Below are 42,286 nucleotides of genomic sequence, written 5' to 3' on the forward strand. Positions count from 1 at the left end.
TATGATCTGGATTTTGTAAATTTGTTCTCCAAATTTGAATTCCGTTTTCGTTATCAAAACCTACGTAAAGATAGGATCCACTTGCTACTACCATCGTCATGCTGTGATTGGAAACATTTCCGAAATTTGTAAATCCAGTTCCATTGTCTCCAACCAAAGACCAGTCGTCTGCTTCACAACTTGTTTTGTCTCCTGTCAGAGTTGGATCACATTTCCAAAGTTGTGGTCTGCGATTGGTGTAATCTCCGTCTGTACAACCTGAGACCTTCTGTAAGTTTTTTCTAAGTCCAGAATGATCTTCTGGAGTTACACAAATTGTTCTTGTAACGTATAGTTTTCCGTTAAATTCAGAGAACTGAGAAAATGCTTTATCTGCCGGAATTAGATCGTGATCTTTTATGAGCTCTAAAGAATACCAGTTGTTAGTTGGTGAGTTATACCATTTTGGATTTGATCTAGGCGCTGAGTCTGCCCAGCTAGAACAACGATCGATTCCTTCACAAGGAGATGGATTGTCGTTTTTAGAATGTATTATACTTCCATTATGTAGAGAATTTGGAAAACCTCCGTTTGCTGCATAAAGTTTACCGTTAAACACAAACATAGAATCGATTCCCACAAAGTAGGCCCAATTGATTGAGGAATTACTTAGATTATTTAATTTTTTGTTTTTAACTTTTTTCTCGATAAAAGGTCTATTCCCAGGAGCTAAATCAAGACTTCCTAATCTGCGTAAAACCTTTTTAGTTCGTTCTACAGTGACTAAGTCTACGCTTCCACCTCCGAAATAAGGCATTCTATCGATTCTAAAACGACTTCCACTTTGTATTTTGTTTGTTTCGCAGTTACTTCCTATTTGACATCGGTTTGTATCAGAAGAATGAAACGTGATTTTATTAAAGTCGGGTGCGTTCGAATGATTGTTTCTTTTGGCAAAGCCGATATAAATTCTATCTGCAAATACATTCATAGCGCTAGTTCCAGCGGTGAGATTTCCAGTGACCGCTCCCATATCTATATATTTAAAATCAAGACCTGAGTCCGTATTGGAAGAATAGTAAAGGTAATCTAAATTTGGAACACCTCCTACTGAAGATTTGGATCCTGCCATGAACATATGTGAAATTCCGCCTAACGTTCCTGTTGCAAATACTCCTCTTCCGTCTTCATTATCAGGACCACATCCTGTGGTTATGTCAGCCGTGTTGAACGTACAACCTTTATGACCGATCGTAACATAATTAGGAACTGGGATTCCTCCGTCTCTCGACAAAGCGTTGTTACGCGATTTATCTCCCATTGTATCTTTGGTGAAAGAAAAGAAAACGGATTCCGGAGAAGTTCCGTCATAATTAAATCGGGTTGCTTGGTTTCCTTTTACATTTGGCCCTAGATAGATTTGATTGTTGTAATCTATAAGAGCTCCGAAATCGGAACCGTCTCCGAAGGGATTTGACACAACCGGACCGTCTACAAAATTTACGGGAGAATTTCCACAACCTATAAAGTTGCTTCTATCTTTCGGAGAAGATTGTAAGTTCTCCTGATCTAATGAATCGCGGATTGCTCCCCAAGGACTATCGTCAAAACCGTCGCCATTGGAATGGTTTGCAGCAATTACAGTGTATTGACCACCTGACTGAAGAAGCGTATGCGTTAGACACACTTTAGAAGAATCTGCAGGAGCTCCACCACATACGATTCCGTCCAAAATTTTTGCGTTCGTAATATTTCCTAAAGCAGAAACACCTGTAAATTTATATCTGGATTCACATTCTGACTGATTAGAACACTCCACGGACTTAATTGTTTCTTTTCCTGCATATAACGGTTTAGAAAAGGAAATGATTACGCGGTTTAAGGAATTACAAACTGCACTTGTAAGTTTAAGTTGTTCTTTTCCCATAAAATCGGCGTTATTCGGACAGCTTAACTGATTTGGAATTAAGGAAAGATCATGAATTCTTTGTTTATTTGCTACGAGTGTATAATTCTTATTTAAATTTTGTGAATGGGAAAGAGTGATCGTAAAAGTATTTTTACTTCCACTGATACTTTTTAGAGAAAAATCTGCGGTTTGAGAATTAGAATTGAAATCCGTGTTATCTAAACAATGCCCGATAAAATTAGAACTGTCAATTATTTTGTAATTAGATAAATTTAAAGCTTCTTGATTATTTACGGATTTTGAATATACTACTCGAATTGTGGTAGGTGATAAAGAAACTACGGATTGAATTTTTGGAGCTATCGTGTCTGTTTTATTTACTGAAAGAGTTGTGTGTCCTGATATTGAACCGTAGGTCGCGGTGATTATTGTATTTCCAGAAGCAATCCCTGTAACCAATCCTTTCGTTTCATATGCATTACTCACCTTTGCTTGAGATTGATTCGAACTAGACCATGTAACCGAAGAAGTTAAATCCGCTTTGGTCCTATCCGAATACGTTCCCACTGCAAAGAATTGTTTTGATACGGTCGCGTTTATATTTGTATAATTAGGAGATATTGAAATCGAAGAAAGGTTTGCTGCGCTGACGGTTAAATCGATGTTTTCCGAAATGGAATTGTAAGTCGCAGTGATTTTACTGTTTCCAATCTGTAAAGCGGTCGCTTTTCCCTTGGTTCCGGTTGAATTGGAGATGCTAATCGAAGAAGAATTGGAGCTAGACCATGTAACTGAAGCGCTGATGTCCTGAATGGTGGAGTCCGAATAAACACCAAGCGCAGTATATTGTTGGGTAAGTCCTTTTGCGATGTTATTATTGACTGGATTAATTTTAATAGATTCTAATGTGGCGGCATTTACATTAAAGTTTATCTTATTACTATTTATAGAATTGTAAATCGCGGAGATGTCGGAAGAACCTATTGAAAGTGCGGTTGCTAAACCTTTTTCATTGGCAGCGTTATTTATAGGAGTAATGTCGGATTTGGAAGAATGCCAGGTCACAAGATTCGTAATCTCTTGTTCAGAGCCGTCTATAAAAGTTCCTATCGCTTTAAATTGCTGGGTCAATCCTTTTGCTATTGAACTTGAAGAAGGGCTGATGGTTATACTTTTTAGTTCCAAGCCAGTGACTGTGATTGGAACTGGGGAGCTTTGGACGGATTTAAAGACAGCTGTAATATTTGAACTTCCTAATGTAGAAGCTGTTGCTATACCTTTTTTACTAGATATGTTTTCGATTTCAATTTTAGAGGGATCAGAAGAAATCCAAGTTACAAGTTGAGTCAAATTCTGAGTAGATTTGTCTGAAAATATACCAGTCGCTTTAAATTGTTTTGTAAGACCGTGAGGGATAGAGTTGATGTTCGGCGTTATCTCGATAGAAATAAGAAGCGCTGGATTGACATTCAAAACAAAAGAACCGGATGCGGTATCCGATAATGTTGCAGTGATATTTGTGCTTCCAGAATCGATTGTGCTAATCAAACCAGAGGATCCGAAAGTATTATCTGCCAATGCGATTTTTGAATTTGAAGAAGACCAGACTACCTGTTCAGTAACGTCTGTCTTTGAATGGTCTGTATAGATTCCAGTCGCTTTGAATTGATAACTATAACCTTTTGTAAAGGATGAATCATTCGAAGTCACTTCGATTGAAGTCAAAGTCGCCTTTGTAACTGTAAAATCGGTTACACCTTCAATTCCACCCATAGAAGCGATAACTTTAACAGTTCCTTGGTTTAAAGTGGAACCTAATCCGCGTTTGGCGTTTGTATTAGAAACGGTAAGAATGTCTGTATTAGAAGACTTCCATGTGACTTGATTTGTAATATCCCTTGTGGAGTTATCCGTAAAAATACCGGTCGCCTTAAATCTTTCCGTAAGTCCCTTTGCTTTTGAAGCAGCATTAGGAGTGATTTGGATTTCAACAAGTTTCTCAGCGGTAACGGATAATTTTGAAACCGGGCTTGTTACATTTCCCAATGTCGCTTTAATATCCGTTATTCCTCTGACCGCTCCGTAAGCGTTTCCTTGACTTTTTTGTGCGTTTGAAATCGCTGCGATTGAATTGTCAGATGAGAACCACGTAACGGAGGAAGTGATGTCTGCTTTAGAATTGTCAGAATAGATACCGGTAGCGGAAAATTTTTCCGTTAGACCTTTTGCAAGAGAAGGATTTACAGGACTGATTTGAATTGAAGTGAGAACAGCCGGAGTAACGGTAAGTTCGGTTTTGCTGGAAATTTTATCTAAGTTTGCCGTAATGGTAGACTTTCCAACTGCATGAGTTTGGCTTAAACCTTTGTTACCAGATACATTAGACACACTTGCAATTCCAGAAGAGGACTTCCAAGTGACTTGATCCGTAATATCCTTCTTAGAGTTATCCGTAAAAATACCGATAGCCGTAAACTTTTGAGTTAGTCCTTTTGCAATCGAAGGAAGAGTGGGAGATACTTCGATCGAAGTCAAAGCCGCCTGTGTAACTGTAAAATCGGTGACACCTTCGATTCCACCAACGGAAGCAGTAACTTGAACCGAACCTTGATTTAGGGTGGAGGCTACTCCGTGACTGGCACTTGCATTAGAAATGGAAAGAATGTCAACATTAGAAGATTTCCAAGTAACCTGGTCGGTAATATCTGAGTTTGAATCATCAGTAAAAATACCAGTGGCTTTAAAACTTTCCTTAAGTCCTTTTGCTACGGAAGCATTTACCGGAGAAACTGAGATAGAAACTAAAGCAGCTGGTGTAACGTTAATGTTTATTGAACCGGCTATATTACCGATAGAGGCAGAAACTGTAATAATACCAGTATCAAATGTTTCTAATATTCCATTGTCTTTAACCGAAGCGGTTGTGGAATCAGAAGAATTCCAGATAACGGAAGATGAAATGTCCCTGTTTGAATTATCCGAATATATACCTGTAGCTGTCAGTTGATCTTTTTTTCCTAAAGGAATATTTGGATTGTTTGAAGCTATTTGAATCTGAGATAGAACCGCGTCACCTACGGTGATCTCTTCTGATCCTTGTTTGGATTGAAAGGATGCACGAATATGAGCAGTACCTAAATTACTACCTGAAGCCAAACCTGAATTGTCTACTTGGATCAAAGCAGGATTGCTTGAAGACCAAACGGTTAATGGATCGTCAGAAATATCCTGATGCGAACCATCTGAAAAGATACCGACGGCCGCAAATTGACGATTAGTACCTTTTGGTAGAATACCTGAATCTAAACTTGTCACTTGGATTGAGTTTAAAGTAGCTGGTGTAACTGTGATTTTTTGTTCAGAATGTAGACCGTTGTATTCTGCTTTGAGTATGGAAGAACCCAAGGCAAGTCCTCTGACCTTGTTGCCTTGGACCGTTACAACGGAATCATGATCGTAAATGATAGATGTCGAATCCGTAATATCCTTGTTTGTTCCGTTATCAAAGATCGCAGTAACTTCAAGAGCCGTACTCGTACCTTTTGCAATTGAAGAATTTTGATAACTGAGTTCGATCTTTGTAATAACTGGATCAGAGTTACCTAATAGAAGGTGGAATAGGGATGAATCCCCGCCTTTTTTACCAACAGCTAAACCAGCGAGACTGGTTAGAAGTGGCCACGACATACAACTTTGAAAAAACATCGAAAGAAGAATTGAAATACAAAATATTTTCTTCATAAACACTCGCTCTAATTGTTTTTTTTGAAGTTTTCATTTGTGTATTTGCAGTGTTTATCTATTTATTTGAAGTTTCTATTTACGTATTTGTTATATTTCCTTATTTGAGGTTTTCATTTATGTATTTGCTGTATTTACCTCTACAAAATTTAAAAAGGACAATCGCCTAATCAGATTTTTTCGTAAAATCGTTGTTTTGCGACCATGGCAAAAATTAAAGATCAATTTTATAGAGGTTTTTATTTGGAATATCCTTGAGACTTATTAGAGATGAAAAGTTTGTAAAGAAAAATATTCTAAAATTTAGAAAAACAAACTATATAATAGAAAATGAATACTTAAGCGTCTAGTATTTGAATTTAGTAGTCTTAATTTTATGGTCTTAAGTATCAAATATTGAAGTTAAGGATTATTTAAGAAATGGTTTTAGATATAGCATAACGATGCTTGGAAATAGTTATAGAAGTTTTTATTTTTTAAAAGTATATAACTCAAGAAGTTATACGTGGTTTATCAAAAATTTTTTATTACCCAAACTCCAGTGAAAGCAAGTCCGATTCCACCAACCGTACTTAAACAGATATATCCTAAAAATAAAATGTAGTGGCCGGATTTTAGCATTTGGAGGGTTTCGTAGGAAAAGGTGGAAAATGTAGTAAATCCCCCACAAAAACCGGAGGCAAATAAAAACTTCCATTGAGGATCTAAAAGTAGAAACCGATCAAATAATGCGTAAACGATTCCGATTAAAAAAGAACCGAGTAAGTTTGCGGTTAAGGTTCCCCAAGGAAGAGATAAACCTAAAACAATTCCGAACCAATATTGTAACAAATAACGGAAAATGCTTCCAAGTGCGCCACCTAGGCCAATCCATAAAAGGGTTTTTGAAAAATTCATAATAAATTTTTAATATAATAAATTATAGTGTACGAATCTATATATTTAAAGTTTGTTTTACTGATTTTAATAAAACTGAGCATCTTAAATTTGTCTCACAAACTTCTTGTAGAGTAAAATACTGAGAGTTTTTATATAGTTATGAGATTTCCATAGAATCGGCCAAAAGATTCTCAGTGTTTTCAAAGGTTCAGAATCTTTAATTTCAAACCGATACCAACTAAAGATTAGAAAATAAAACAGATTAAAATTTCAAAAGTCCAATCTTTTATCGAATGTCTGTTGTAAAAATTGTATTTTAATTTTAGAAATAAAGTTACAGCTCCGACAGAAATTGAAAAAGTAATCAATCAAATTAATATTCCCCAGAGACAGCCATATTTGATTTACCGAAAAAAATAAATATTCTATTTTTATAATATTCATCTATTTAAATGACAGTTTCAAAAAACTTAAAGTAATTTGAATTAAAAAATTGTATAGTTTTGAAAGCACTGTAAATCCTTTTATGATTTAGAATCAAGTTTCAAGAAATTGTTGAACCCTTTACAAAATCGTCAAATAACAAAACAATCATTAGAGTTTTTGAAAAATTAATTCTCAATCCATTTCTGTTTCATGGAAACGGTCAATTGAAGCAGTTTATTCAATTGAACTATGGAATTTTTTAAAAACTCTATTGTACAAAATCTCGGATTAGTTTCCAGTGAGTTTCGGTTATAAATTCGAAAATAGAATGATTCGCATTAGAAAGAGTTATGAGTTTTGCATTGAAAAAACTTTTACTTAAAGTTTCTCCCATATAGTAAGGAACCGCTATGTCTTTTTTTCCATGAACGATCAATACTGGCAATGTAATATCTTTTGACTTTGATATTGAGTTAAATCGATCCCAAATCAAGATCTGAGGAAGTATGGGAACGTATCGATAAGAAGCCACATCTGGAATCGATGTATAAGGTGCGAAAAGTATCATTTTGGAAACTAAATTTTTCCGAGCCATTTCCACAGCAACTCCTGTACCAAGAGAGTATCCAACTGCAACTGTGTTTTGTTTCGAAAAAGAAAAATTCTTCTGCACAAAATTTATAGCAGCATCGGCGTCTGAATAAACGTTACTTTCGGAACTAAAGTAACGTTTTGCTTTTCCATATCCGGGATATTCAACCAATAGAACGGAAAATCCCATTTTTGAAAGTTTAGCTCCAAGATAAGATATACTCTGTAAAGTTCCATGTTGGCCGTGAAAAACAACGGCAAGTCTGGAGCCGTTTCGGGTAAAATAAGCATAGACGATTCTATCTTTGTTTTGAATTTGAAGTAGAGTACCAGAATAAAAAGGAAGAGTATCTTTTCCTTGAGCTAAGAAGATTAATTTTCGAGAAACAAAACAGCCAAAAACTTCTAATAGAAAAAAAAAGATACAAGAGTATTTAAGAAATTTATACATTAAAAAATTATTATTAACTAACTTGAGTTCGATATAAGAAAATCTGGGAGAATAAAAACTCAATACAACGACTTCCTAAACTCAGCGAGTGGTTGTAACTCAGGTAGTTGTCCAATTTTTTTACAAAGTTTTCAAATAGGCAAGAATGAACGGTTCTATGTCACCGTCCATCACGGCTGCAACGTTTCCGGTTTCTTGATCGGTTCTATGATCTTTTACAAGATTGTAGGGATGGAAGACGTAACTACGAATCTGAGAACCCCAGGAGATGTCTTTTTTTTCTCCGGATTTTTTTTCCAATTCTTCCTTTGCTTTTTCTTGTTCTAACTCGTAAAGTCTAGCTTTCAACATTTTGAATGCAGTATCTCTGTTCTTAATCTGAGACCTTTCGTTCTGACAAGCGACTACGATACCACTCGGCATGTGAGTGATTCGAACAGCCGAGTCGGTGGTGTTTACGTGCTGACCACCCGCACCTGAGGATCGATAGACGTCCACACGAATATCTTTCTCTTCGATTTTGATGTCTATATCGTCGTCTATTTCGGGGCTGACATGAACCGAAACAAAAGAAGTATGCCTTCTTTTATTTGCGTCGAACGGAGAAATCCGAACGAGTCTGTGAACTCCGTTTTCACCTTTGAGAAATCCGAATGCAAAATCGCCTATCACGTGTAAGGTGGCATTTTTAATGCCGGCGCCGTCTCCGGCTTGGATGTCTATTAGAGAATACTGATACCCTTTTTTTTCGAAATAACGGGTGTACATTCTAAGAAGCATTTCCGCCCAGTCTTGACTTTCGGTTCCACCGGCTCCAGGATGAATGTTTAAAAAGGCGGGTTTTAAATCTTCCGGATTTTTTAAAGCGCCTAAAAGTTCCAATTCTTCGAACTTTTCTTGGAGTCTGTTGTATTCGGAAGAAAGCTCTCCAACTCCGTTTTCGCCTTTTTCATCCAAGGTAAGATCTACTAAATCAGGAAAATCTAATATATCTTGTTGGATATTAAACCAAGGGATAAGTTTTTTTTCAAGTTCGTTCTTTTTTTGACTAACTAGTCTCGCCTCTTCTGGATTGTTCCAAAGATTTGGATCTTCTGCTTTTTCGGTAAGCGATTTGAGACGGTCCTTGTCTTGTTCCAGATTCAACAGTTTCCAACGATTTAAAAAATTCTCTTGTAATTCTTTAGAAATTCTTTTAAGTTCTTTTGCCGATTTAACTTCCATAATCATCTACGCTAAGTTTGATTAAAATTTGATAACGATTCCAATTGAGTTCGATTTAAATTCGATAATAACCTTTGTGGATGATTTCAATTCCACATTGGTTCGATCAAATTCCATAATAATTTTTTACCCATTTTCCCGAATAGAACATAATAAATAAAAGATTCAAATCGTTTGCGTTCGTGAATCTGTGGAAACGATTTCCGGGGCTAAAAAGATGTACTTCTTAACTTGGAAAATAACAAGGATTTATAGAATCCATTTGGGCGTTCCTGCACTGAATTGAATTGTAAATCAAAATAGAAAAGTAAAAAGTGCAGGCCGGGCTTGTTACGCGCTTCAGCTCACGCTTCCGGTCCTTTCTAACGAAAGGACTGCTACGCACGCTTCACATCCCTAACGCTACTTAACGTGAACAGGGCATAAGAAAATGAATTTTCTCAATGTGGTAGTTCCCACATTTAAAAAATCGATCTTTAAAGTTCAAAGCTCAACTTTTTTCAGAAAAATGAAATTTATTACGTCGAATTCACGTTACTTAATTTATTGTGGTTAATGTCTTTCTGCAATTTTTTACATAAAATGTAATAGTTCCCACACCAAATTTTTCAGTTGTATTATGGATTGAGAAAGGCACTGAAAATTTAAGATCACTTTTATAAAATTCAAAAAGAAAAATTAAATTTCTAACCAAATCGTTGTTTGATGGTCATCATAAAATTCATATTATAAAAATTTTCTTAGGATAAAACAAATCCAAAAGCATTATACCAATGAACTAAAAACGAACCGGCTTATTGAAAAAGAAAATCTTCTTTATTTTCTCTTTCTTGTTCCCAAGAAAAAACGGTGTCCCTAAGTTGAGGAGTGTTTCCTTCCACGGTAGCTACTAAAATGAATTCTTCTTTTTTTCTAAATTCTTCCGGATTCTTTTTTAAGATTAGTTTGCCTGAACGAATCAGATCCAAAACGTGAAGAAGAAAAGGATCTTTCTCCGTTCTGGAAAGTTCTTTCATTGCGGAATAAAACGGAGTAATTCCTTTATGAAACCAATCAACAATATCACTCTTCCCAAAAGGCCAAAGCTGACTTAGTTGGATCGATTCTTCTCTCAGTAAGGATTTACCTTGAAACGGTTTTTGAAGATGTCTACACTGAAAATAAAGTTCATGGTTAATTTCTCTGGGAAACGTTTTACCATAACCGGAACCGATCCATTCGATCCAGGCTTTTTTTTCTTTTACAGGTAAAGAAGGAATTAAAGCGAAAAGATAATTCTGATTTTTGAATATTCTAGAAGTGGAAAGGTGATCCAAAACTTCGTAAGGAATCATATATTGACCCTTTTGCCATTCTAGAACCAAAGGAATTTTTTCTACGTTCAGATATTCCGCAGGAGTTTCCGCGCGAACCACGTCTCCAAATTGGGTCAGAATGTAGATGAAAGATAAAAGTTCCTGACGATTCATCTTTCGGATCAACGCATCTGGATCTAAATTACGATGAAGGGCGTGTCTCAATAAATTGTATTGTTCTACCGGAAACTGAACCGGAGATAAAATGATCCCAAGAAATTTTTCCATTTTCTTGAGGCTATGTCTTTCTACGAGATCTAAGTTTCCCGAAATCAAAAATGGCATGTTAAAGGGCTCTATATCCGATGTCTTTTCTATAAAACGTTTTGGGAGCCTGGATTTTTTCCAGGAAGGAATAAGCTTGATTTACCGAACTCTTTAGATCGGCACCTTGAGCTACTATTCCGAGAATTCTTCCCCCGGATGAAAAAACTTTTCCATCTTTTTTTAAAGTTCCAGCATGAAAAAGATGAACGTTTTGACCGGAAGTTTCGGGAAGATTGAGAGGAATATTTTTTTCATAAGAATCAGGATATCCTTGCGCCGCCAGGACCACGACAACGGCAGCGCCTTTTTTAACGGTGGCTTGAACACCTTTTATTTTACCAGTGGAAGCTCTATAAAGAAGTTCTAATAGATCTCCGTCTAACATAGCAAGAACACACTGGGTTTCTGGATCTCCAAATCTACAATTGAACTCAACAACTTTGGGTTCTCCTTTCGGAGAAATCATTAAACCGGCGTAAAGAAGGCCGCGATACGGGTGACCTTTTTTACGGAATAGATCAAACATAGGATCAAAGATTTGTTCTTTCACTTTTTGTAATATACTTTCGGAGATTACCGGCGCAGGGCAATAAGCGCCCATACCTCCAGTATTAGGACCTTGATCGCCGTCAAAAGCTCTTTTGTGATCCTGAGCTGCAGGTAAAAGAAAATAAGAATCTCCGTCCGAAACCGCAAAGATGGACGCTTCTTGGCCCTCCATAAATTCTTCGATGACTACTTGATGGCCACTGGAACCAAATTTTTTATCTTGGAAAATTTCCTTAAGTGCTGTTTTTGCCATTTCTTTAGAAGTAGCAACAGTAACACCTTTGCCTGCAGCCAAACCGTCCGCCTTGATAACGATCGGAACGGATTGAGATTCTAAGTAATTTAAAGAACTTGAATATTCGGAGAATGTTTTGTATTCTGCGGTGGGGACCTTTGCTTCAACCATCAAAGATTTTGCAAAATCCTTGGAACCTTCTACTTGAGCACAAAAAGAATCGGGACCAAAAACTGGAATATTTAATTCTGCGGCCCAATCTGCAAAACCCGCCACCAATGGATCTTCTGGACCAATTACGATCAAATCGAAAGGATTTTGTTTTAAAAAAGACTGAACCGAATTCTTGTCCAAAACTTGAAACGAATCAGAGGGAAGGATCTCATGATCCGGAAAACCTCCGTTTCCAGGAAACACTTTTAATTCGTTTAACAAAGAAGACTTACGCAGATAAAAAGCAATTGCGCTTTCTCTACCACCAGAACCGATAAGAAGAACTTTCAACTTAACCTGCAAGATTTTGAATCCCCTTTTTTAGAACTTCCACTTTATCGACGAGTGTTTTCAGTTTATCTTTTTCTTTTTCCACAACTTCCGGAGCGGCCTTAAAAAGAAAACCGGGATTAGAAAGTTTAACTTCTAACTTTTCTTTTTCCAATTCGGATTTTTGAAGTTCTTTTTCTAAGCGAGCTTTTTCTTTAACGACATCTATAAGACCTTCTAAAGGAAGAACGATTTCTCCTTTGGTAAAATGAGAAACCGAATCTGTCTTTTGGATTTCGTATAACGCATCCGTACGAATGGATTCTAAACGAGCTAGTTGTAAAAGTGAAACTTCATTTTCTATAATCGCGGAACTGGAAAGATTATCGGAAGATTTAATGATCGCCTTACACTTCTTATCTGGAGTGACTCCGTTTTCGGACCGCATAACGCGTATCTTAGTAACTATTTCCTGTAGTAGATTGAGTTTTAAAACACCTAACGCATCGGATGCGATCGGATAACTTTCCGGAAAAGGAGAAGTAACAATATATTGATCCGAAAAAACCGAATGAACTTCTTCTGTAAGAAAAGGCATAAAAGGATGCAAAAGTCCTAATGCACGAATCAGTACGTCCGAAAGAACCTGTTTAGCAACTTCTGCGGAACGATGGGAAACTTTACCATATGCTCTAGGTTTAACGAGTTCGATATACCAGTCGCAGAAATCACCCCAAATGAATTCGTAGATCGCGGTGGCCATTTCATAAAAATGGAATTTAGAATGAGCCTTGTTGTATTCCTCCAGGCAACGATTGAATCTAGAAAGAATCCATTGATCCATAGGTTCAAGATCTTTTTCGATTTCCGGAGTAATTCCAGTAGGAACGAAAGATTCTTCTAAATTCATAAGAATAAAACGGGAAGAATTCCAGATTTTATTGCAGAACGAACGATAACCGTCTAACCGTGATTCATCGAAAAGAATGTCCTTGCCTTCGGGAAGAGTAGCAGCAAGAAAAAATCGGAAAGAATCCGTTCCATATTTATCCATCATCACGAGAGGATCGATAACGTTACCAACAGACTTGGAGAATTTTTTACCGTCCTTATCGCGTACTAAACCATGTATGAGTACTTTATGAAATGGTGGAGCTTTCATGAATTTCATACCCATCATGATCATTCTGGAAACCCAAAAGAAGATGATGTCAAAGCCAGTGACAAGAACCGACGTAGGATAATATTTTTTTAAGTCTTCCGTTTGATCTGGCCAGCCCAGAGTGGAAAAAGGCCAGAGCTGGGAAGAGAACCAAGTATCCAGAACGTCTGGATCGGGTTCAACTTCATTGGAGCCACAGGAAGTACAAACAGATACAACCGTTTCCGAAACTTCAAAGTGTTTACACTTTTTGCAATGATAAGCTGGAATTCTATGACCCCACCAGAGTTGTCTAGAAATACACCAATCTCGAATGTTATTCATCCATTCGAAAAAAGTTTTTTCCCACATTTTAGGAACAAATTCTACCTGGCCAGATTGAACCGCTTGGATTGCCAAGTCGGCGAGAGGTTTGATCTTAACGAACCACTGGGTAGAAAGATACGGTTCGATTACAGCGCCTCCTCTGGAATTGTGACCGACTGAGTGGACGTGGTCTTCAATTTTTTCGATCAGACCTTTTGCTTCAAGATCGGACAAAACTTTTTTACGAGCTTCAAAACGATCTAGACCTTGATAAATACCAGCGTTTTCATTCATGGTTCCGTCTGGATTCATTACGAGCAAAGGTTTAAGACCAAGTCTTTGCCCCGCGTCAAAGTCGTTGGAATCGTGAGCGGGGGTAATTTTAACAAGACCAGAGCCAAATTCCTTATCTACAAAAGAATCGAACAACAAAGGAATTTGTCTATTTGTAAGGGGTAGGTCCAAAACGACGTCTTTCAATGACGTATAACGTAAGTCATCCGGATTAGCGCAAACTGCTACGTCGCCTAACATCGTTTCTGGTCTTGTGGTAGCTACGACAACAAATAGATCTTTTTTACCGTGGATTGGATATTTGATATGATAGAGTTTACCTTTAGTTTCGCGAAACTCTACTTCTAGATCCGAGATTGCTGTTTGAGAAGCGGGGCACCAATTGATAATTCTTTCCCCGCGGTAGATCAAACCTTCATCGTAAAGAGATTTAAAAACTTTGAATACTGCTTTAGAAAGACCTTCGTCGAGGGTAAATCTTTCTCTGGACCAGTCAACGGATTCCCCTAAAAGTTTTTGTTGTTTGGTGATCATTCCTCCAGAATGAGCTTTCCATTCCCAAACTTTATGGATAAATTCCTCTCTTGAAAAATCGGTCCTTTTTTTACCTTCTTTTGCGAGTTCTCTTTCAACTACCATTTGGGTCGCGATACCTGCGTGATCCATACCGGGAAGCCAAAGAGCGGACTTGCCTTTTTTACGTTCGATTCGGATAAGAATGTCTTGGATTGTATGATTGAGAGCGTGTCCAATGTGTAAGGAACCGGTAACATTGGGAGGAGGAATAACAATGGAGAAAGATTCTTTCGAATTCGGATTTGGAATAAAAGACTTTTTCTCTTCCCAGAGAGAAATCCATTTGTTTTCTACATCTTTTGGTTCGTAGCGATCGCCTATTTGTTTTTTCATGGCCGTTAAAAACAAGTTTTATTGTTTTTTCCTAGGGTCAAGAGGATTCAAACGGGGAAAAGTGAACACAAGAAGAACGAGTTTTTTTGAGAATACTTTGATTCGTTTAGGCCATTAAAGGATGTGAGTAAATTGCACCTAAAGACAAGCAGAAAGAAAGGGAGTTGGGTTGAAAAATTCTGTTTATGAGACTTAAGATATTTATAATGGAACGATGGTGTTTTTGGAACTGAAATCGGAGAAGTAGTGGTTGAATTTAAACAGAAATGAAAACGGATTTAAAAAGAAGAGGAATGTTTCCGGGTGAGAAATTCACCCGGAAAAATGGAATTATGCTCCGTAGAAAAGGATGGACGCAATGATTGTCCAAATTCCTACCGCAATTCCAAAAATTCCCAACTTACCTTGGATGGGAGCCAGTTTTGCTAAGAGTTCTGCACCTTTTTTCTTTGCTTCTTCATTCTTAGAAAGAACATAAGTAGAGATTGTTCCAAAACCGAGGATGAACCCGAGAACAGCTTGAACGATGTTTCCGAGAAGAGCAGTTATCCAGTAAATTGGCCAATTAGGAAGCCATCCAAGACCAAGAAGTCCTTGGAATACGATTCCGTAAATTCCCCAAAAGCAGAAAACTAGACCGATCCAACCTTGATAAGGCGAAATCTTTGCAAGTAACTCTTTTGCGTCTGGTTTTTTTGCCAAAAGCAAGGAAGGCACAGCAAGAATGCTGAGCACGATGAGTGTAATTCCTGATACCATTTGTATCTCCTGTTGAAATTAAGTTGATCAACTATCCGATTAGTTTGTTTTTCTAAAAAGGATTGTATGTATCTACAGACCAGTTAACTCTTTGGAAAGTAATTTTTTGCTTATTTTTTACTTTTTAATTCTATTTTATAAAAAAAACATTCTCATAATTTTTTTCCTATATTTGGCTTTTTGAAAATTTTAAAAAGATTTCGTCGACGTCCCCAAAAAGCTCCCATCGTTTCTAAAAGAGTTTCATGGAAAGTAATTAGCAGAATTATAATAAAAACAAACATATATAATTTAAAATATTTATGGTAATCTCACGAGTTTACTTAAGCAAAACAGGTTTATTTGTGGTTTCAAAATTTTTAAAAAAAAATTAAAAGTCTGTCTGTCTTTTGTTTTTTGGTAAAAAGAATTCTATCAGTCGGATTTGCTATTTTTTATAAATCTAGGTTTTAGATATAAATATTCAATTATTATGAAATTCTCATTTTAAAATTATTTATAAAGAAAACCTCGTAAAATAGTTTTTTATTCTTTTGTTACTAATAGAGTTGTTGAAAAATTAATTCGTCATTAGTTTCTTTTATGGAAAAAGTCGATTGAAACGGCTTGTTAATCTGAATTATGGAATTTTTCAATAACTCTAATGATTACCAAGTTATTTCAAAAATATCTTATAATAATCAGAATCGACATTTTAAGCAAAGGTGAAGAGCTTGTCCCAAAAACTAAAACGCGATCCATAGAGAGCCATAACCTTACCCACAAGTATTTGGATCTCTATATTAAATCTGTGAGAATTACGACAAATTCTCTGTAAAACTGAGTTCCCACCCTTATTTTTGGGTGGGGGCGGAGGTGGAGAAGTTCGGAAGATTTTTCTCTATCAGAAAAACATACTTTTTGCAAGTAAAAAGACTCATTCTTGTCGGAACACTTTAAAAATGTGCGTTTTTTTGATCCTAAAATCCTCTTCAACTGTGGGTAAGGTTATGATGGGGCGAGGCACTGAGTTTTTCGAACGATGTGAGATTGAGTTCACAAAAATGTGGGAATTACTGCAAATTGGACTTATAGTTCATTCTAAAATGTGGGGACTACGATCACTTTTGATTTTTAGATACAAAAAAATTTAATATAAAATGCAAAAGTCACAAAACGACGATTTTATGCAAAAATTTGATTGGGCGGGATTTTTTTTTGGATTTATAGAGATTCCTAAAAAAATAAAACCGCAAAAAACAATTTTCTTTTCAGCGGTTTTATTTAAAGGAACAAAAAAATTCCAAGTATTTGATTCAGAACCCCAAAAGATAATTAGGGAAATGAACTAAAATATTAAAAGATCTAAAATTAAAATCTTTCGTTTTTTGGTTTTGCAACGTTTACTTTCAAATTGCGAGTAAGAACATTTTTTCCGTCTAGATCTTTGATCGCTTTGTCTGCTTCTTCTTTATTGGACATTTCAACAAAACCGAATCCTTTGGATTTTCCGGAATATTGATCCATGACGATTTTTACTGAGTTCACGGTTCCGTGAGCTCTAAAAAGATCGCCTAATGTTCCTTCATTCAAATCGTAAGAAAGATTTCCTACATAAATATTAACCGACATGTTTACCTCTATAATTATAAATAAAATCAAGTTATCTTGATTTTAAAACAGCGTTTCCCGGAGAAGGAAGTAGAAAAATTTTAGAGATGCAGAACTTGAAAAGAAGAGCAAACTTTAAGATAGGACTACGTTCGAAAGTTAGAAAATCGAGTGGATAACTATAATTCTTTATCCATAATATCGACAGAATTTTTCTTGGCAATATTAAATTTATTTTAACGACGTTTCTAAAAAAAGAATTTTAGAATTTGTTGAAAAGAAGGCTGGGAGACTCTATAAAGTTGAATAACTACATAAAATCTCCGTTTTGCGATTTTGACGGATAAAAAAATGGATTTGGAAACGGAAAGATTGATTTTAAGGGAATGGGAAAGTAAAGATTTGGAACCGTTTTATAGAATGAGTTCTAATCGAATGGAATGTTACCCAAATCCATTGACAAAAGTAGAATGTGAAAAATTTTTTACGAAAGTAAAAATCTATTTTAGAGAATTAGGGTAGGACCTTGAGTATTACTCATAACTATATAATAAAGTACCTAATATTTTGTATGGAATCAGTGTTTTGTGATAAATTAACGGTATTTAATTTTATAGAGATCAGTAGAAATCAAAAAAATGGATCAGCCAGACTGGTTTTTTGAAAGTCTCTTTTTCGGTTTTTTACTCCCGCAATTGAAATTGGATGGAGATTGAATTCTAATTTAGGGTATACAACCGAGGCAGCATCAGTTATGGATTCGATGAGTTTAAATATTCAAAGATTGTTTCTTTTACTTCGGTTTTAAATATTCGTTTCGAGTCCGTGATGAAAAAGATAGGACTTAAAAAAGGACCGTTTTATCATCCAAATCTTCCCGCCGAACATAGATTATCCGAAATGTTCTTTACCAAATTACCGATTCAGAATGGAACAAACTAAAACGTTTTTCGTACTGATATTTTTCGAAGTTGCGGAAATAATAGAATTACTACTTGATTTTGATTCAGAATCCATAGGTTTTTTTCTTAACTTGACAGAATGGATTAAGAACTTTTTTGAAAATAAACAGACTTAAAGACAATATTGAAATGGACCAGAACTGAGAGTCGGGTAATATTTACTTCTGAGATTGGACACTTACTCAAGTAGATCTCAAATTTTGTAATAGTTCCTACATTTTTAGAAAAGTATTTTTATTTGTCTTTTTATTCTTTTTCCTAAATTGATAAACGCGGGTGTGTAGAAATAAAAACTCCTTCCAAAGTTTTTCAGAATTGTCGAGTACCTAAAACGCGATCCATAGAGAGCGTTTTGCTGAGTTTCCACCGATCCATAGAGCACCAATAGAAGTGAAACGCTGAGTTTTTCGAACGATGTGAGATTGAGTTCACAAAAATGTGGGAACTCTTACAATTTTTAACTTCTTCCAAACTATAAAAATGAATCCTAAATGCAGCGCTTTCTGCGGGAACTCACGCTAAATTTTCAAGTTGTAACTGTCATTTTTCTTGCCAAGAATTTTGATTTTAATGAACATTGTTAATTATAGTAATGAACGATGTTCATTAAAGGAGAAAAACGAAAGTGAAAAATAAAACAAATCATTTACCAAAAGAAACTTTAGGTTCGGTTCGGGAAATTCTCTCTGACGAGACTTTTGCAAACCCAACTTATAAGGGGGTAGGCTATTTTTTAAGAGATCTGTTTTTTTTCGCCCTAGTGGTGGTTTTACTTTGGAATGTGAATGATTGGTATATTCTTCCATTTTTATGGTTTTTTGCAGGGATGACTATTTCGGCTTTATTTGTAGTGGGACACGATTGCGCTCACGAGGCGTTGTTCAAAAGTAAGTTCCTTCAATATTGGATCGGACAAATTGCAATGCTTCCTTCTTTGCACGCATATAATCAATGGGGTTATGGACACAATAGAATTCATCACGGCCATACGATTAAAAGACAAGCCGACTTCGTATGGCATCCAACTACGAAGGAAGAGTATTTTAAATTTGGAATATTCAAAAAACTGAAGCATCAATTTTTTTGGTCCACTTTAGGCGGCGGTTTTTACTATATGATAGAAGTTTGGCTGAAGGGAATGGTTTTGTTTACCGCTCCCTTGAAAGAGGCTAAAAGAGATAAATTGATTATGCTTTCTTTTGCGTTTATTTCATCAGGTTTGATTTTTTATTTTGGAGCTTCTTCTATTCCCGGAGTTTTTGATATGGGGGCCGGTTTATGGATGTTTACAAAGGTTTGTTTGGTACCGTTTATCGCCTGGAATTATTTTATGGGAATTACGGTTTATGTACATCATGTTCATTCGGAAATTCCTTGGAAAACGAAAGAAGAATGGACTCCGTTTTATGGACAAATGAAAGGAACCGTCAACTACCATATCAATCCGATTATGAATTTTTTCTTCCATAATATTTTCATTCACATGCCTCATCACGTTCATATGAAAATTCCATTTTACAATTTGAAGCGGGCTTTGAATGAGATTAAGGTTGTCTATGGAGATTATGTTTTGGAAAAGGATACGATTTTTGGAGATTATTTAAAATCAACTTCACTTTGTAAGGTGATCGATTCGGATACTGGTAAATGGATGACTTATAGAGAAGCCCAAGAGATATCTATAAAAGAGAAAAATTTAGAATCTGTCCCAGTTTGATATTTTTTTAATATTTAAAAATTCTGTCGTAAAAAGTTTTTGCTATCTAAGGTTTTGGGATTTGAATTTAAAACTTGTCCCAAAACTAGACGATAGCTTTTAGAAATTTCTAATAAATTGTCAGTAGGTTCCCGATAACTTACGTTATATCTGAACATTTGTAACTTTCAAATTATTCGTCATTAGAATTGTTGAAACTTCATGTGTAAATATTAGTAAAACAGTATTATCCATTTACTTTAATAGAGTTTTTGAAAAATTAACTTCCTCATTTTGTTTCTGTTATATTGAAATGGGCAATTGAAGCAGTTTTGTTAATCCTCGCCATGGAAAAACCTAATGAATAAGAAAATTAATTTTTCGAAAACTCTATTATTAAATTCTCATAACCTTTTATTTGAGGTTTTAGAGTAGACTCAAATTTTTTAAATCAAAGAGTTTATCGGAACACTACGTTCAAAAAGTATAGGGATTCTTACAATTTTCGATCTTGTCAAAAAATCTATAAATCATTCCAAGAAACACAATTTGTGGGAACTGCTGCAAATCACGATTTTACGAACTTATACTTTTAGAAATTCTTTCTCATTTACTTACTCCAAGTTCAATTTGACTTACAGTTTTTTAAAATTATTTTGTTAGATTATTATAATTTTTGCATAAGTCTCTGGGTTTTCTGGAAACTGAGTAAATCATTTCTGCTCTACCCAATTGTGATTTATAATAGAGTTATTGAAAAATTCTATAGCGAAGATTGACAAAATTGTTTTAATCTTCTGTTTTCATAAAGCAGAAACAGATGGAGATTGATTTAAAAAAATTCTATTATTTGAATATTATAAATTTAAAAACAAATTAGGTTCTTCGTTCTCAGAATTTGGATGAGAAAGGCTGATTCCAAGAAGTCGAATCGGTTTAATTGCTGATTTTTTTCCGTATTTGGATTCGAAAAACTCCTCAAAAAGATCCGCTGCGATTGAATAAAGTTCATCCGCTCCAAAAATAGGTTCCGATAGAGTTTTAGATCTCGTTTTTAAACTAAAATCGTAAAATTTAATTTTAAGAGTGAGGGTTTTTCCGGCGAAGTCTTTTTTTTCCAATCTTCTTTCTACTTCAATGGCGACATCTTTCAGTTGTTTGAGCAAATCATCATAATCTAATTTATCTTGATCAAAAGTGTTTTCTGCTCCAAGAGATTTTCTTTCCCGAGAGGATTCGACCATTCGCTCATCCTCACCTCTGGAAATTTTATAATAGTAAATTCCCATTTTGCCAAAATGTTGAATCAGTTCTTCTATATTTTTTGTTCTTAGATCTTTTCCAGTATAAATTCCTAATTCTTTCATTTTCCGCGTTGTGACTTTTCCAACACCGTGAAAACTGCTTACTGGTAACGGATCGATAAAAGAAATTACGTCGTTCGGAAGAACGACTGTGAGCCCATTTGGTTTATTTTTTTCAGATGCGAGTTTAGAAATAAACTTAGAATTACCTACACCTGCGGAAGCGGTAAGTCCAGTGCGTTTAAAAATTTCCGCACGAATTTCTTTTGCAATAGTTACTGCAAATGGAATATTCTTTTTATTGAATGTAACGTCCAAATAACCTTCGTCTAAGGAAAGCATTTCGACAAGATCCGTATATTCCAAAAAAATCTTTCGAATCTGTCTGGAGACTTCCTTATATACTTCAAATCGGGGAAGAACAAAAATTGCCTGAGGGGCAAGTTGTGCCGCTTTCGAACAAGGCATTGCGGAATGCACTCCGAATTTACGAGCTTCGTACGAAGCAGCCGAAACCACCGATCTACTGTTAGGAGGACCACCCACAATCAAAGGTTTGCCTTTATATTCTGGAAAATCTCTTTGTTCTACAGAGGCATAAAATGCATCCATATCCACATGAATGATTTTGCGCGTTTCCATAAGCGATTTCAGTCAGGTTATAAATAGCTAAACATTTGTAATGTCTTTTTCAATTTCTATTCCTTCTGTTCGGATCAAGGTTAAAATTCGAACTGAATCAGCTCCGTTTTGGATTAGAATTCTCGCTAACTCGTTTGCAGAAGCACCTGTCGTAAACACATCGTCGATCAAAAGATAATTTCCTCTTAACTTTCCTTTATATTCTTTTTTGATTTTAAAAGCAAGTCTTGCGTGTATAAAACGATCCGCTAAACTTTTGCCTGCTTGTTTTTGGTCGCTTGTTTTTTCGATCGGGTTTATCAAAGGAAACGGAAGAATATTCCGTAGTTTTTTTAAAGCGAAATCGCAGGACTCGAAAGGCCTTTGTTGATTTTTAGAATACCATTTTGTTTTTGTGGAAGGCATAAGTAGAATTCCTGAAAAATTCAGATGTTTCCAGGACTTTAACTCTTTTTTAAGACCTAAACTAAGATAAATGGAAAGAGAATAGACAGATCTTAATTTGATACAATTGATTACCTTGGCTAAAAAAGGGGTTCTATTCCGTAAGAATTTTAGTTCTTCAAAAAATACGTTTCTAGAATTGCAATAGAAACATTCTTTTGAAGTTTGCACTTCTTTACAAATTTTGCATAAAGTCTGTAAAGAATTCGAAACGTTGGAATGTTTTCTGTGACAGAGTTTACAAACACCGATTTTAGAAGAAAAGTAATCGAATTTTCCGCAAAATTCGCAGTTAACTGGTAAAAAAAAATCTAAAAGTTTATAGAGTTCCATATAAATTACGGTTCTCTAAAATTCTTAAAAGGAATAAAAAAACCCGGAATTTTTCCGGGTTTTTAAATAGTTTAGATTTTTTTAAACTCTTATTTTTTTGTAGGTTGAGTAGGTTTGGTTGCGGGTGCCGCTGCTGGAGCGGGAGCAGGTTTCGATTCAGACGTAGATTGACTTCCGTTATTTGCCCCCATTTCCACTTTACGAATTTGTGTTGTAGGTGGATTTACATCCACTGAGAAACTTACCTTTTTGGTTTCGCTTTCGTTTCCTACATTATCAATCGCTTTGGCTTCGATTGTATGTTCACCTTGAGCGTCGATTGTGATCGGTTCTGCATAAGGAACGAAATCTGAATTTTTATCCATTTTAATTAGAATTCTTTTAATTCCAGATTGCCCGTCTACCGCTTTGATCGCAAAAGAATTTCCTTTTCTGGAATATGTTTTTCCATCAATGATTACCAGAGGTGTGTTTCCTTGGATCTCAACTTCTGGTTTTATGTCATCCAAGGTTACTACAAGAATTGCCTCGGAAGAAGAGTTTCCGGAATTGTCCATAGCGGAATATTTAATCAAATTCACTCCAGCCTTTTCTAATTTAATAGGCTGGTTATCATAAGTTCTCATATCTCCGCCGTTGATGGAATATTTAATTTCTTTTACTCCAGAAAGGGCGTCGGTTGCGGAGATTGTATAAGTTACATTTTTGGAACCGAAGTTATATCCGTCCAAATTGTAAAGAATTTCGCTCGGAACGATTTTTACAGTCGGGGCGGTGTTGTCCACAACGACAACGAGCGCTTTAGCTGGTTCTTTGTTTCCTGCTTTATCCACGGCTCTATAAGTAAGTCGGTTAACACCTTCTTTTAAAATCGTAATTGGAGAAGTATATTTTGCGTAATCCATTTCGCCGATTTTATATTCGATATAATCAACTGTGCTGGAGTCGTCTTGGGCGGAAATTTCAAAAGAACTTTTTGAGTTCACATAAAGATCCGCTTTTTTAACTTCTTCTCCCTGAGTCGTCCCAGAATTTTGAGAAGTTTTTGCAGGAGTGGAACTCCCGGATTGTCCTTGAGTATTTGCCTGAGGAGTAGAGCCTTCGTCCAGATCTTCCTGGGCAAAAAGCGCTACGTTAACAAACATGAATAAAGCGATCGCGAGTCTTACGAGAGTAGAACCCTTCATTTTACACTCCTGTGAATTAGGTAATTAGTTTTTTGACGATATTCGGATATTGGAAACCTTTGGAAGAAGCTGTCAACTGATTCTATGAAAAAAAAAGACTTCTCAAAGATTTCATTTACCGAAAGGAAAAATCACCTTTTCCTTGTAATACTATTTTTCATTTTAATTTTCTTTCCTTTGAGATCGCAAGACAGATCTTCGGCGGAAATTTGGAAACAGATCGTCGTAGAAGATTTTGAAACGAAAGAATGGAATTCTAAAAATCTCAAAACAAGATTGTCGAAAGAATATGAGCCCGAAATCAGAACTTCTACATTGATGCTCAGTCCGGAAAGAAATTCGACTAAAAGTTTACTTTTGGAAGTTCCAGCGGAAAAAAATCAATCTTTTGAAATATTATGGGAGCAAACTTGGAAAACAAAAGGGTTTGTACAAGAATTTCAATTTCATATCTATTCTTCGGGATCGGGAGCGTCACTTTACATTTTGCTCAGAGATTCCACATTAGAAGTTAAGAAAATACTAATTACTCATCTCAATTATGAAGGATGGAAAAAGATCAGACTCAACGTAATTCGAAAAATCAGACAGGACGAAATACTATTTTCTAAACAGATACCGATCGAATTTTTAGGATTATTGTATGAAGCGCCTTTTACTATGAAACGTGGAACAAGAGATTTATTTGCAATTGATGATATTCTTGCGATTGTCAGAGATAAAAATCGAATGTTTGTAGATGAGAATCGATTGATACGATAGATAAAAAACTTCAATTACTCTGATCTATCTTACTGAAGTTGAAAACAAATTGGTTGTATCAAACGCCTCTTTATGAATAGAGTTGTAGTTCAGATCAACAAAATTGTTTTAATCGACTGTTTCTAGAAAACGGAAAACTGATGGAAAATTGAAAATTAATTTTGAGTCTGTCTCAAAACCTCTATAAAATCCTAAAAGAACCAAAATTTTAAAAAAAGGGCCTAAGTTTTGGGAAGGTTTTAATGTGTTTCTTACTTGAGAGTTATCTATAATGTTTAAAAATTTATAATGTGACTTAATCTGTGGGAACTACCGCAAATCGCGATTTTACGAACCAATTTTGAAATTGTAGGAACTCATATTCAAATTAGTCGCATTTGGGAATTTGCGAACTTTCGAACGGTTCTAATGTCGTTCAATTTTCGTAATAGTTCCTACATTGGGCGGTTTTGGACAAAGTTCTTAATTAAAAAATGAATGTTTAAAAATCTATACATTGTCGCAATAGACGGTTTTTGTGGGAACTACCACGCTTTGTGTTTATGCCGTAAAATAATTGATTCAAAAATTTAAGATGAATCTTTAAAAAATTTATTCAACAACTTGTCCTAAAACTTGCAGAACGACCATAGACGTTTTAGTTTCACAAAAATGTGGGAATTATTACGGCGGAAACTATCATAACCAAAGATTATAAGCCATCTTAAAAATACTTATCTGTAAAAGGCCGAATTCTAAGATATTTTTGAAATGTCTTGTACTTAGAGCTATATAATAGAATGCCAATGTTTTGTTTTGGAATTGTTTCTTTTTTGATAAAACGTCAAGCCCCAATTTTATAGGGATCAGTAAAAAAGCTGTAAATCATACTATATAACGGTTTTTGTGGGAACTCCAGCATCTAATTAGAAATTTCTAAAAGATGATTGTTTATGTTTTAAGGGCAAGTCCTAAATCATATTGTAAAATGCTAATCATTTAGATTTGTTGAGTTTCATTTTATAAAACTTTAAATTAAAAAAATCTCTATAAGATGAAATTTTAATTTGAATGGTCGTAAAATGAAGAAAACATATAGAAATTTGATAATCAAATTGAAAAGAAAAACCAAGTTTGTAAAGATGATCATAGATCAGTAGAATATCCCGTTTTGGTATATTCTATTTCAGGATTTAAAATGAATGCGTTTTGTTTAAATCCTTACATTCACGGGAAGCCAAGATTTTTTGTAAAAATTTAATTGCGGCCAGAAAAAACTCTAATCTTACTCAGCTTGAAGTTGCAAAACGTTTGGGCGAACCTCAGTCTTATATTTCCAAAATCGAATCCGGGGAACGAAGATTGGATGTGATCGAGTTCTGGAGAATTTTTAAAATCTTAGGTAAATCAATCGAGTTTTATTTTCAGTTTGACGAAAAACAGGACGGTTCTGAGAAAAAATCAAAAACTTTAAAAGTGGCTAGTCATAAACGCAAAAGAAAATGACGTTTTGTGAATTCGCCTATCGTAAATTTAAGAATTTTGTTTTTAAAATTTCAGAGGAAATTAGCCTTAAAATTGTGGGAACTCCCAGGTTTTTTAATAATGTGAGTTCGATTATGAATAGGGTTGTTGAAAAAATTCCATAGTGGCGATGAACAAACCCGCCCTAGTCGACCGTTTCCGTAAAAAAGAAACAAATGGAGAATTAATTTTTCAACAACTCTATTTAGGATTTGTTTGTAAAATCGTAATCTGAGGTAGTTCCCACATTTTTGGAATCGATGTGTAAAGTTCAGATTCCAATTTTTTTCAGAATCCTAGATTTCTCTACGAACTTACGTTAAAATATAAATTTGTGAGAGTTCCCACAGATTAAGTCTCATTACAGATTTTTAAATATTCGTAATTCAATAGGTTGTAATTTTCGCATTTTAAGAATTTGTTCGTAAAACTCGGATATGTGGTAGTTCCCACATTTCATTTTTTACAGAAAAATTAGGTTTTATAAAACGAATCTCTTACGCGGAACTCAGAGATTTTTGATTTAAGATCGTTTTTTGATCTATCTATTTAACGTAAGTTCGATATAACAAATGCGAAAGGGATCGATGAATGAACTAAAGCACAACGCTTTCCTAAACTCAGCGTCTCACTCCCCGAACTCAGCAAAACGCTTTTTACGAAAGCGTTTTAGGTCGTTCGACAGGTCGCTTGGAAACTCAGTTTTACAGAGGATTTGTAGGAATTCCCACAGATTTATATTGAGATCTAAATATTTGTGGGGTTGCTATGAATTTGTAGGAGCTACACATTTTATTTAAGGCAAATTAACGCGAAAGGGATCGATGCGAGGTAAATAAATTGAAACTAAGATGATATTTCGTATAACGTTTTCTGCATGCAATTTATTGACCAAAGCTGAGAGCCCGGTCCGGCTGCCTGTGGCAAGCCGGATTCGCCCCAATTTTTTAGACCGAACTCACGTTTTTTAAGTAAGAAATTCTCTTTTTAGATTATTTACGTCAAACTCACGTTAAGTTAACAAACAGTGTCCGTTTTAAAAAGATAAAAAGTTTCAGATTATAAAACATTTTTGTAATCTTTTGAAACAAATTTAATTCTTTTATAATTCGAATTCTTTTTGTTCCAAATAAAGAAAATCAAAAAAACGAGTTGAATTCCTTTTTTATATGATAAGAATTTGATCCGATGAAAGCCAAAAAATTAGCGGAAATATTGGGTGTAGAACTTAAGGGTGATGGGGAAATAGAAGTCAACGGAATTGGGGATATTGAAAATCATTCCGATATTTTATCCGATCGAATTTATTTTATCGAAGCGAAAAAACATCTAATTGGTAATCCGAAAGTAAAACAAGTTCAGTTAGCGCTTACGATTCCTTCTTTGGCCGGTGAGTTTCCTTCAGCCTTGGTGGTTGTGGAACAACAGGCAAGACTTAAATTTATAGAGTTGCTTTCTCTTTTTGAAAAGAAGCCGAAACTTCCCCCTCCATTTATTTCCGATAAGGCGAGTATTCATAAAAATGTCCGTTTGGGTAAGAACGTTACGATTATGGATTTCGCTGTGATTCATGAAAATACAGAAATCGGAGATAATTGTTTTATTTATCCAAATGTTGTCATTGAAAACGGCGCGAAGATTGGTGAAGGTACTGTTTTAAAATCTGGGGTTGTTGTGGGTTATGGTTGTATTCTTGGAAAGTGCAATCTTATTCACGCCAATACGGTGATCGGTGCAGATGGATTCGGTTTTTATGATAAGGAAGGGATACGTTATAAAATTCCTCAGATAGGAAATGTAGTCATTGGAGATTATGTTGAAATGGGAGCGTGTTGTACTGTAGATCGGGCAACGATTGAAACTACAACTGTCGGAAATCATACTAAATTTGATGATCATGTTCACATTGCTCACAATTGTAAAGTAGGGAATTACGTATTTATTGCCGGTGGAACTGTTCTCGCCGGTTCTGTTACTTTGGAAGATGGAGTTATCATGGGTGGTCAAGCTGCGGTTTTACAAGGAATCACTATGAAAAAAGGTTCTATTCTTATGGGTATGTCTGCTCTCGGCGAAGACAGCGTTGAGAAAGTTGCTTATTTTGGAATTCCCGCAAAACCTGCAATCGAAATGCATAGGATTCATTCTTCGATGTCTAAACTTCCGGAACTCGTAAGAGAACATAGAAATCGTTCTAAAAATTCGATTTAAATTTAGAGATTTTGTTTTCTTTTAGGATGTGGGAACTCTCGCAAATTTGGATTTTACAGTGAAATTTTAAAAATGTGGGAACTCCTTCGAAATTGAATCACGAAAAAATTGTTTTAAGAACCAGCAAATTGTCGTAAGGCGACGAAATTTGTGGGAGCTATTACATTCGGGTTTTATAGTTTAATTCTAAGAATTGTATATGGAGTTCCGACGATCTAAATTTTCAGTTTATTTGTAAATTACTACTTTTAGAAAAAATCTTTCAAAGCTCTTATATCAAACTCAGATCAAGTAAGGATTGAATCTAATTTTCCATTTTCAAGATTGGTAAAACGGTTCATCATCATGTCTTCTAACAATGCTAGTACAAAATTTTATTTTTTTCTTGTGATCGCAATGATCTCGTGGGGATTTGCCTGGCCTTCCGCTAAACTCATCGTAGGGGACCAACATCCAAATGTGATCATCTTCTGGAGATTTTTGGCGACTGCTGTTTCACTTCTTCCAATCGTACTCTATAGAAAGGAATCCTTTAGGTTACCGAGTCTCAAAGTATGGTTTCAAGTTATCATCGGTGGAGTTCTTTATACAGTCTACAATCAGTTTTTTCTTTTGGGTTTAAAGAATGGGCTTGCCGGAGCGGGAGGTGTTCTTGTGACCACGATGAATCCAATTTTTACTTACGTGTTTGTTCATACTTTACAGAAGAAATTACCTTCCATTCGGGAAGGGATTGGGCTTTTGTTTGGTGTGGTAGGTGGTTGTATTCTTCTTAAAATTTGGGAACTAAATTTAAATTCTCTATTCAATTCTGGTAATATCTTCTTTATTCTTTGTGCATTTAGCTGGGCTTTTTTAAGTATGAACAGTCATAGTGCGGGCCAAAACGTTTCTCCACTTTTATATAGTTTTTATGTTTTTGCGATTGGAACCTTATTGGACTTCTTTATTGCACTTCCGTACGGATTAGAAAAAGTATTGGATGCCGGAATTAATTTTTGGTTTCATATCCTTTATCTTTCAGTGGTTTCTACAACTTTCGGAACTACGGTTTATTTTTTTGCTTCTTCTAAGTTGGGTTCTAGAGCTGCAAGTTCGTTTATCTTTTTAGTTCCCGCAACGGCTCTTTTGGGGAGTTGGATTTTTCTGAATGAATATCCAAGTTTTACTACTACTGTAGGTGGAACTTTTGCCATTCTTGCTGTGTTTCTGTTAAACCGAAATCAGAATAGCAAAAATAGAAAGATATAAACGATGATCTTTTAGAAATTTCTAAAAGCCATCTCAAAAATACTTTATCTTTGTTTAAAATACCGAATTCTGAGATATTCTTGAGAATAGCTTCTGATCAAATACTGGAGTTTCCACAGAAATCGGGTTACATCTATATATTTGCGAACTTTTCAAGTAATTTTAAGTTTTGGGACAGGTTGTATAGAAATTGTAATTCAAAATTAGACCTAGTCAGAAATATATAAAAGAGTACTAATATTCTACTTTGAAATAGTGTTACGATAAAAATTTAAAGTATTCAATTTTATAGAGATCAGTAAAGGAGATTTTTTTGTTATGAATTCTAAGTCGGAAGAACGACCAAAGATAGCTGTGATTGGAGGAGGAGCAGCAGGTTTTTTTGGCGCCATTCAAATCGCTTCCGAAGGAATTTGCGAAGTTACCCTTTTAGAAAAAGGAAAACAATTTCTTTCTAAAGTAAAAATATCGGGCGGAGGAAGATGTAACGTTACGCATCATTGCCTTGATCCCGAAGCTCTGAGTAAAAATTATCCAAGAGGAGAAAGAGAGCTTCGTTGGGCTTTTGAAACTTTCGGACCTAAAGATACGATTCGATGGTATGAGGAACGTGAGGTATTTTTGAAAACCGAAGCGGATGGAAGAATGTTTCCAATTACTGATTCCTCTGAAACAATTCTCCAAACTTTGTTTCAAGAGGCAAAAAAAAACGGAGTAAAATTGAAGACAGACATGGAAATTCATTCGGTGACTTTCGAATCGAATTCCAATTTTCGAATCAAACTTAAAACGGGAGAAATATTAGAATTTAATAAAATACTATTTGCCACCGGTTCCGGTAGAAAGGCTTGGAATTGGCTCAATGCGCTTGGGCATACAATAGTAGAGCCCGTACCTTCTTTGTTTACTTTTAAAATTTCAGATGCTCGTCTGGAAAATTTGTTTGGACTTGCCTTTGAGAATGTGGAATGTTCTTTGATTGAATTTGGTTATTCACAACTGGGACCTCTGTTGATCACACACTGGGGTCTAAGCGGACCTTCAGTCTTAAAACTTTCTGCAAAAGGTGCGAGAGAACTTTTTGAGAAAAAATACGATACAACTTTAAAAATTAATTTTGTTCCTGGAATGAAAAAGGATGAGGTTCGAAAAAAGATCGAAAAAGAAAAAAATCTTCATCCGTCCAAATTTGTTTCTAAAACTCCAGTCTTCGGTATTTCCAGGAGATATTGGGAAAGAATATTAGAAATTCATTCTATAGATTTTTCTAAAAAGTGGTCTGGGTTGTCGTCTAGGGACCTGCACGTAATTACCGAAGAACTAACCGATGCAAGATTTAGAATTTTGGGAAAGGGGGAGTTTAAAGATGAGTTCGTTACTTGTGGTGGAGTAAGTCGTAAAGAAGTGAACTTTAAAACTATGGAAAGTAAAATTGTTCCAGGGATTTTTTTTGCAGGTGAGGTTTTAGACGTGGACGGAGTTACTGGAGGTTTTAATTTTCAGAATGCTTGGACCACTTCTTATATTGCGGCACGTGGTATTTTGAATTCGATTTAGAATTTTGTCTTCGTCTCAAAATCTTAAATAGTTCCCACCGATTTAAGTCGCATTGTGAATTTTTAAATATTCATTTTTCGTAATTGGAATTTGTGTTAGTTCCCACATTTTATTTTTTACTCAAAAATCAGGTTTTATAAAGTGGATCTATTGTTTTGAGTTTTCTTCTGGTTTTATTTTCACTGGATTTTTTATGGCTTTTGGATGCTTTTCGGAGATTTTGTTTTTTTACATTTCAATTCTGGATAGTATTTTATTTGTGTTATTCGCCATTTTGGTCCTTTTTCAGAGGCGACCAAATAACGTGAGTTCGACGTAAGAAAATCTGGGCGAATAAAAAACTCAATGCAACCTTCTTAGAGGCGTCGTTGCAGCTCGCATATTTCAAAGCTAAAATGACTTGCGATCTAAAACGCGATCCGTAGAGAGAGTTTTGCTGAGTTTCAAACGCGACCTTCGGAATTTCCAAACTCAATGCGGATCGCAACATAATAATCGCTTTCGCATTAGTTATACCGAACCCAAGTTAATTAAAAAAAATGAATATTTAAAAGATGACGGTTTCTGTGGAGCTACAGCAAATTCAGGTTTCACGAATAAATTTTAAAACTACAATTTTTATTAACAAAATAGTATCAAAAAACATAATTATCCCGAATAAGACGGTTTTTGTGAGAACTCACACAAATTCCAGTTTTGCAGTGAAATCCTGAAAAAAGTAGGAATTATCGTAAAAACAAAATCAAAAAGGCCAGGGATTAGGATAAGAGGAATAACCCAAAAGATTTCCGTCCGGATCCTTAAAGTATTTTGTATATTCGGTTTCTTGAATCCAATTGGGAAGGTTTTTAAAATCTTTGGATTTTAAATTGGATATTGAAAAGATCAAAGCTTTTGGACCTTTGGGAATATGATCAAATTCTAACATTAAAATTGTATTACCTGCTGCAAACCAAATAGATCTAAGAGAATCATCCGTATTTTTATTTACCCGTATTTTTTTTAAACCGGGAAGAGATATATAAAATTTTTCAAGAGTTTCTATATTTGGAGAACCAATTGCGATATGATGAATCATTTTACGATTAAATCATTATAAGTGGGATTTCTGTTTAAAAAAGTTACCACATAAGAACAACTCGGAATGATTTTTTTATTTAAGGAACGTGCCTTGTCCAAAGCAGTTCGAACGAGGTCTGCCGCAAGGCCTTTGCCTCTGAGTTCAGAAGGAACGTAAGTAGAAATTAAATTCCAAATATTACCTTCCTTTCTATAAAAAAGATAGGATTCAAACCCATCTATTTCGGTGTAAAACTTTGATTTCTCTTCGGAGTGAATAATGATTGGATTCATTCTTCAATTCTAAGATCCGTTAGGAATTTCATCAACCTGAAAGAAGAAAGTATTTTTCCAAAACTTACAGAAATTCAAGGTTTCCCACGGCTCTATGATTTAACTAATTTACTGATTCCTATAAAATTAAGTACCATAAAATTGTTATAACAAAGCGTGTTCCAGAGCAAAGTTCTAGATACTTATTATATAGTACTAAAAGCCGGTCTCAAAATTGTTTGTAGAGAGAAAGGGTAATAATATCAATGTGAAATGGACAAATATTATTCAGAGATACCGGATGCACTTTGGAAACAAATAGCCCCATTAATCCCGAAAGAAAATGTAAATCCGAAAGGAGGTCGCAATCGAGTACCAACACGAGTAGTAATGTCAGGTATCATCTATCGAATGAAAACAGGCTGTCAGTGGCGTGCCATTCCGAATGAGTTTGGATCAGGCCAAACTTGTCACAGAAGATTTCAAGAATGGGAACGAGCAGGAGTATTCAAAAAGATTTATAAATCTATTTTAAAATATTATGATGTAAAGAATCAAATAGCATGGGACTGGGCTTCGATGGATTCGGCAATGGTTAAAGCTCCCAAAGGGGGAGCTTAACTGGGAAAAACCCTACAGACCGTGCCAAATTAGGTGTTAAACGGCATATTCTTACAGATGGAAATGGAATTCCTTTGGCAATTACATTGACTGGAGCTAACGTTCATGACAAACACGGTGTAAAAGATACGTTGAATTCAATCCTAATATTTTCCGGAAAAAGAAGAAAGAAGCCAAAACATATTTGTTTAGATAAAGGTTATGATTTCAAAGATATAGAAGTTTTAATCAAAAGAAGAAACATTCAATCTCATATTCGGAAAAAAGGTGAAAAGCCTCTCATCGGTAAATATAAAGGAAAACCTAGACGTTGGGTCGTTGAAAGAACTAACAGTTGGCACAATCGATTCAGGGCTATCCTAATTCGTTGGGAAAGAAAATCTGAAAATTATCTTGCATCTCTTTATCTCGCAAGCTCTATCATTGCTTTTAACTTTTTTGATAGGTAGTTTTGAGACCGGCTCTTAGTAGGAATAAAAACAGTGTTTTCGAAAAAAGGCGACGCCTTTTATTTTTGTTACTCGGAACTATATAATAAATATAATGTTTTTGCAAGGCATTTGAATTTCAGAAAAAGTTCTTTTTGTCGCTCTCGAAAAAAATCGTAGTATCGTATCTAAATCTTTCGAGAGCGAGTAGAAGGTTTTTTAAGATCAATTTTTAGTTTAGCTTTTCTTCGATCAAAGAATCTACGGAAGCTTTTCCACCACCTTTAACCAAAAGTACCAAGGAAATTCCTACAAAAAGAAGGTGAAACTCATATCCTTCTCCCTGTTGATTTCCAAACCAGTTCATAAAAAATCCGTTCGGTATATGCATTAGTGCCGCTCCGATCATGATTATTCCGATCCCAAAGGCGGACAATCTTGTCAGAAAACCGAAGATAAGCCCGAGTGCTCCGAGCGCTTCTCCGATGATAACTAAAAATGCAATTGGTGCAGGGATTCCCATTCCTGTAAAAAATCCCATGGTACCCGAAAATCCGTAACCTCCGAACCAACCCAGTAGTTTTTGCGCTCCGTGTGGGAATATTACAATTCCTGCAACTACTCTAAGGATTAAAGATCCTAAGTCTGAATCCGTTTTAAAAAATTTTTGAAGCATTTTATTTCCTCCTAAATGATTCCAGGTTTATTCTTTGATGGTAAATAATTTAAATTCAAAGTATTGAGTATATTATTTAAATTGGGAATTGTTTTTTTGGTAATGTAAAAACTTTCAAGTATTTCACCAGGGCAGAATGTAATATAAAATCTGTCGGAAATAAATTTGTCGAAACGTTTTTTGTAAATTGTGTTTCGCAAAGATAAAATTGTATAACACGTATTAAATAAAGAGAATTTGCACTATCAATTTTTAATCCAGAGACTTTTCTAGATTTTTTGTTAAAGAAAAAAAACTCTCGATTGCAAAGTATATATTCTAATATTAAACTATTTAGATTCATATTATTTTACTCAAAGTTATATAATAGAGTCGTTGAAAAATGAATTCTCCATAGGTTTCTTTTTCATGGAAACGGTCAATTGAAGCAGTTTTCTTAAACTGAAATATGGAATTTTTTCGAAATTCATGGTAATCTAATATATAGGTCCTTAAAATTTGTTCTTATGGAAGCTCCAAATTTTTTTAAAATCAATACGTTAACTTTAATATTCTTTTTTTGGATAAGTAAAAGATTCATATTGTTTTCAATCCGATTTCTTTACAAAAATTCCCTAAATCCAAAAGTTCATTTTCTGATAAATTTCCGAATTTATGAACTAAAGAACTTAATAAGTCAGGAAACGCTTTCTGAATGAGTTTTTTTCCTTCAGAAGTTAGATGAATGATGATATAACGTCTGTCTTTTTCGCTTCTAACTCTTTGTACCAACTTTCTTTTTTCGAGGTTATCAACGATCTGAGTAATATTGCCTTCGCAGGAAAATAATTTTTGTCCGATTTCTTTTTGGCACATTGGACCCAAATGGAGTAAGGTTTCTAAACAACCGAATTGACCTGTGGTCAATCCATACTTAGAAAATACTTTTTCTTCCAATTGACGGATCGAGTCGGAACACCGGCTGAGTTTGATAAACGCATTCAAAACCGCTTTTTCGCGACTATTTCCTTTGTAGTGTGTTCCCATAAATACTTTAAATTTAAACTATTTAATCTTAAACTACTTGTACAGTCAAGGAATTTTTAAATTCAAGATTGTTTCTATTTGTAATTTCTATGTTTTGGAACTTGTGCAACTATTCAGTGGTTTTTTAGTTTATGATTTAAAACAAACACCAGAAGATTTTCAAGTTCAGGAAATTCTTCCTCCGGATTTGATCCAAAAAAACGGGAAATGGACGATCTTTAGACTTCAAAAAACTGGCTGGAATACGTTAGATGCTCTTTTGAGGATTTCTAAGGAATCTAAAGTTTCTATTTTTGAAATTGGTTATGCCGGAAAAAAGGATCGTCACGCCTCTACCTCTCAATATATAAGTTGTCAAAAACCTTTGAGGGTTCCCAAAGAACTCGCAAATGTAATTCGATTGGATAAAATCGGTTTTAGTAGAAAATCTTTAAGTACAGAATTAAATGTTGGCAATCGATTCAGCCTTGTTCTAAGAAATTTGCTCGAAAAAGAAATCGAATCGATTCAAAACAATTTCGCAAAGATTTGTAAAAACGGTTTTATTAATTATTACGATTCGCAAAGATTTAGCCGTTTTCACTCTGAGTTCCGACTTCCAATTTTACCGTTTTTAAAAGGGGACTCGGAGACTTGTCTAAAGTTGATTCTGACCGATCCTTTCCCCGGAGAAAAAAAACAGGCTCGGGACAGAAAAAAAAATCTTCATGATCTTTGGGGAAATTGGTCTCAGTGTGAAAAATGGTCTAAGAGCAAATTGGAAAAAAATATTTTCTCCAATTTAAAGAGAGAGAAAAATCCGACACAAAAAACGTATTCCGATTTGATTCTTCGATTCCCGGAAGAAGAATTATTGATGTTAGTTTCTTCGTTTCAGTCTTTGATCTGGAACGAATTCGTATCCGAACTTTTCACTTCCGAAAATTCTGTGGGAGTTTGGATTAAAACGAAAACCGGCCCTTTGTTTTTTCCGGGAGAATCCTCTATTGAATCCGTTTCATTTTCCAAAAATCTACCAGTTCCAGGTAATCCAGGAATTTCTAAATTAGAATATTCTAAAAAAGAAATGAATATTTTAAAAGAAATATTGTCTCGAAACGGTTTGAAAGATACAGTTTTTGATAATTCTCCTTTTCCAATTGTAAAAATGAATTCTTTTGAACGAAAGATAAAAATATTTCCAAATGATTTTCAAATCGGAGATTTTGAAGAAGACGATCAACATACCGGAAAAAGAAAAGTTAAAATATCTTTTCAGCTTCCTTCAGGAGTGTATGCAACCATGTTGATTAAACGGTTGATGCTTAGATCGAATCTTTGACGTTCGTTTTCTAAATTTTTTCTTAAAATGCCGAAACTTAAAATAGAGTTGTTGTATTGAATTTTGATTCGCTCAAATTTTTTTTCTGAATTCACATGATTTAATTGTTAAATAGGTACTTTATTATGTAATTCTGGATAATGGAAAAAGATTAACTTTTTAACAACGTCTAGTAAATTTGTAAGCATGTAGTTGCTTTTATATTTTATTAGAAATTTCTAAAATAGCATCTTTCATGGCTCTCAAGATTTTGGGGTAGATCAAAGTTTCCTTTCTGAGAATTTCTAATAAATCTAAGAATTTGTACTAAAACTGTTCAATGTGGGAACTACTTCGAAAATTGAACTGCTTGAAAGTTAGTAAATTGCCAAATGTGACTTAATTGTAGAAACTACTGAGTTTTATTAAAAATTTCTAAAGAATGATCGTATAAAATTCTTTTAGATTTGGGACAAGTTAGAGTATTTGAAAAATGAATTCTTCATCTGTTTTGTTTCTATTTCGTAGAAACTGTAGATTAAAACAATTTTGTTGATCTGAACTGTAGAATTTTTTCTCTAAACATAAAAGTTCTTAATTTTAAAAATTTCGATCAAATTCAAAAAGAATAATCTATTCATCTTATATAGAGTGTTATAGTTCTGAGACGACTTACTAGAGTTGTTGAAAAATGAATTCTCCATCAATCTCTCTTTGATGGAAACAGTCGATTGAAGCAGTTTTGAACTATGGGATTTTTCAACAACTCTACTGTTTTTGGGACAGAAAATTGGACACTTGACAATTTAGTTCTAAGTAAAATTAAACTTCTAAATGAAATTATTCTTTTAAAGACTATATAAAAGAATACCTAATTTTGTACTCAAACATGTTTTTGTGATTGTGACACTCAATTTTATAGAAATCAGTAATGACATCATTAAATAAAAAAATCCATTTTATTATAGAAGTTTTTCAAAATCTCTATAATAAATCGTTTCTATCAAATTCGAAATTCATTTTATAAGAGTTATCTTTAAAAAATTTTCAAGAGAAGTTTGATTTAAAGAACACTATAAATCACTCAAAAATGACTTAAAATGTTTCAAAGTGATGTTTAAAGACAAAAGGAAGATTTTTGAGATGGTTATTAGAAGGCAGTAATAAGTATAGATTTTGTAAAACCAAACTCATTCTTCTTTGTCCAATCATTCAATTTAAAAGAACCATAAAAGGAAAAATCCTTGTTCATGGTGACGAAACTATCATGCTGTCAGAAAATGACGCAGCTCAAAAGATCCCTCAATTTATTCGATTCTATATCTCTTATGTTTAGCTCCATGGTAGGGCCGGGGATTTTTATCACAACGGGATACATTCTTCATCAGGTTCCAAATCCTAATATCGTTTTGCTCGCTTGGATTTTAGGAGGATTTCTTGCGGTAGCGGGAGCAATGTCTTATGCAAAATCTGCTTCACTTTTTCCTTACGCGGGAGGAGATTACGTTTATCTAAAAGAAGCCTATTCGCCGATTGTAGCATTTGCGAGTGGATGGCTTTCTCTTTCTATCAATTTTTCGGCATCTATTTCTCTCTCTGCATTAGCATTTTCTAAATCGCTTTTTTCACTGATCAACCCTTCTTGGGATATTTATTTTTTTGAAATCCCTTTTTTAGGATTAACGATTTCGATTGGAACCGCGCAGATTTTGGCGATGAGTGCAATATTTGTATTTACGATTGTCAATTTTTTCGGAATTTCAATTGCATCTAGAATTCAGAATTTATTCACAAGCGTAAAAATTTTAGGTTTAGTATTTTTTGTAATTTTGGGATTTGTAATCGGAAATTATGATATTTCTCGTTTTCAATCTTTCTCTTTGTTTCCTTCTAATTTAAAAGGTTTTGAACTTTTACTCGCGGGAGTGATTCCGGTAACATATTCTTATCTTGGATGGAACATGATAACTTACGTTGCCGAAGAAGTAAAAGATCCGGATAAGAATATTTATAAAGCGGTTTTGTATTCCTGTGCGTTAGTTACTATTCTTTATATACTAATGAACTTTCTTTTTTTGAGTTCGGGATCGCTTTCCGAATTATCGGGAGATAAAATAGGAATTACCGCGTCCTCTGCTCTTTTTGGTCCTAAGGCAACTATTTTTATCACTGTTTTTATTTGTTGGGCGTTTTTAGCTTCAATCTCCGCTTATATCATAGGAGGTTCAAGAATTTACTTTGCTATGGCGAGAGACGGATTCTTTTTTCAGAATATGGCAAAGCTGCATTCTAAACATAAAAGTCCTTATATGTCGCTTCTCTTTCAATGTTGTTACGCTTGTTTATTTTGTTTTGTAAAAGAGATCGAAAGTCTTCTCTATCTAATTACTTGTTCCACTTTACTTCTCGCTACGATTACAGCTTATACGCCGATTCTTTTTGAAAAAAGAAATTATAAATTGAAGTTTAGAATTCCAGGATATCCTTATACAACTTATTTATATATCGCTTCCAATCTTTGTATTATCGTGACGTTACTTTGGAATAAATCCACTGAAGCCTTTTGGGGAATCGGCTTTACGTTTCTTTCTATACCGATGTATTACTATTTTAAAATAATGCAAAATACTTTATCAAAAAAATCTACTATTCTTGATACTGAATCTCCAGAAGTTTTGGCAACGAGTTTGCTTCCAGAAAACGAACCGGTTCCGATTACCAGTGGAGAGCCGTAATCGAAATTAATTTTTACTTTGAAGATAAAATATAGATTCAGACTTCATTCTATCTTAGGAATTGTTTCTATTTTACTTTTAAGTTGTAAAACTTTTCTAGTTATATTCAATAATTCAAATTCTTTACTTTCCCAGGATCTTTTTTTGGTCTTAGGAAAAATAGGAATCTTTTTGGGATTGCTCGCATTTTTTACAGGCTGTGGATTGGGAAAATATAGTTACGTTCAAAATTCTAAATATACGGAAATACATATACTTTTTTTGTTAGCCGGTTTAATTTTGCAAGTTCCGAGTCTTTCTGAAAATCATTTTAACTTTTACGCTAATTTAGCGGCTTGGTTGGGTTATCCTTTGATTTTAGTCGGTTGGATTTATGGCAGAAAAATTCGACAAAGGAAATAAGATTTTACCTCAAAAATCTACTCGGAGTTATATAATAAGACACCTAACGCGAATTCGACGTAAGAAAATCAGGGCGAATCCGGCTCGCCACAGGCAGCCGGACCGGGCTCTCAGCTCTGGTCAATAAATTGTATGCAGGAAACGTTATACAATAATCGTCTTTAGTTTCAATTTATTTACCTCGCATCGATCCCTTTCGCGTTATATCAAATTCACGTTACCTGATATTTTACTTTAAAACAACGTTTTGCAATAAAAACTTACTGCGTTCAATTTATAAGAATAGAGTTGTTAAAAAATTCCATAGTTAAAATTAACAAAATTGCTTTAATAGACCGTTTCCATAAAACAAAAACTAAGTGGCGATTCATTTTTCAACAACTCTAATAAGTAAAAGTGCAGAAAGGGAACTTATACAATTTTTAGTTCGAGATAGCTTTTTCAAAATCAGGATCGCGCCTAAATTCTTTAAAATCCCTCTCCATTCGAAACGAACTCGAAGGTTGTCCTAACGCGCGTGCAAGTCGAACGGATTCGAGCAATGACTCTTTATTTCCGGTTAATGCGTGATAACAAGCTGCGTTAAAATGGATACGAGGATTTTTTAGATCTCCTTCCAGTAAACCGAAAGCCATTTGAAAACATTCTGCGTCTTTTGTATTGGCGGCGAGAGCCAAAAGGTCCGCTACAAATCTTTCGGGGAAATTTTTTTCCAGTGGGACACCTTTGGTTTTATCCGTTTCGTGTCGCGTACGAAAATCGTTTTTAAGTTCGGTGATTTTAGTTATAGCGAAACTTTTCGCTTCTGAGTATTTACTAAGTGTAAGAAAATGATCAAGTTGTTGATACGTTTCTACAATTACGTCTGTTACAACTTGTGTTCTGGCGGGTTCATTTTGTCGATTTGCATCTTCTTCTTCAAAAATGTTTTTTAAACGGTTTAGAAAAAGTGTACCAATATTGATATCACCTAATGTTTCTGGAACTCCAAGAGAATGATCAAAAAAGTAAAGTTGTTTTTCTCCAAGAGAATTTTTCTCTTCGGGGTTATAAATCCACCAGTTATTAGATTCAGTCAAAGGGGAATAAACGTCAGAAGCGTGTGTCGGCCAATTTTTTCCTGCATTAGCAAGGTAATTTGGTAGAAAACCTCCATGGTTTCCTAAATACAAATCATATTCGTCAATTTTAATATACTCATGTTTTGATAATTTTTCCTGAAACGACACGGGCCAGTTTAAGTATTCAGTAGGTAATTGAGAAATTGGCGGACCACATTTTACAATAAGGTTGTAGTCTTTAAAATAAAGATTCAATTCAAAATTTTCTTCGTCGATCTCCGGCTCCTGTTTGTCTATCTTATCTATAAATAGTCTGAGAGTTTTATCGGCACCGGGGCTATCCGCTAAATAGGAGAAATGTTCGGTCAAATTTTTAGAGTTTACTAGTTTCCTCCATTCTTTAAGAAAGCCAGAAGAGACAGATTTTTTTGTATCGACTTGGGTTCCTTGTTCTATATAACCTTTTTTTAATTTTTCCGTGAGTAATTTTGTAGCTTCTTGAATACATTTTTCTTCGCTGTCAAAGTTTTTTGTCTGGCTTTGTCCAGGAGTTCCACTTTTGCCATATGTGACTGTAAATGTATTCCCCGAAGTTTCTATATTCCAGAATTTATCAGATTGATTATCTTGGAACGTTAGTTGGTGTTTCATTGAATTCCTTCTTTGATATGGATTTGAATAGATTAAGTTTGAAAAATTCTTTCTAAAAATTTAGATATAACAGAGCTTTTGAAAAATTCCATAGTTCAGATTAACAAAATTGCTTCAATTGCCGTTTCCATGAAACAGAAACTGATAGAGAATTAATTTTTTAACAACTCTAATATTACTAAGTCGTATGAAAATAATATTATGAATTTCTTTCTAAAATTAGTATGTAGGATCGTTTACGGAAAAAATAAAATTTTGCAAGTGTCCAATTGTTAAAATTTCTAAATCTTTGTAAAATTGATCCTTAATTTTAAATCCTATTTTTGTAAACTTTCGTAGTAATAACGAAAATAGGATTTAAAGTCTGTTCCAAAATTGTTAAAAGCGTATAGGAAGAACATCGCTTTCGTTTCACAAAGCTTGTGGGAACCTCAACTGCTTTAAAGATGGAAAAACAGTTTAAAAAATGAATCTAAGTTATTTCAAAAATTTTCTGGAATTCAACATAGGAATTGTATTCACTATGTTGTCGAATTTGTGGGAACTATTACGTTTATCAAATATTGATTCGAACTTTTTAGATTAACGGTGAAAAAACGATGTAAGAATTTATAATCACCTAAAGAGACATAATTTATATCTTCACAAAACCAATTTGCTAGTTTCAATTTTCTGCTTTGTGCAGTAAGAAAAGAATTTTTACAAAATACATTTGACTTAGAAAGATGTGATTTATACTTTGGTCCCTACGGCTGTTTCAAAAATGAGACAGCCCAATCTGTATAACTGGATAAATTTTTTTCTTCGTTTGGATATTCATTCATACTAAGTAAAAGAAATTCTTTTCGGGAAGCATTGAGTTCATTCACAACATATATACTGCGATAGAGATGTTCTTGGAAGTAGAGGTGCTTTCAGGAACACAAATGTAAAGATTAGTAAAGACAATTTTGATTGAGTTGATGTTGCGCACGAACGAGATTCGCGTGATATCATATTTCGAACGAGATCGGTAATTCAAAAAATTTTTACAGCTACACATCATTCTACATGGTTTAAGAAATGCTTCTTCTCATGATTGAGAAGATAGCCC

General features: G+C 34.6%; 27 protein-coding genes and 3 pseudogenes (1 of these 30 running past the window's edge). 11 read left to right on the forward strand and 19 right to left on the reverse strand.

The window, feature by feature from the left end:
* The 10 genes and pseudogenes from LEP1GSC059_RS08600 to LEP1GSC059_RS24175 all read right to left on the reverse strand — a co-directional run.
* A protein-coding gene (locus tag LEP1GSC059_RS08600) for an Ig-like domain-containing protein (RefSeq protein WP_017213954.1) crosses the window boundary here: on the reverse strand, positions 1-5,629 show its 5' portion. The gene continues 164 nt to the left of window position 1, outside the view; only the first 5,629 of its 5,793 coding nucleotides appear in the window; it begins with the start codon at positions 5,627-5,629; the stop codon falls past the left edge of the window.
* A 513-nt stretch (positions 5,630-6,142) separates the two neighbouring features.
* Entirely contained in the window at positions 6,143-6,526 is a 384-nt protein-coding gene (crcB, locus tag LEP1GSC059_RS08605) for a fluoride efflux transporter CrcB (protein WP_017213955.1), read from the reverse strand.
* Positions 6,527-7,202: 676 nt separating this feature from the next.
* Positions 7,203-7,976, reverse strand: a complete 774-nt coding sequence (locus LEP1GSC059_RS08610; protein WP_036057361.1) for an alpha/beta hydrolase — start codon at positions 7,974-7,976, stop codon at positions 7,203-7,205.
* A gap of 120 nt (positions 7,977-8,096) precedes the next feature.
* Positions 8,097-9,200, reverse strand: coding sequence for a peptide chain release factor 2 (prfB, locus tag LEP1GSC059_RS08615; RefSeq protein WP_002180242.1), 1,104 nt, complete (start codon positions 9,198-9,200; stop codon positions 8,097-8,099).
* A 794-nt stretch (positions 9,201-9,994) separates the two neighbouring features.
* On the reverse strand, positions 9,995-10,840 hold the full coding sequence (locus tag LEP1GSC059_RS08620) for a hypothetical protein (RefSeq protein ID WP_002155522.1): 846 nt from the start codon (positions 10,838-10,840) through the stop codon (positions 9,995-9,997).
* A 1-nt stretch (position 10,841) separates the two neighbouring features.
* Positions 10,842-12,122, reverse strand: a complete 1,281-nt coding sequence (gene purD / locus LEP1GSC059_RS08625; protein ID WP_017213957.1) for a phosphoribosylamine--glycine ligase — start codon at positions 12,120-12,122, stop codon at positions 10,842-10,844.
* Entirely contained in the window at positions 12,112-14,760 is a 2,649-nt protein-coding gene (locus LEP1GSC059_RS08630) for a valine--tRNA ligase (protein WP_017213958.1), read from the reverse strand. The genes purD and LEP1GSC059_RS08630 overlap by 11 nt, the downstream gene beginning before the upstream one ends.
* 330 nt (positions 14,761-15,090) lie before the next feature.
* Positions 15,091-15,519, reverse strand: coding sequence for a hypothetical protein (locus tag LEP1GSC059_RS08635; protein WP_002180169.1), 429 nt, complete (start codon positions 15,517-15,519; stop codon positions 15,091-15,093).
* 1,350 nt (positions 15,520-16,869) lie between these two features.
* Complete coding sequence (locus LEP1GSC059_RS08645) at positions 16,870-17,130, reverse strand: RNA recognition motif domain-containing protein (RefSeq protein ID WP_002180200.1); 261 nt, start codon at positions 17,128-17,130, stop codon at positions 16,870-16,872.
* Between the two features lie 31 nt (positions 17,131-17,161).
* Positions 17,162-17,362, reverse strand: a pseudogene (locus tag LEP1GSC059_RS24175) (hypothetical protein); the annotation flags it as partial.
* 98 nt (positions 17,363-17,460) lie between these two features.
* Between LEP1GSC059_RS24175 and LEP1GSC059_RS24180 the strand changes: the two are divergent.
* A pseudogene (locus tag LEP1GSC059_RS24180) lies at positions 17,461-18,108 on the forward strand (GNAT family N-acetyltransferase).
* A 588-nt stretch (positions 18,109-18,696) separates the two neighbouring features.
* Positions 18,697-19,788: a fatty acid desaturase gene (locus LEP1GSC059_RS08665; protein ID WP_020980555.1), complete on the forward strand. Its 1,092-nt coding sequence runs from the start codon at positions 18,697-18,699 to the stop codon at positions 19,786-19,788.
* Positions 19,789-20,624: 836 nt separating this feature from the next.
* Here the strand turns inward: LEP1GSC059_RS08665 and dinB are convergent.
* From dinB to ompL47, 3 genes are all read right to left on the reverse strand, one after another.
* Complete coding sequence (gene dinB / locus LEP1GSC059_RS08670) at positions 20,625-21,713, reverse strand: DNA polymerase IV (protein ID WP_017213965.1); 1,089 nt, start codon at positions 21,711-21,713, stop codon at positions 20,625-20,627.
* 27 nt (positions 21,714-21,740) lie between these two features.
* Positions 21,741-22,490 carry a ComF family protein gene (locus LEP1GSC059_RS08675; RefSeq protein ID WP_017213966.1) on the reverse strand — a complete coding sequence of 250 codons (750 nt, stop codon included), beginning with the start codon at positions 22,488-22,490 and terminating at the stop codon, positions 21,741-21,743.
* An 89-nt stretch (positions 22,491-22,579) separates the two neighbouring features.
* Positions 22,580-23,677 carry a multi-beta-barrel domain surface protein OmpL47 gene (gene ompL47, locus LEP1GSC059_RS08680; RefSeq protein WP_002180218.1) on the reverse strand — a complete coding sequence of 366 codons (1,098 nt, stop codon included), beginning with the start codon at positions 23,675-23,677 and terminating at the stop codon, positions 22,580-22,582.
* Between the two features lie 84 nt (positions 23,678-23,761).
* Between ompL47 and LEP1GSC059_RS08685 the strand changes: the two genes are divergently transcribed.
* Both LEP1GSC059_RS08685 and LEP1GSC059_RS08690 read left to right on the forward strand, forming a co-directional pair.
* Positions 23,762-24,439, forward strand: a complete 678-nt coding sequence (locus LEP1GSC059_RS08685) for a flagellar filament outer layer protein FlaA (RefSeq protein WP_002180210.1) — start codon at positions 23,762-23,764, stop codon at positions 24,437-24,439.
* 1,188 nt (positions 24,440-25,627) lie between these two features.
* Complete coding sequence (locus LEP1GSC059_RS08690) at positions 25,628-25,924, forward strand: helix-turn-helix domain-containing protein (RefSeq protein WP_002180128.1); 297 nt, start codon at positions 25,628-25,630, stop codon at positions 25,922-25,924.
* A gap of 1,035 nt (positions 25,925-26,959) precedes the next feature.
* Here the strand turns inward: LEP1GSC059_RS08690 and LEP1GSC059_RS24185 are convergent.
* A pseudogene (locus LEP1GSC059_RS24185) lies at positions 26,960-27,141 on the reverse strand (hypothetical protein).
* On the opposite strand from LEP1GSC059_RS24185, the gene lpxD reads away from it, so the two are divergent.
* From lpxD to LEP1GSC059_RS08705, 3 genes are all read left to right on the forward strand, one after another.
* Complete coding sequence (gene lpxD, locus LEP1GSC059_RS08695) at positions 27,131-28,153, forward strand: UDP-3-O-(3-hydroxymyristoyl)glucosamine N-acyltransferase (RefSeq protein WP_017213970.1); 1,023 nt, start codon at positions 27,131-27,133, stop codon at positions 28,151-28,153. The pseudogene LEP1GSC059_RS24185 and the gene lpxD overlap by 11 nt on opposite strands.
* A gap of 345 nt (positions 28,154-28,498) precedes the next feature.
* Positions 28,499-29,404 carry a DMT family transporter gene (locus LEP1GSC059_RS08700; protein ID WP_017213971.1) on the forward strand — a complete coding sequence of 302 codons (906 nt, stop codon included), beginning with the start codon at positions 28,499-28,501 and terminating at the stop codon, positions 29,402-29,404.
* A gap of 318 nt (positions 29,405-29,722) precedes the next feature.
* Positions 29,723-30,961: a BaiN/RdsA family NAD(P)/FAD-dependent oxidoreductase gene (locus tag LEP1GSC059_RS08705; protein WP_002180132.1), complete on the forward strand. Its 1,239-nt coding sequence runs from the start codon at positions 29,723-29,725 to the stop codon at positions 30,959-30,961.
* 742 nt (positions 30,962-31,703) lie between these two features.
* Here LEP1GSC059_RS08705 and LEP1GSC059_RS08710 read toward each other — a convergent pair.
* Positions 31,704-32,039, reverse strand: a complete 336-nt coding sequence (locus tag LEP1GSC059_RS08710; RefSeq protein ID WP_002180224.1) for a VOC family protein — start codon at positions 32,037-32,039, stop codon at positions 31,704-31,706.
* On the reverse strand, positions 32,036-32,314 hold the full coding sequence (locus tag LEP1GSC059_RS08715; protein ID WP_002180136.1) for a GNAT family N-acetyltransferase: 279 nt from the start codon (positions 32,312-32,314) through the stop codon (positions 32,036-32,038). The genes LEP1GSC059_RS08710 and LEP1GSC059_RS08715 overlap by 4 nt, the downstream gene beginning before the upstream one ends.
* A 309-nt stretch (positions 32,315-32,623) precedes the next feature.
* Between LEP1GSC059_RS08715 and LEP1GSC059_RS22990 the strand changes: the two genes are divergently transcribed.
* A protein-coding gene (locus tag LEP1GSC059_RS22990) for an IS5 family transposase (protein WP_238323699.1) occupies positions 32,624-33,363 on the forward strand; the annotation gives its coding sequence in 2 pieces (ribosomal slippage) (positions 32,624-32,912 and positions 32,912-33,363; 741 coding nt in all).
* 211 nt (positions 33,364-33,574) lie between these two features.
* On the opposite strand, the gene LEP1GSC059_RS08730 is transcribed toward LEP1GSC059_RS22990, so the two are convergent.
* The gene (locus tag LEP1GSC059_RS08730; protein ID WP_002180229.1) at positions 33,575-34,018 is read right to left on the reverse strand and encodes a DoxX family protein; all 444 of its coding nucleotides are present in this window, start codon (positions 34,016-34,018) and stop codon (positions 33,575-33,577) included.
* A gap of 576 nt (positions 34,019-34,594) precedes the next feature.
* Positions 34,595-35,044 carry a MarR family winged helix-turn-helix transcriptional regulator gene (locus tag LEP1GSC059_RS08740; protein WP_017213973.1) on the reverse strand — a complete coding sequence of 150 codons (450 nt, stop codon included), beginning with the start codon at positions 35,042-35,044 and terminating at the stop codon, positions 34,595-34,597.
* A 94-nt stretch (positions 35,045-35,138) separates the two neighbouring features.
* Here LEP1GSC059_RS08740 and truD point away from each other — a divergent pair, with 94 nt between their 5' ends.
* The 3 genes from truD to LEP1GSC059_RS08760 all read left to right on the forward strand — a co-directional run bounded on the left by truD (position 35,139) and on the right by LEP1GSC059_RS08760 (position 39,481).
* Positions 35,139-36,365: a tRNA pseudouridine(13) synthase TruD gene (gene truD / locus LEP1GSC059_RS08745; RefSeq protein WP_155243418.1), complete on the forward strand. Its 1,227-nt coding sequence runs from the start codon at positions 35,139-35,141 to the stop codon at positions 36,363-36,365.
* A 1,307-nt stretch (positions 36,366-37,672) separates the two neighbouring features.
* Positions 37,673-39,079: an APC family permease gene (locus LEP1GSC059_RS08755; protein ID WP_020980558.1), complete on the forward strand. Its 1,407-nt coding sequence runs from the start codon at positions 37,673-37,675 to the stop codon at positions 39,077-39,079.
* 18 nt (positions 39,080-39,097) lie between these two features.
* Positions 39,098-39,481 (forward strand): hypothetical protein, encoded by a 384-nt coding sequence (locus LEP1GSC059_RS08760; protein WP_017213975.1) that lies wholly within the window; start codon positions 39,098-39,100, stop codon positions 39,479-39,481.
* A gap of 422 nt (positions 39,482-39,903) precedes the next feature.
* Here LEP1GSC059_RS08760 and LEP1GSC059_RS08765 read toward each other — a convergent pair whose 3' ends face one another.
* Positions 39,904-41,193: a WGR domain-containing protein gene (locus tag LEP1GSC059_RS08765; RefSeq protein WP_017213976.1), complete on the reverse strand. Its 1,290-nt coding sequence runs from the start codon at positions 41,191-41,193 to the stop codon at positions 39,904-39,906.
* Positions 41,194-42,286 lie beyond the last annotated feature (1,093 nt).

Source organism: Leptospira noguchii serovar Panama str. CZ214 (assembly GCF_000306255.2).
In the GTDB taxonomy this organism is placed as follows: Bacteria; Spirochaetota; Leptospiria; order Leptospirales; family Leptospiraceae; genus Leptospira; species Leptospira noguchii.

What these genes read in the sequence shown, in the direction of transcription:
- LEP1GSC059_RS08620 (WP_002155522.1), bottom strand. Translation starts at nt 10,840, where the DNA reads ATGCCATTTTTGATTTCGGGAAACTTAGATCTCGTAGAAAGACATAGC.
- LEP1GSC059_RS08645 (WP_002180200.1), bottom strand. Translation starts at nt 17,130, where the DNA reads ATGTCGGTTAATATTTATGTAGGAAATCTTTCTTACGATTTGAATGAA.
- LEP1GSC059_RS08730 (WP_002180229.1), bottom strand. Translation starts at nt 34,018, where the DNA reads ATGCTTCAAAAATTTTTTAAAACGGATTCAGACTTAGGATCTTTAATC.
- prfB (WP_002180242.1), bottom strand. Translation starts at nt 9,200, where the DNA reads ATGGAAGTTAAATCGGCAAAAGAACTTAAAAGAATTTCTAAAGAATTA.
- crcB (WP_017213955.1), bottom strand. Translation starts at nt 6,526, where the DNA reads ATGAATTTTTCAAAAACCCTTTTATGGATTGGCCTAGGTGGCGCACTT.
- LEP1GSC059_RS08700 (WP_017213971.1), top strand. Translation starts at nt 28,499, where the DNA reads ATGTCTTCTAACAATGCTAGTACAAAATTTTATTTTTTTCTTGTGATC.
- dinB (WP_017213965.1), bottom strand. Translation starts at nt 21,713, where the DNA reads ATGGAAACGCGCAAAATCATTCATGTGGATATGGATGCATTTTATGCC.
- LEP1GSC059_RS08740 (WP_017213973.1), bottom strand. Translation starts at nt 35,044, where the DNA reads ATGGGAACACACTACAAAGGAAATAGTCGCGAAAAAGCGGTTTTGAAT.
- ompL47 (WP_002180218.1), bottom strand. Translation starts at nt 23,677, where the DNA reads ATGAAGGGTTCTACTCTCGTAAGACTCGCGATCGCTTTATTCATGTTT.
- LEP1GSC059_RS08685 (WP_002180210.1), top strand. Translation starts at nt 23,762, where the DNA reads ATGAAAAAAAAAGACTTCTCAAAGATTTCATTTACCGAAAGGAAAAAT.
- LEP1GSC059_RS08610 (WP_036057361.1), bottom strand. Translation starts at nt 7,976, where the DNA reads ATGTATAAATTTCTTAAATACTCTTGTATCTTTTTTTTTCTATTAGAA.
- LEP1GSC059_RS08635 (WP_002180169.1), bottom strand. Translation starts at nt 15,519, where the DNA reads ATGGTATCAGGAATTACACTCATCGTGCTCAGCATTCTTGCTGTGCCT.
- LEP1GSC059_RS08710 (WP_002180224.1), bottom strand. Translation starts at nt 32,039, where the DNA reads ATGATTCATCATATCGCAATTGGTTCTCCAAATATAGAAACTCTTGAA.
- LEP1GSC059_RS08765 (WP_017213976.1), bottom strand. Translation starts at nt 41,193, where the DNA reads ATGAAACACCAACTAACGTTCCAAGATAATCAATCTGATAAATTCTGG.
- LEP1GSC059_RS08705 (WP_002180132.1), top strand. Translation starts at nt 29,723, where the DNA reads ATGAATTCTAAGTCGGAAGAACGACCAAAGATAGCTGTGATTGGAGGA.
- LEP1GSC059_RS08715 (WP_002180136.1), bottom strand. Translation starts at nt 32,314, where the DNA reads ATGAATCCAATCATTATTCACTCCGAAGAGAAATCAAAGTTTTACACC.
- LEP1GSC059_RS08630 (WP_017213958.1), bottom strand. Translation starts at nt 14,760, where the DNA reads ATGAAAAAACAAATAGGCGATCGCTACGAACCAAAAGATGTAGAAAAC.
- LEP1GSC059_RS08755 (WP_020980558.1), top strand. Translation starts at nt 37,673, where the DNA reads ATGTTTAGCTCCATGGTAGGGCCGGGGATTTTTATCACAACGGGATAC.
- LEP1GSC059_RS08675 (WP_017213966.1), bottom strand. Translation starts at nt 22,490, where the DNA reads ATGGAACTCTATAAACTTTTAGATTTTTTTTTACCAGTTAACTGCGAA.
- lpxD (WP_017213970.1), top strand. Translation starts at nt 27,131, where the DNA reads ATGAAAGCCAAAAAATTAGCGGAAATATTGGGTGTAGAACTTAAGGGT.